At 38.6% G+C, this 43788-nt stretch carries 51 protein-coding genes and 3 pseudogenes; 14 read left to right on the top strand and 40 right to left on the bottom strand.

Features of this window, described 5'->3' with window-relative positions; genetic code table 11:
- From GKR61_RS06535 to GKR61_RS06545, 3 genes and pseudogenes are all read left to right on the top strand, one after another.
- Positions 1-287: pseudogene (locus GKR61_RS06535) on the top strand (hypothetical protein); the annotation flags it as partial.
- Positions 288-449: 162 nt separating this feature from the next.
- Positions 450-938: a hypothetical protein gene (locus tag GKR61_RS06540; protein WP_154639663.1), complete on the top strand. Its 489-nt coding sequence runs from the start codon at positions 450-452 to the stop codon at positions 936-938.
- A 105-nt stretch (positions 939-1043) separates the two neighbouring features.
- On the top strand, positions 1044-1454 hold the full coding sequence (locus GKR61_RS06545) for an IrmA family protein (RefSeq protein ID WP_336426610.1): 411 nt from the start codon (positions 1044-1046) through the stop codon (positions 1452-1454).
- A 209-nt stretch (positions 1455-1663) separates the two neighbouring features.
- On the opposite strand, the gene GKR61_RS06550 is transcribed toward GKR61_RS06545, so the two are convergent.
- Both GKR61_RS06550 and GKR61_RS06555 read right to left on the bottom strand, forming a co-directional pair.
- Positions 1664-3328, bottom strand: coding sequence for a UvrD-helicase domain-containing protein (locus GKR61_RS06550; protein WP_154639665.1), 1665 nt, complete (start codon positions 3326-3328; stop codon positions 1664-1666).
- Positions 3325-5361, bottom strand: coding sequence for an ATP-dependent nuclease (locus GKR61_RS06555; protein WP_154639666.1), 2037 nt, complete (start codon positions 5359-5361; stop codon positions 3325-3327). The genes GKR61_RS06550 and GKR61_RS06555 overlap by 4 nt, the downstream gene beginning before the upstream one ends.
- A 1031-nt stretch (positions 5362-6392) precedes the next feature.
- On the opposite strand from GKR61_RS06555, the gene GKR61_RS06560 reads away from it, so the two are divergent.
- Entirely contained in the window at positions 6393-6662 is a 270-nt protein-coding gene (locus GKR61_RS06560; protein ID WP_036952405.1) for a hypothetical protein, read from the top strand.
- A gap of 66 nt (positions 6663-6728) precedes the next feature.
- Here GKR61_RS06560 and GKR61_RS06565 read toward each other — a convergent pair whose 3' ends face one another.
- Positions 6729-6968, bottom strand: coding sequence for a helix-turn-helix domain-containing protein (locus tag GKR61_RS06565; protein WP_036952407.1), 240 nt, complete (start codon positions 6966-6968; stop codon positions 6729-6731).
- A 233-nt stretch (positions 6969-7201) separates the two neighbouring features.
- On the opposite strand from GKR61_RS06565, the gene GKR61_RS06570 reads away from it, so the two are divergent.
- Positions 7202-7501 carry an HdeA/HdeB family chaperone gene (locus GKR61_RS06570; RefSeq protein WP_006658701.1) on the top strand — a complete coding sequence of 100 codons (300 nt, stop codon included), beginning with the start codon at positions 7202-7204 and terminating at the stop codon, positions 7499-7501.
- A gap of 328 nt (positions 7502-7829) precedes the next feature.
- Here the strand turns inward: GKR61_RS06570 and gpJ are convergent, their stop codons facing one another.
- The 7 genes from gpJ to GKR61_RS06605 form a co-directional block, all read right to left on the bottom strand.
- The gene (gene gpJ, locus GKR61_RS06575) at positions 7830-11492 is read right to left on the bottom strand and encodes a TipJ family phage tail tip protein (RefSeq protein ID WP_036952409.1); all 3663 of its coding nucleotides are present in this window, start codon (positions 11490-11492) and stop codon (positions 7830-7832) included.
- A 60-nt stretch (positions 11493-11552) separates the two neighbouring features.
- The gene (locus tag GKR61_RS06580) at positions 11553-12158 is read right to left on the bottom strand and encodes a tail assembly protein (RefSeq protein ID WP_154609903.1); all 606 of its coding nucleotides are present in this window, start codon (positions 12156-12158) and stop codon (positions 11553-11555) included.
- Positions 12155-12865, bottom strand: coding sequence for a C40 family peptidase (locus GKR61_RS06585; RefSeq protein ID WP_154609904.1), 711 nt, complete (start codon positions 12863-12865; stop codon positions 12155-12157). The genes GKR61_RS06580 and GKR61_RS06585 overlap by 4 nt, the downstream gene beginning before the upstream one ends.
- On the bottom strand, positions 12862-13605 hold the full coding sequence (locus GKR61_RS06590; protein WP_036952415.1) for a phage minor tail protein L: 744 nt from the start codon (positions 13603-13605) through the stop codon (positions 12862-12864). The genes GKR61_RS06585 and GKR61_RS06590 overlap by 4 nt, the downstream gene beginning before the upstream one ends.
- The gene (locus GKR61_RS06595) at positions 13602-13946 is read right to left on the bottom strand and encodes a phage tail protein (RefSeq protein ID WP_036952417.1); all 345 of its coding nucleotides are present in this window, start codon (positions 13944-13946) and stop codon (positions 13602-13604) included. The genes GKR61_RS06590 and GKR61_RS06595 overlap by 4 nt, the downstream gene beginning before the upstream one ends.
- A 62-nt stretch (positions 13947-14008) precedes the next feature.
- On the bottom strand, positions 14009-14221 hold the full coding sequence (locus GKR61_RS06600) for a hypothetical protein (protein WP_036952419.1): 213 nt from the start codon (positions 14219-14221) through the stop codon (positions 14009-14011).
- 32 nt (positions 14222-14253) lie between these two features.
- On the bottom strand, positions 14254-17190 hold the full coding sequence (locus GKR61_RS06605) for a phage tail tape measure protein (protein ID WP_154639667.1): 2937 nt from the start codon (positions 17188-17190) through the stop codon (positions 14254-14256).
- A gap of 155 nt (positions 17191-17345) precedes the next feature.
- Between GKR61_RS06605 and ivy the strand changes: the two genes are divergently transcribed.
- A complete protein-coding gene (ivy, locus tag GKR61_RS06610) occupies positions 17346-17792 on the top strand; it encodes an Ivy family C-type lysozyme inhibitor (protein WP_036952423.1) in 447 nt (148 codons plus the stop codon).
- Positions 17793-17870: 78 nt separating this feature from the next.
- On the opposite strand, the gene GKR61_RS06615 is transcribed toward ivy, so the two are convergent.
- From GKR61_RS06615 to GKR61_RS06630, 4 genes are all read right to left on the bottom strand, one after another.
- Entirely contained in the window at positions 17871-18548 is a 678-nt protein-coding gene (locus GKR61_RS06615; protein ID WP_126437154.1) for a hypothetical protein, read from the bottom strand.
- Positions 18549-18680: 132 nt separating this feature from the next.
- On the bottom strand, positions 18681-19406 hold the full coding sequence (locus tag GKR61_RS06620; RefSeq protein ID WP_154639668.1) for a hypothetical protein: 726 nt from the start codon (positions 19404-19406) through the stop codon (positions 18681-18683).
- Between the two features lie 74 nt (positions 19407-19480).
- The gene (locus GKR61_RS06625; RefSeq protein WP_154639669.1) at positions 19481-20053 is read right to left on the bottom strand and encodes a BRO-N domain-containing protein; all 573 of its coding nucleotides are present in this window, start codon (positions 20051-20053) and stop codon (positions 19481-19483) included.
- 40 nt (positions 20054-20093) lie between these two features.
- Positions 20094-20270: an Arc family DNA binding domain-containing protein gene (locus GKR61_RS06630; protein ID WP_154639670.1), complete on the bottom strand. Its 177-nt coding sequence runs from the start codon at positions 20268-20270 to the stop codon at positions 20094-20096.
- Between the two features lie 130 nt (positions 20271-20400).
- Between GKR61_RS06630 and GKR61_RS06635 the strand changes: the two genes are divergently transcribed.
- Entirely contained in the window at positions 20401-20856 is a 456-nt protein-coding gene (locus GKR61_RS06635) for an Arc family DNA-binding protein (RefSeq protein ID WP_154639671.1), read from the top strand.
- 11 nt (positions 20857-20867) lie between these two features.
- Entirely contained in the window at positions 20868-21551 is a 684-nt protein-coding gene (locus tag GKR61_RS06640) for a DUF4145 domain-containing protein (protein ID WP_230083134.1), read from the top strand.
- A gap of 104 nt (positions 21552-21655) precedes the next feature.
- Here GKR61_RS06640 and GKR61_RS06645 read toward each other — a convergent pair whose 3' ends face one another.
- The 5 genes from GKR61_RS06645 to GKR61_RS06665 all read right to left on the bottom strand — a co-directional run bounded on the left by GKR61_RS06645 (position 21656) and on the right by GKR61_RS06665 (position 25303).
- Complete coding sequence (locus tag GKR61_RS06645) at positions 21656-22342, bottom strand: hypothetical protein (RefSeq protein WP_154639673.1); 687 nt, start codon at positions 22340-22342, stop codon at positions 21656-21658.
- A gap of 324 nt (positions 22343-22666) precedes the next feature.
- Positions 22667-22996, bottom strand: a complete 330-nt coding sequence (locus tag GKR61_RS06650; RefSeq protein ID WP_154639674.1) for a hypothetical protein — start codon at positions 22994-22996, stop codon at positions 22667-22669.
- Positions 22997-23120: 124 nt separating this feature from the next.
- Positions 23121-23867 (bottom strand): hypothetical protein, encoded by a 747-nt coding sequence (locus GKR61_RS06655; RefSeq protein ID WP_154639675.1) that lies wholly within the window; start codon positions 23865-23867, stop codon positions 23121-23123.
- Positions 23868-23962: 95 nt separating this feature from the next.
- Positions 23963-24358: a hypothetical protein gene (locus GKR61_RS06660; RefSeq protein ID WP_154639676.1), complete on the bottom strand. Its 396-nt coding sequence runs from the start codon at positions 24356-24358 to the stop codon at positions 23963-23965.
- Between the two features lie 129 nt (positions 24359-24487).
- A complete protein-coding gene (locus GKR61_RS06665) occupies positions 24488-25303 on the bottom strand; it encodes a hypothetical protein (protein ID WP_154639677.1) in 816 nt (271 codons plus the stop codon).
- A 196-nt stretch (positions 25304-25499) separates the two neighbouring features.
- On the opposite strand from GKR61_RS06665, the gene GKR61_RS18015 reads away from it, so the two are divergent.
- The 3 genes from GKR61_RS18015 to GKR61_RS18025 all read left to right on the top strand — a co-directional run bounded on the left by GKR61_RS18015 (position 25500) and on the right by GKR61_RS18025 (position 26375).
- Positions 25500-25625, top strand: a complete 126-nt coding sequence (locus GKR61_RS18015; protein ID WP_442959308.1) for a DNA cytosine methyltransferase — start codon at positions 25500-25502, stop codon at positions 25623-25625.
- Between the two features lie 106 nt (positions 25626-25731).
- On the top strand, positions 25732-25860 hold the full coding sequence (locus GKR61_RS18020; RefSeq protein ID WP_154639678.1) for a DNA cytosine methyltransferase: 129 nt from the start codon (positions 25732-25734) through the stop codon (positions 25858-25860).
- Between the two features lie 383 nt (positions 25861-26243).
- Positions 26244-26375 carry a DNA cytosine methyltransferase gene (locus GKR61_RS18025; RefSeq protein ID WP_442959309.1) on the top strand — a complete coding sequence of 44 codons (132 nt, stop codon included), beginning with the start codon at positions 26244-26246 and terminating at the stop codon, positions 26373-26375.
- A gap of 119 nt (positions 26376-26494) precedes the next feature.
- Here GKR61_RS18025 and GKR61_RS06685 read toward each other — a convergent pair whose 3' ends face one another.
- The 13 genes and pseudogenes from GKR61_RS06685 to GKR61_RS06745 all read right to left on the bottom strand — a co-directional run bounded on the left by GKR61_RS06685 (position 26495) and on the right by GKR61_RS06745 (position 36189).
- Positions 26495-26782, bottom strand: coding sequence for a DUF1799 domain-containing protein (locus GKR61_RS06685; protein ID WP_154639679.1), 288 nt, complete (start codon positions 26780-26782; stop codon positions 26495-26497).
- Positions 26783-26799: 17 nt separating this feature from the next.
- Positions 26800-27102 carry a phage tail assembly chaperone gene (locus tag GKR61_RS06690; RefSeq protein ID WP_154639680.1) on the bottom strand — a complete coding sequence of 101 codons (303 nt, stop codon included), beginning with the start codon at positions 27100-27102 and terminating at the stop codon, positions 26800-26802.
- Between the two features lie 34 nt (positions 27103-27136).
- On the bottom strand, positions 27137-27790 hold the full coding sequence (locus tag GKR61_RS06695; RefSeq protein ID WP_036952436.1) for a phage tail tube protein: 654 nt from the start codon (positions 27788-27790) through the stop codon (positions 27137-27139).
- A 48-nt stretch (positions 27791-27838) separates the two neighbouring features.
- Positions 27839-28240 carry a phage tail terminator-like protein gene (locus GKR61_RS06700; RefSeq protein WP_036952438.1) on the bottom strand — a complete coding sequence of 134 codons (402 nt, stop codon included), beginning with the start codon at positions 28238-28240 and terminating at the stop codon, positions 27839-27841.
- Positions 28241-28820, bottom strand: a pseudogene (locus GKR61_RS06705) (hypothetical protein).
- A gap of 1 nt (position 28821) precedes the next feature.
- Positions 28822-29172: a hypothetical protein gene (locus GKR61_RS06710; protein ID WP_154639681.1), complete on the bottom strand. Its 351-nt coding sequence runs from the start codon at positions 29170-29172 to the stop codon at positions 28822-28824.
- Between the two features lie 2 nt (positions 29173-29174).
- Positions 29175-29657 carry a DnaT-like ssDNA-binding protein gene (locus GKR61_RS06715; protein ID WP_108479716.1) on the bottom strand — a complete coding sequence of 161 codons (483 nt, stop codon included), beginning with the start codon at positions 29655-29657 and terminating at the stop codon, positions 29175-29177.
- Between the two features lie 83 nt (positions 29658-29740).
- Positions 29741-30706 carry a major capsid protein gene (locus GKR61_RS06720; RefSeq protein WP_154639682.1) on the bottom strand — a complete coding sequence of 322 codons (966 nt, stop codon included), beginning with the start codon at positions 30704-30706 and terminating at the stop codon, positions 29741-29743.
- 13 nt (positions 30707-30719) lie between these two features.
- Positions 30720-31496: a hypothetical protein gene (locus tag GKR61_RS06725; protein ID WP_154639683.1), complete on the bottom strand. Its 777-nt coding sequence runs from the start codon at positions 31494-31496 to the stop codon at positions 30720-30722.
- 112 nt (positions 31497-31608) lie between these two features.
- Positions 31609-32730 carry a hypothetical protein gene (locus tag GKR61_RS06730; RefSeq protein ID WP_108479714.1) on the bottom strand — a complete coding sequence of 374 codons (1122 nt, stop codon included), beginning with the start codon at positions 32728-32730 and terminating at the stop codon, positions 31609-31611.
- Positions 32727-34097, bottom strand: coding sequence for a DUF4055 domain-containing protein (locus tag GKR61_RS06735; RefSeq protein WP_108479713.1), 1371 nt, complete (start codon positions 34095-34097; stop codon positions 32727-32729). Before GKR61_RS06735 ends, GKR61_RS06730 begins: the two co-directional genes overlap by 4 nt.
- The gene (locus tag GKR61_RS06740; RefSeq protein ID WP_108479712.1) at positions 34097-35584 is read right to left on the bottom strand and encodes a terminase; all 1488 of its coding nucleotides are present in this window, start codon (positions 35582-35584) and stop codon (positions 34097-34099) included. The genes GKR61_RS06735 and GKR61_RS06740 overlap by 1 nt, the downstream gene beginning before the upstream one ends.
- 2 nt (positions 35585-35586) lie before the next feature.
- Positions 35587-36189, bottom strand: a complete 603-nt coding sequence (locus GKR61_RS06745) for a hypothetical protein (RefSeq protein ID WP_006658160.1) — start codon at positions 36187-36189, stop codon at positions 35587-35589.
- Positions 36190-36595: 406 nt separating this feature from the next.
- On the opposite strand from GKR61_RS06745, the gene GKR61_RS06750 reads away from it, so the two are divergent.
- Positions 36596-36964: a VOC family protein gene (locus GKR61_RS06750; RefSeq protein ID WP_108479711.1), complete on the top strand. Its 369-nt coding sequence runs from the start codon at positions 36596-36598 to the stop codon at positions 36962-36964.
- A gap of 113 nt (positions 36965-37077) precedes the next feature.
- On the opposite strand, the gene GKR61_RS06755 is transcribed toward GKR61_RS06750, so the two are convergent.
- A complete protein-coding gene (locus GKR61_RS06755) occupies positions 37078-37593 on the bottom strand; it encodes a lipocalin family protein (protein WP_036952464.1) in 516 nt (171 codons plus the stop codon).
- Between the two features lie 478 nt (positions 37594-38071).
- On the opposite strand from GKR61_RS06755, the gene GKR61_RS06760 reads away from it, so the two are divergent.
- Together GKR61_RS06760 and GKR61_RS06765 are read left to right on the top strand one after the other, a co-directional pair.
- Positions 38072-38203, top strand: coding sequence for an entericidin A/B family lipoprotein (locus GKR61_RS06760; protein ID WP_036952467.1), 132 nt, complete (start codon positions 38072-38074; stop codon positions 38201-38203).
- Positions 38204-38388: 185 nt separating this feature from the next.
- Positions 38389-38622, top strand: coding sequence for a DUF1161 domain-containing protein (locus tag GKR61_RS06765; protein WP_132494933.1), 234 nt, complete (start codon positions 38389-38391; stop codon positions 38620-38622).
- An 899-nt stretch (positions 38623-39521) separates the two neighbouring features.
- Here GKR61_RS06765 and GKR61_RS06770 read toward each other — a convergent pair.
- The 7 genes and pseudogenes from GKR61_RS06770 to GKR61_RS06790 form a co-directional block, all read right to left on the bottom strand.
- Positions 39522-39917 (bottom strand): lysis protein, encoded by a 396-nt coding sequence (locus tag GKR61_RS06770; RefSeq protein WP_413784996.1) that lies wholly within the window; start codon positions 39915-39917, stop codon positions 39522-39524.
- Positions 39918-40053: 136 nt separating this feature from the next.
- Positions 40054-40626 (bottom strand): lysozyme, encoded by a 573-nt coding sequence (locus tag GKR61_RS06775; protein ID WP_196712413.1) that lies wholly within the window; start codon positions 40624-40626, stop codon positions 40054-40056.
- Positions 40607-40807 (bottom strand): phage holin family protein, encoded by a 201-nt coding sequence (locus GKR61_RS06780; RefSeq protein WP_036952477.1) that lies wholly within the window; start codon positions 40805-40807, stop codon positions 40607-40609. The genes GKR61_RS06775 and GKR61_RS06780 overlap by 20 nt, the downstream gene beginning before the upstream one ends.
- A gap of 137 nt (positions 40808-40944) precedes the next feature.
- On the bottom strand, positions 40945-41103 hold the full coding sequence (locus GKR61_RS17590) for a hypothetical protein (protein WP_036952480.1): 159 nt from the start codon (positions 41101-41103) through the stop codon (positions 40945-40947).
- 899 nt (positions 41104-42002) lie between these two features.
- Positions 42003-42107, bottom strand: a pseudogene (gene ymcF / locus GKR61_RS17700) (cold shock small protein YmcF); the annotation flags it as partial.
- Positions 42108-42119: 12 nt separating this feature from the next.
- The gene (gene cspE, locus GKR61_RS06785) at positions 42120-42332 is read right to left on the bottom strand and encodes a transcription antiterminator/RNA stability regulator CspE (protein WP_036952486.1); all 213 of its coding nucleotides are present in this window, start codon (positions 42330-42332) and stop codon (positions 42120-42122) included.
- 517 nt (positions 42333-42849) lie between these two features.
- The coding region (locus tag GKR61_RS06790; protein ID WP_154599336.1) for a YbgA family protein at positions 42850-43788 on the bottom strand (939 nt) is incomplete at its 5' end.

Consider the following 43788-nt stretch of genomic DNA (forward strand, 5'->3'; position numbering starts at 1 on the left):
TTATCCCACAACTCTTGGCGCAATTAGGCTTGTGGATTTTAAGTGCCTTTAAGGGGATTGATTATAGAATCCATTTCAACCCCAAATTAATTGCCATTATCTCGTCCATCATTATCGGATTAGCCTTCTCTAGCCTACTGATTATCATGTCATCCGGTTGGCTATACGGTTTTACTGAAAATATAGCCACCACGATATTGCTGGTTGATTTGCTTATCGCCAGTGGTATTGCCTTTTATCTTCATCGACGAATTCGTCACTGGGTTTCAATGCGATTAAACCGCTAGCCATAACATTAAACATGATCAGCAATTTTTATTGTGGATACCTTATTCACCCTTCACAAGATAGCCACCGAATACGCCATATCAGGGAAAACCAAGCACCCATTAGACGGTGTTCATCAAGCGTCAATCTGACGTTTCTATTTATGTTGATAGGAATTTATAATGAAAAGATATGTAGTTGTAACTGTATTGGCCTCACTGTGGTTGATGACATCACCCGCCTCTGCCGTCAGCCAGCCCCCTAAAAATACCATCTGGGAATATAAAGGTGATGGTGGTAAAACCTTATGGCAAGTGTGTGGAAGCCAAAATAGTAGCTGTAGGATTGTGGGCTCAACCAAGCATTATATTGCTGTACTGAATCATAAATCTGCCTCAGGTTGCGCATTTGGTGATTTTTATATCGTGGCAAGAACTGACGGAAACTGGCAACAACGTGATACGGGCACTTGTAGCCCTAACGCTTATGTCCAAAAAGGAACCATTAATAATGGCCAGTACTCTTCGGTCGATATTGGTGTTGGTGGGACGATTGTAGCCCGTTACCCCATTGGATATTGGAGTATGCAAAAAGAGTTCTCAGGCAAGAACCGACCACGCTGGAAAGAAAAAGACCGTACTAAAGGTGGATTGCAAACCAATCAACAATAAATAACATTCTCGCTACCGTCACTTGCGGTAGCGAGAACGATAAAAGATAACTAAAGGTAACGGAATGAATAAGATAAAAATCTATTTGCGATAGGACTATTGGCAGTGAGTACATTTAGTTTGGCTGAAGAACAACAGCGTTATGCGAGCATCACACATACGAGCTCAAATTTTATTAACCAAGGTTACTGTGGTTATTCATTTACTCTCGATAATGGCGGTAGCCATATGGTTCTAGACCACGCGGAGTTTGGTGCGCTTGAACTAACGCTGCGAATGAAGGATGGACAAGGAAAAGTATTAGGAGATACGGTACTGGAAGTTGAACCTTTTGGCGATTCTAGCGCCACTCGTGCCACGTTTGCAGGACTGGAAATACCGTGTGAGGATGTCGGTGAGTTTGAAGTGGTTAAAGCCGTGGAAGATCAAAACGGGCATAAAGTTGAGTTACCGCTATCGATCTTTCAGGCTAATAATCCAGAGCTAGCGAAGATGTCAGTAGCTAGGGAAAAATAATCATTTTTGGCTATCTGTCAAAGTAACGAGTGGCAGATTGAATGAACTGGATTAGTCAACCTTGAGCGAATAGTTGATGTTAACACTTAAATTGACCACGCCACGAAGTGGCGTAGGCTTGAGCCAATTGCTAGATAGATTCTACAATCAGATAAGATTTTATTTTTCAATAAACCCATTTTATTGTGCAAGATCATTCTAATATTCATTCATTTAAACTTGCAATGCTCTATCAAGAATGAATATACAGGCATAACCATCTGATAGTTCGATATTCTATTGTCATATCCATTATTTATTCTATGTTCTCTATGTTTAGCTGTCGTGACTAATATTTTCTCTTTCGCTCTAGATAACGCAACATAGAAAACGCAATCATTTTCAAATTTTTCTTTATTATAATTCCAAAAGGCCTGGTCCTCTAAGCCAAGAAAAATAACCACCTTATATTCTAATCCTTTGCATTTATGTACATTCATAACCTGTACGGAATTTTCCGCCTGAAACATCAGTGCAGCTTCGTTAAGAGAGTGCGTTGCGCCTATTGTGTAGCGCAAGTGCCGCTCAAGACGGAGCCAGACCTGATCCCAATAATCCGTGGACTTATATTGATTCCATCGTCCCATCATTTTTTTAAAACCAAAAAAACTTATAATATCTTTAACGCAGGATAACAATAAATCAGGAGTGGGTGAATCACCCAAAATTTCTTTATTTACAGCTATTTTGTTCGACAACTCTTTAATCAACGGTTCTTCTTTTTCATCGCCACGGGTAACTCTATGTAAAGCAAGATATAAATCACATAGCTCAGTATAGCTTGATGATGAACGTGACGTATAAACCTTGAATAGAGCAGCAAATATTCGCCCTAATGGTTCTTTTAAGACATCTTGTAATTCAGACATATCAAGATTTCTAATCCCTTTCATCGTTAACTTATCTCGAAGCTTTTCCGTATATTGTTCTGACTGCTGTTTGGCCAGCACACAAATCTCTTTTTCTTTAATACCGGAAGCGATAAAAGTTTCTATTTTATCTGCAATACTATCAGCCTCAGAAACCTCATCATCATAACAATGGATAGTGCAATTATCGACATTATTAGTTATTGGCGCAAAATTGGCATCATTTTGTACAAAGTGAATAAAGCATCTCAATACTTCCTGAATTTCATCACTGGCCCTAAAATTTTGCACCAGTAATTTCCTTGTGGTATTAAATTCTCTTTCATACTCTTCAAACACTGTTTTTCTAGCGCCAGCCCATAACATGATGCTCTGGTTGATATCACCCACTGCTAGCAATTTTGTTCCTGTATCCTTAAAAAGAATTTTAATTAACTCATACTGATCAGAACGTGTATCTTGAAACTCATCAATAAAAACATGAGGATAGGTAAAAGAAAATAGGTCAACAATATCCGCTCTATTTTTTAAAATCTCTACAGCTAGATTTCTGATTAAATCAAAAGATAACTTATTCTTACCATTACTGGATCTTGCGTTGAACACTAAGTCATAATTATTTAAAGGTCTTTTACTCTCAGGTAAAACATCCTTAAAACGGTCAACAATACTCTTACAAAAAGCATCGAAAGTATACGAATCAAAACGCTCACCTCTTTGCCCACATCTTTTGTTAACTCGCTCTTTGATATTTTCCTGCGCCTCTTTTTTATAAGAAAGACATAATATGCGTTTAGGCCACATGCACTTTCCGGTCTGCAGCAAGTAATTTGATTTTTGAGCTAAAAGTTCTGTTTTACCCGATCCTGCACCGGCAAGTACAGAAATGGATTGATCACACAGGATAATATCCATTAACTCCTGTGTCGGTGTAATACCTTCAGAAGGTTGCCATTCTATCGTCATTCAATAACCTCCTCCAATAATGTTACTGTCTTTTCAGCAATCCTAATTAGCTCTGGAGGTAATTTTGCTTTTATTTCTTCTGGCGTATACTTTTCTTCAATTTTAGAAAACATTCTGATATGTGATGCAGGTTTACTTTTATTGGATAAAAAACGATAGCGATACCACAGGAAATATTTTAGATGATCAGCTGAAAATCCATAACGAATACCGGAGTTTCCTTTTTTCAATACTGCTTTTATTAGCTCATATTGTTCTTCATCTTCATCTTCTTTTTTCTTGGTACTTTGCGGACCTCTTTCACCATAAACTTCATCTTTCTCACAAAAAATATCAGGGAAAGCTTCAATCATTGCATAGTCAATATCTAGCGGGGAAGAAAAATAAACATTGCACTTCTCTAATTCATCAACAATATTTATTGTCGCGTCATCATCGCATTCAAGTGTGAACTCTATTGGGTTCCGTGTGTCATCCCATGATGGCATATGCCGAGCAATATCTTTATGGATATAGGTGCTACCACCTCCTTTAAACTCAGCTAATTGTTCAATAGCATATTTAAGTCGTCCAAAACCACCACCATTCCTGTCAATATCAAAATCCAGCAAAGTAATAAATGGGACCTGTAAAGACCTCAACAGACGCCAAAAATGATTCACATGGCGTCCGCCAAGAGGAACAACAGATATGGAATGACTGTCAATTTCCGTTGAGTGTAGCTCAAGCACCTTAGGTATTATAATTTCTTCACTATCTCCCTCACCAAATATAACCAGTTTAGAAAAATAGATCTCTGGATACGCTTTTACAGCTTCTTTAATGAACTTAGAAAGCTCATCTTCTTTTTCCGGCAAAATTAACGCACTCACTACCGTGCTTTTTGAATCCTTATCTAGTCTGAAATGGCGTATTTGCTCAGGCTCGATTCGGCTTAAAATGGAAGCAGAATGGGAAGAAATAATAACCTGACACAGTTCATTACAACCGTAATCTTTCACCAATTTAATTATTCTGCCTAAGTAATGAGGAGAAAGGTGGTTTTCAGGTTCTTCCAAGGATATCATACTAAAAATCGGCAACCTCATCTTTTCAGGATTAAAATTAGAAACTTCTCCTGAGGAAATCAACTCCCTAGTCTTCCTATCAATATCAAACATCGCCTTGATAAGAGAAAAATAGACCAATGATTTTTGTCCATCGCTTAATCGGTCTACATTTACCGTGTTGCCACTTTCATCCGGATTAAACTGAAGCCGAATCAGCTTTAGTATTTCATCGATATTAGCAAGTGGAAAACTAAGCGATGCTTGGGACAAATAACGCCCCTTGTAGATATTCCCCCAACTGGCGTTAATCGCCATCGCAATCTCATTCATTGCAGGGTTGCTCTTCGTTAATGTGTTTAGTTGCGCCGCTTGCTTCTCTATGACTTCCTGACTACCTCCAACCCACTCAATCGCCTTTAGCAAGCGACCAAGCACCGCCTTCGATGAATACTTTAATTGTAATAGAGGATCTCGATTGGCTGGGACATAATTGACCTGAATAGCATTTCTTACTGCAGCGGAAAGTTTCTGTTTACTGCTCTCCTCAACTACATCATCACTGGTGTTAACCACCCAGACGTCTTCGTCAATATCCCCCATCGGGTTTGTTTCAAAGGAAAGTTTACTCTCTAATCGTACCCTAAAAAGAATGGTTTCATCAGATTTATCAATGGTTAGGTGTTCAATTAAAGGAGGGATAGAAACCTTGCCTCCATTTGGTTTAGGGAAGCCAAACCAAGCTTCTATTACTAAACTTTTGCTCTTTTCATCTTTCTCATCATCCGCATTATGGAAATCATTTATTGATATACCACGTAGTGAATGATCTACCGAGAACAGTTTATTTAGCGCTTCCATAGCCGTACTTTTTCCAGTACCGTTATGGCCAATAAATGTAGTCAGTTCACTGTCAAGGTCAATGATTTGAGGATTTTGATTCGAAATGCTTTTAAAACCGGAGATGAAAATTTTCTTAAGTTGCATTTATCACACCCTGATTATACAAACACGTAAAGTTAAAATAGCTCAATTCATCATATTAATTTCATTATTAAAAGCAATGATTTAACATGCTTAATGTCAACAAAATGAACATAATTACACGTTCGTCACATAAATTTTTAAACAGCCAATTACCTACTGTTCCTCTAACCATATATCTTCCTTCTACGATCTTCCTGACCTGCTCCCCAATGAGGAATTAGCAATGTCCACTCTTGGCGATGAGTTCAATTAATCAATGCAAAACAAACCACCAAATTTTATTGCTCGCTTCACTGATCAGCCATGTTAAAATAGCTGACTACTTTTTTAGTCCATATCACAAAAACAGTAAAATAAACTTTAGGCCCAACAATAGGCCCAAATTGAAAGTTGAATTGGATTTCATTAGTTTAAAATCAATGCACTACAAACTGAATTCAGACTCCGCCAGCCCACCAAATTTTAACTGTCAGTGATGTGACAACAACTTTAAAAACAGCAAGTTAGTAAAGTTGAGCAGACAGTAACATTACCCAGAATGGACTTCGAAATGCACGTGAAATGCACGCGCACTAGAAAAATAGAAAAGCTCACTTCGGTGGGCTTTTTTATTCTCTATTGTACTAAGAGATAAATCTAATGAGAAAGGCTTGTATTGAATTACATTCAACAATGCAATATCGATGAAATAAATTTAATGATTTAAAAACACCAAGTTACCTTAAATAAGGTCATTATTTAAACACAATTCTTATACATTATCTTATACACTTGATTTCATATATGACAAAACTGTTCCATTTCTAGCTACTCCTTCTAAAAGAACATTTTGCTTACACTCTCAAGCCTATTCATTTAAGTACTGAATAAAGCAAACTGGTACTTATATATTCAAATTCTTAACATAAAAAATTGTAATATTAGTTGTGGTCGTTAATTTCACGATGTAATCCTAAAAAATCACTGACTAAATTTGATATTCTATAAAAGTCATTTCACTTAAAATTTCACTTCAAAATATTGGAGACTTCATGAATATCACTCAATTATTTCTATTAGCTTTAAATTGTATCAATGAGCATCGGGAACCATCACATACTGAGCAATCAATAATTTATGTATTCTATAGAACAAACATTGCTGGATTGATTTCTATAGATGAATTTATGGACAAATTCGTTGAGCTATCCGTTTACTGTGATTCATCAAAACAAAACAAAGCGTTTGCTATCAAACTTATTAAAAAACATTTACATCTATCAGCAAACAAACTGACAGTGATAAAAAGTATGCCTACCTAATAGTAGGCACTCCAAAACTACTCTTAATAATGAGGAATGCCTAACTAATTCACTTAATAGTTAACGCTACTGAACTTCCCACATCACCTCATTAAAAAATTCTTTAATATCAACACGTAAAATCTTAAGAGCTGAAACCAAAGTATCTATATCTATTTTATTTATTCCTCGTTCATAACGATATAACTGCTGTGCGCTTTTACACCCTATCAGTTGAGCAAATTCAACAGCTGTATATCCAGCGTCACGTCTCAGACCTTTAATCTTATTTCCAATCAATGTTGTTACTAAGCCATCAGAATTCATGCTTCGATACTCCATTCCTATAATTAGACACAATCTATCGGGCTCTCCAATTTATGGATTACTAACTATCCACATTCTTATCTCATTTATAGATAATCAACGAAAGATAATTTTGACTTGATAAATTTAAATTAATCTTCTAATAATATTGACTTTGCTAATGTTTCTTATTATTTATAGGTAATAGACTTATTTCAATAGGCATTACCACTAAAAAATGAAGAGGAATATTTATGAATAAGTTTCTAATTTCTGCTTGTATGATTGCATCAAGTGCTCTGTCCTTTAATGCATTAGCCGCAGACAAAATGACCTCAACTCCCGAAAATATGACATGTAAAGAGTATGTGGACTTAAACCCTAAAAGCTGGGCTCCAGTTGCCTTATGGGTAACATCACAAGATACTCAGTTTAAAAGTGGAGACTGGGTGGCATTATCTGAACAGAGCGTTGCGGAAGCTCCTTTAATCCTTGAGTTTTGCAAGAAAAAACCTGAAGGAACTTTAAAAGATTACCTTGCTAGCAAAAAATAAAATTTTTTAACTGGTAATAGCCGCAGTTTAATCTCTGCGGCTATTTAGATTACTCACAGCAATTCTATTTGCTCTCCCCCCATCCTTCATACCAATACAGTGACCGTTTTATAAACTTCACGGCTTCAATGAGTTAAATAGAATCACTCAATATTAACTGAGATTGATCTATTTATTGCTTTAATGCACGCCCGCCTCTTCGTTGAATATTTCAGTTCGCTTTATATTTGTAGTACTCGATACAACGACTGCATATGCACGCAAAGATACAAATAGCCTTCCTCCAAATCCTGTGGTTCAAATAGGAATGTCACTGCTCATTAATAAGCTATATGGAAATAAATGAAGAAGAATTATGTTTACAAGCGATAATCATCGCGGGATGAATTGTAGTCTTGCAACCATTTTTATGGTACGTGATATATCTAATTGTCACCTTCACATCTTTAACCGCCGCTTTAAGTGTGGCATACAAAGAACAAATCAGTCTTCGATCTTTTTCTGTCGCTATTACCGTAGTTTGAGGCGAGTATTTAATGCCATTGATGAAAATTTCTACGCGGGTAGAGTGAATAGCTCCCGGCACAGATCCCTCCGAGGTGAATTGCATCATTGGCATCAATAAGTCAACATCATAAGGCATTCCGCCCTTATAAATTACCGATGTTTCTATAATTTGGTCATAACGCTTACCATGAATCTCGCCCTTAGATACTTCCTTATAAATTGTCGCAGTTGCATTATCACCAACAAGTTTATCTACATAAACAGTTCCTCTAAATTCACCATCTCTAGCATAAATCTTTCCTCTAAATACCCCGTCATTAAATTCAGGAGTACCATTTTTATTAATTTGCCATCCTGATTTACCCGAAACGAAGTTATTCGACTGAATAACATTTCCTATCTTAGCGTTACTAATCGATGCATCCGCGATGAATGACTCACGCATGTATATCTGCCCATTTTTCATGAACATCAAGGGTTCCATCTTTCCTCGTGTTGGGTTTAAAAAAGCAAAATTATTTGCATTAAACCCAATGAACGATTCAATTTTTCCCGCTTTCACTTCAGCACTAATAACCATGCTGGCTGCATTATATTTTTTCCCATCCACCATGATTGTGATGTTTGTACTGTGCATCGCGTACCCGGCATTTTGTTTAAATTCCGCCTGCATCTTGGAGTTAATCAACGCACCTTGATTATCCAGTTTCACCTGAACTTGCTTCTGTGACTCACTGAAAGACCTGTCTAAATTCGTCACCGCTTTATCAAGCCTAACAACTCCTGCGTTTACCCCATTTATTGATGCTGTCACTTGAGCGTATTTTTCTGCCCATGATTTTCGTTCGTCAGCAAACGCTCGCTCTAACGTTTTATGTTGAGATTGCGACTGTTCATGGTTTACCGTAACCTCTTTCTTCACTTCTTTAATTGCCGCACTATTGACTAATATTGACTCATTTAACCAATCAAGTTCTTGAGAGAGCTGTTTCCCAGCTTCTGTCGACATGAAATGCTCGTTCAAATCCGGCAAGATGGTATTCACATCAAACTCTGACTCTCCTCGTACCCATTGAGTCCACTCGGATTCATTACCCGATTTATCAACAAGTCTTGCTCTGAAGTAAAATACGACGCCAGCGGCTAAACCTGCCATCTCATAGTTTCTTGACGGATAAGGGACATCAGATAACAGCATCAAATCTTCACCATTAGGGGTCTTACTGTACTGAATTTCCGTTTTCAATGTGTCACTGGTATTTTCATCAAACCCCCAATCCAACTTAATGCCAAACACCCTTGGCGAGGCTTTAAAATTGACAGGCTTCGGTGGATTACCCACTTTTCCTGTCAGGCTAGTTTCAGGGGCATTCGCCCAAATACTGGAGATTTCAGACGCATTAACCGCTCGGACTCGCACTTGATATCGACCAGAATAAATTCCATCAACCTCAAACCCTAGCGAGGACGTTCGAGGCACGTTGATCCAGTTACCGTTATCGCGGCGCCACTGCGCTTCATACGCAATCGCACTTTCTGGCGCTTCCCAACTGACACTCAGCGTAGAAAAAGCAATGCCCTGCTCCACTCTAGAATAAGATGAGATTTTGACGTTTTTCGGTGCAGGCTGAACGCGAGGCGGAATAACCGTTACGGGACGTTCGTCAATGCGAGCACCTGAATCGATATGGTCATAATGGTCAGGATTATGGATAGCACCGCTAATGGTGTAAGTGTTATCGCCGTTATCGCTGATATTAATCACTCGATATAGCTGGACCGCTAAGTCATCAGAATCCACCACCCACACGGTCTCTTTCTGTGGTATTTGGGAATATTCAACAGAAACTGTAACCACTTTTTTATTTACTGAAGTAACGGTTCTCCCTTCTGATTTTCCGTCTGGTAAGTTGATGATCAGGCGATCACCCGCTTTAATTGATGTCTCTCTATCAAGAGTAATACTCCTTCCTTTCGCGGAAGAGATACGCCCACCGTTATCACGCCCAGCTAAATTTGAATCAGCTACCGCGATAATATGACCCGGTGAGGGAATTGCCCCTTCTAACCCCGTGGCAAATGTGATCATGCGGTCATTTGCGTTAGTCAGTAATGCCCAGCGACCACGTCGATTCGCTTCACTTCGACGGGTACACCCAATTGCAGAGAGTTCTACTCTACGCACGCCATAACGATGCTGAAGTTTTAAATCTGCGACCGCCTCGATATCATCTTTGCTATGGTTATCAGTATCCGTAAATGAAACCAAGGCTTGGGTGTAGCGATTTTGGATACTGCCCCCCGAGTAAGACGGTTTTCCCCCAACGATATTGGCATTGGTAAATGTACGAAAAATACTGGCTGGCATATCGGCAACCGCATTGACTTTATTGTCCGCCCAGAAGGTCATTCCTCGAAAAATAGCCGCAATATCCCGTAATACGGTATACGCTGCCTCTTGTGATTGAATATACACATCACATAAAAAACGAGGCTCTTTTCCCTCTCCTCCTCGTCCATCAGGCACCCATTCATCACAATACTGTGCGATTTTGTACAAATCCCACTTTTCAATCTGATGGGCTTTGATTCTGTCACCACTGCCATAACGATTGTTCAGGACTAAATCATAAAACACCCAGGCGGGGTTATTGGTTGCCGCCAGCTTAAACGTTCCATCCCAAACACCCGCGTACGTTCGATTCACAGGATCATAATTTGTCGGCACTTTAACTAACAATCCCCCTTTCGGGCGAACACTAATTTTAGGGATACGGTTATTAAATTGACGGGCATTAAATGTCACAAAGAGAAGCGCCGTATTGGGGTAACGTAACTTGGCGTCAATCACCTCGGTGACCGCAGCAATCGAGACTTTATCGGCAATACGAGCGGTATTCTGATTTTTGGTGAGTCGCCGAACGCGCAATTGCCAGCCTGTCGTGGCTGAGGGTAAATCGATACGATGGGTGCGCTGATATTCACTGGTCGTTTTACCATCAAATGCAGACTTAACGAGTTCTTGATACCCAGCACCATCTGTAGATAAATCAATCGCATAGACAATGCGATATCCCGTTGTATCACCATTATCGTGTTGACGCATTAACTGAGGCACTGAAAAGCGAAGGCGAATAGCGGATAACTGCGTATTATTAATCATTCGGATATACGGCTGATCGTCTCGCAGCTCTACCCCCACGGCGATGTCATTATCAACCGACGGTATCCCTTTGATATACTCTTGTTGCTCGCTACCGGGGCGAAACTCCCATGTTACCCCTTCGAAGTTTTTCGTTCCATCCGCATTACCAATTGGCGTCTCATCTAAAAAAATACGCGTATCATCCAAGCCCCCCGCAATTTCCCCCTCAGAAATGGCTAACAGAATTTTTGCAGTCGATTCTGAAAGCAAATTATCTTTGGCTTCTACGGGCGTATGACCGCCCCCGCCGCCACCTTTAGCGCCGTATATCGTTTCCATATTTCACCCATAAAAAAACGGCACTCAAGCCGTTTCCGTATATGATAAAGATTAATTTTGTTATTTTTGGTCTTCGGTATAGATACCCGCGGAGATAATCGCACCTCCGACTTCACGGCGGTCTAGTCCATATAACAGCGGCACAGGATTGCCCTGCGCCGTGGTATTTACAGCACCACCAAATGCATAGGATGGCTTATTATCCGCATCTTGTCGCATGGATAAGCCTTGAGGCTGAGGTGAGAGCATTTGCACCAAACCACCGATTGCCATAGCAGCACCACTCAACGCCAATGCCCCTCCCCATGTCCCTGCAGCGGTAAATGCGACAGAGAGACCTCCCGATAAAAATGCGGCAGCACCAATTAGTGCAACCCCTAAAATAGTTTGGAAGAAACCACCCCGCTTACTCCCTTTAATTACCGGAGCAATGCGAATTTCTTCACTGGTATCAAGATGCAATTCATCTTCAGTAATATTGCGCTGACCTTTGAAAACAGCAAATTCCAGCCCTCTCAGATGCGCATTGGCAAGGAATTGCTCGAATCCATCATAGAGTACCGATAACGCTTTAATCGCTTCACGCGGAGAATCGATAGCAAGCCGATGTTCTCGACCAAATTGGGTACCCAAAACACCATAGAGCCGTATTGTTTTTAAACTCATGCCAGCTCCTTACGTCGTACTATCTTGACCGTTCTATCGCGCCAATAGTCGCTGTAAGGAACAATGCGACTTAGCTGCCCGTAAAGATGATGTAGAAGCATGCCATTCACTATCACACCGGCATGATTAGGGACATTTGCTTGCACTTGCATAATGACCATATCACCGTCTTTTATGTCACCAGAAAACTCAACAAACCCTTCTTGCTGCCAGTTATCCATATACAAGTTTTCACCCTCTTCCCACCAGTGTCTCTCAACGCTGTAATTATGCAGCTCAATCCTGTGCATCTGTCGGTAATAATCCATAATGAGCGACCAACAATCTGCGTGACCAAGCACAAACGGACGACCTTCTAACTCACGCTCAATTCTAGGCTGGATTATGCGGATATCACCTTCCGGATAGGAAGCTATCACCCACGGTAGTCCCGAAGCATCACATTGCAATTTGTCTATTTCGCTCGGTTGAGACGTCACTCCATCCCCGCAATGGCTATGAACAATCGCTATTGGATTGCCCCAATCTTCGGCTGCGGCATAGTCTTCTGGGGAAAGTTCGAAATGATCAGTTGGATTATCGGAAAGATTTCGGCAGGGAAAATATTTTTTGACTCGACTTTTTTGGCAAATCACGCCACACGCTTCTTTAGGGTATTCCGCTTTGACATGCTGAAATATTACCTCTGTTAATTTCTTCGTGATCATCGTACTAACCCCGCGGCAGGGAATCCTCCAAAATCCAAAGGTTCATTTTCGCCAAATCGTTTTTTACAATCGCTAATGAGTCCACCGCACTTATCTAATGCCGGATCATCAACCGGTTCACCACTCTCATCGAAATATTTATTGCCCGTATAATTGCAACCTCGCCCGCTTCGATAATCGCCTTTCATACACCAGAAACAGAGGTTGTGGATTTGGCGACCGGGGATCATAACCCCTTGCAAGTCGAACGGACTCGACAACTCAAATTCAACTGCTTCTCCCGCGACTTCGCTCATTTTTCTGTCGATGAAATAAACCTGTTTGAAAAATTCTTCAGGGTTAGCGGTAGGATTTCCCTCTGGAAAATTCTTAGCATCTAGATAGTGCGCGAAGGTTTCATAAATAGTCACTTTCGCCAGTGCCATATCATCGAATTGCAAGCACAACGAGGATATCAAACCATCGACATTCGCCACTCTTAATAAGGGTCTGGCTGGACTACCATCACTATTTTTAGCTATGCCCTCGATTTCATAAGCCCATGCGCCATATTCATTTCCTTGCCACCAAATGGATTTTGGCTTGATACCCCCCTCTGCAACGTCAATTTCTTCGGGTGTATGCGGCAAGTTGTAGGCATGGAATCGAAGAGTTGGTCCATCAAACTCACTGCCGTCCACTTCAATTAATTGAACCCTACTTCCCGGCTCTAATTTTTGAATGTCAGATATTATATTCATGCACTAAACGCCTGTTCAAAGGTTGCAGTTATAGTGATAGAGCTACCGCCAATTGGCTTTAATGTAATGGAATCAGCTTTCACTCGATATAGTCCTTTATCTCCCAAAGGTGGCACCCATAGAAATGATTTTGCTGTATGTGAGCGAATAAAGGAAAAAATAGGCATTACCTCTGACTTATGCCCCGTATAGGTAAATCCCCATGATTGAGATTCAGTATTGAGACCATCGCCTGAAACTTGCTTATAGCCATCACCAAATGCCACTTCTTTTATTCGATGCTTAAATTCGCCAGTTGGCGAGTCTTGGATTTGAGTTCGCCACTTAAACTCTTCAATCATTATTACCCCTAAATAAAAAAGCCACCCGAAGGTGGCTATGTGAGGATCAATCTAGATAATCTTTACTGATTTAATAATTTGATAGTTTTTCGTGCGTGATCTTTAGCTTCGTCAAAGTATTCGGCTAGCGGTTTACTAGAGTTCAAGTTTGTTTGGTAGACTATATTTGCCAATACGAAATCAACACTATACTCATCACCTTTATAAACATCGACAGGAATGCTGATTTGCTCATCTTCTGGGTTAATGATTACAGTTCCAAGTTTTAATTCCATTACTACCTCTCATTAATTTTTTAATACTGTTCTTATCTTCCAACAGAAACAGCTTTGATTATTTTGTACAAATCACCACCTTCACGCCCCTCTATTGCCATGAAGCGCTTAAGCTTATTATTTAAGGATTGCTCCGCAGCTCGGATATCAACATTCTGCATAGAACCTTGCTGTTGAGCACCACTTACAACGCTGATGCCACCAAAATTAAGATTGACGTTAATCCCACCAGCAGGATGAGTGCCGTAAACTTGCACTCGAGGCTGACTCACTGACATTGGCTGAGAACCACCTACATATCCACCAGATGCATAACCTCTCTTTCCTGCATCCATTAACCGATATAGATTAGCTTTACCTAATTTAGCCGTACTCTCTTTGTCAAATACAAACTCACCCTTGTGAACAACCCCAGCAGGCTCATATTTGCCACCATCCCCAGTGTATCCGCCGCCAGAAAAACCAAGAAAGCCACCTATGGCTGTTCCACCAAAAGCTGCTTTCATAGCATTCAGCATCGCCATTTGCATAAGCATTTTAGTCGTCATTTCTAAAAATGAGCGAGTAAAGTCACTAAAGCTAGCTCTGCTTTTTAAAACAAAATCGGCAACGCTATTACTCATACCTTGAAATACTGATTGGCTAATTTGAGATACGTTACCATAAACATTGGAGGCTTGGTCTTGAAATTCTGCAAATCCCCCTTTAACTCCCGCCTCCCAATTGGTACGTAACGAATCTTCTTTACTGTAATAATCCTCTAATGCCTGCTTCTCTGCTGGTGATTTAGCTTGCTCAAGTGCGATGTCACGTTGGTACATACGGTCAGATTTACCGATGCCCATATCCAGCGCTCGACTCTTAGCTTTTATTTCTTCAACTCGTTTTAGTTGCCTATCTAGCTCTCTATTATGTTGTTTTTGACGCTCTACTTCATCGCCAACTACTGCTAATGCGCGTTGAGAAGCTAATACATATTCTTTTTTAGCCAATAACGATTGCTCATCATTGGTAAGCTTACGTGTCGCTTTTGCTTCTTCTAATACAGCTATTTTGGCTTCCATATCCCAAAGCTTTTTACGCTCTGAGCTAATCACATCAGCAATAGTTTTATGCTCTTTTAATACTTTAAGTTGAGCCTGTAGAGAAACGAGAGCTTCATTAGCTGACTCATCCGCACGAGTGCCATAGTCAGGTCGATATGCTTTAGGTTTCTTTTGCCCTCTCAGTTTTTCTTTCTCATACCGTTCTTTTTCACGACGAATTGCTTCATCCTTGATAGCCTGAGATGCATGCTCTTTATTTTTTATTTCACTTAATTTTCGTTGGTGTTTCTCCTCCGCTGTCTCATATTCTCGCCTTAATGCTTCATCAGCTAAAAGCTGAAACTTTTTAGCCTCTTCCTGTTTTCTTGCCGCCTCATTTCTCGCATTCTCAATATCCCTCTGATATTTCTCTTCGTTTAGTAAATCCAGTTCTCGCCTTAAATCTTCAGGTGTCTGGCCTGTTTTATAATGATGTAGTCCTTTAGCTGCAGGATTTAACTGAAACTCAAGAAGTTTCTCTTCATATTCTTTAATCTTTTGGTCTAGCGTTCTTTCTCGCCCTATATTAAGCATTGCATCCCATGCATCGCTTGCCATATCCTTAACGCCTTTCCAAGCTGACTCTAAAAAACCTAAGTTGTTTTCAATTTGCTGACTACGCTCCTGCATTGCATTGGCATAAGACTCCATCGCTATCTTTGCAGCCTCATGCTCCTTCCCCTGCTCTTGCAGTGTCATTATTTGTTCTAACTGAGTAGCTGTTAAAAAGTGAAGGGATTTATCTAGTTCAGTAACAGCTTTAACCGGCTCCTCTTGTAAACGCTGAAATTGCTTAATTGTTTTATCAACTGACTGACCAACAGCTTTTTCCATTGCCGCAGCTGTTTGAGAAACCATCTCAACAACATCACCAGAAAACTCTCCCGAGCCAACGACTTTTGATATAGCACCAGCCATACCATGCTGAGTAATACCATTTCCTGAGATTTTCCTAGCAAGAGCATCTAATTGTGCCGCAGTTTTTCCTGCATACCCTCCAGTAAGAATAAGTTGTTTGTTATATTCACTAAACTCTTTAGAGCCTTGATATGCAGCAAGAGCGACAGCAGAAGCGGCACCAACAAATCCAAACATAGCAACTCTTGCTGGGGTAATTAGTGATGCTAACGCCTTCAATGAGTTCCCTAGACCACCGAAGGAATCTTTTATCTGACCACCTTGCTGTATCATCACCATCCATACAGGCATTCCTGATGCTAATGATGTGACAATATCCGTCATTTGAGCGGGTAATTGCCGCATAGCATTTCGATATTGACCAATCGTGATTGAACCGTTTAAAAATGCTTTCTCTTGCTCTTTCAGCTTGGAAATCATAGGCGCAGCCTGCTGAGAAATACCCATTTGCGCTGCTTTCAATTCTAAAATTTCAGTTTTGGTTTTTCCTATAAAATCCGTCTGATTTTTAAGAGATTGTAAGAATTCATCTGCGGCTTGCTTTGCTTTATTCGTTGCAGCTTCCTGAGCTAATAATGCTTGCCCTTCCGCAGTCAGAGACATATGCACTCTTTGCAGCTTGTCTCTAGTTTGGTCTAATATGCTGGTATAATCTTTGAATTGATCTTTGGGAAGTAACCCTTTTTTGCTTGCTGCTACTAGCTTTGTCTGCCAGTCATCTAATCGTTCAAAAGCTTTATTTGTAGGGTTCAGCTGATTAAGTAACTCATGAAGCTCTTTGCGCTGTTTTTCAGCTGCTTGAGCTGCTTTTTTCTGATTATCTACACCGCGTTTAAATTGCTCATTCAGGTCTTGGGCTGAGCAATTTACCTTTTCTGCTGTGCTGCCAAACTCCTTTAATTTTTGAGTCCCACGCTCTAAATCAGACGTATCAGCTTTAAGCGAGATGGTTGCTATATCTGCCATTTACCTTTCTCCAGATATAAAAAAAACCACCCATCGGTGGTTAGATTAGCTTCTATGTAACTTTTATTTAAATTAATGCCATATTATTCTAGAATTTCGTTTTCCAACATTCGTCACTAACCAGATAACCTTTAAACACACAAAGGATTATTAACATGCTTAGAAAATTGACACTCATCGCAACCCTTTTCATCGCAGCCAATGCTCATGCTGGCAATGAGTTAACTATCAGTAAGTTAGCTAGTGATGCAAATACTAAAACAGCATTCCTTCAAGTTGTAAAAAATAACGACCTCCCATCATGGGTCTTAACTGGTGGTACTGAATCCCCATCAAATACTGTGACTTTAAACGGTAATGAATACCAAGTAGCAACAGCGTGCAAACCTCACAATTGCCCAGCAGAGCGAATTGCGATTATGTACTCTAAAGAAAAGAATGTTATGGCAGGTGTATTCTCTTCAAATAATGAAAAGAACAATACTGAGGATTTACTCTGGTTTAATATCACCGATGATTTATCAATCGATGGGAAAACGGTTTTATTTGCAGCACTTACGGGCAGCCTCGATAATCACCCTAATGACTTCAACTATAAATAATCAAACCTAACATAATGAACTGGTATCGGTTAGGGATGCCAGTTCATTTGAGCGATATTTAACCATCAAAAAGGAAAATTATTCCTTATTAAAATTACTAATTACTTTGTATTTGATAAATTCGTTAGTTGCATCTAAAACCTCAACTCTAGCTCCTTTATATCCAATAACTTTAGATTCAGATAAGTCATACTCAACATCGTTATTAAATGCTGGTCTAGCCATACTATTTGATGCTTCCCTATATCCTATATTAATTTTATTACCGACTCGTCCATTATAAAGTAGTGTTTGTTGAAACGAATTATCATTTGCCACATTTAATGTCGTTTTTTCATAAGGCATATTTGATTCACATACAGCAACAGAGAATACCGTTATTACACATAAATCTTTATTTTTGGCTTTTACCATAATGGCATTCCAAGGGTCTGCAAGAACAGCTTTATCGATGGTACCTGAATCAACAGTCCCTGTTGGGAAGTAAAATTCACCATCAGCGCTCTCACCTATCTTTTTGAATACGCCAGCGGTGATAGTATAAGCCCATGAAACCTTAGCTGGAGCAGTTACCTTTAACCCATCAAATTCACTCATTATTCCTTGCTTAAGCATTGAGTCACCAACATAAGCTGTATTTATACTCCCTATTGGTGGCTCACTAATATTTTTTACTTTAGGCATATAATTATATTTTGTCGACGTACACCCGCTGATAAAAAGTAGTGCAGACAATGATAGTATTAAATTTTTCATTTCATTCTCTATTTAGCTTTTATTAATATTTCTTATATTATCTATATAATGATGATTTTTAATAGAAGAATAAACGCCGTTAAACTACTCTTGTGATCTAGATTACAAGCCCATCCTTGGGCTATGTGTAGGTTAGGCAACTTCCTTCCCGTGAATGATATGGCGTAATGCGCTAATACCGTTCTCGTTATAGCGGAATGCTTCAACCTGCTTTGATGAATGAGCTGACTTGTCCAAGAAAAACTTACCGAATTTGTCAGTTTTCAATCCGTTCTTGTTGGCAATACGACCAATTTTATTTGCTGACACTTCTAACATCTCACCTACTTCACCAGCGGTGTAATACTTTTGTTCAAGCACTGGTAATGGTACGGCTTCAAAGCCGACAATAGGATTCACAATGTTAGCCGCCACACACTGTTTTGACTCATTACTTAGGTTGGGCATCAGGTCAAATAAATTGGCAATAGCATCAACCGACATTTTCAATGTTCTGGCTTGACGATATTCAAGTAACCCAGATTGGCTTTTGCCACCTTTTTGCGCGGCAACGTGCATTGACTCTAATTTATCCACCAATACACGGCGAACAGCTTTAGATTCCCTTGCAGCGACACGAAGCGCTTGCTTGATATCCATTTCAATTATTTCAATTTGAGCGCCGTTTTTGTGACCTACAAAAATTTTGTAGGTCTCCCCATCTAATTCATCTTTTACTCTTTCAATCAATACGTTATTACGAATTTGATTTTCACCACATGACTTACGAGCCACATTTATCATTGATAATAGCCTCTGTGTATCAATGGTTTTGTTCGTGACAGCGTTAAAACTATTTGCTAAAGTAAGCTCATTCATAAAGCTTCTCCATATGGTTTAGTTTGGGATTAGCCGATAGCTGTAACTATCGGTTTTTCTACTTTTAGTGCTAATCACTGTGTTAATCTTCTAACCTGCTTTTTACTTGCTATCTTTTTCATACTTGCTGTATACATCCAAAACATATTCATCGTTGAGCTAAGTCGGTTAGCCATCTTGGGATCAAATACTGCGATATCATTTTTAGCTAACTCCCATGTATCACAAATCAAATTCAATCTAGCCAATAACACATTCACACTAACTGATTTTTGTCTTGTTACAGGCAAGCTTTGCTTTTCTTGAACCTCCTTATCTAAAATATCCAGCACCCATTTACGGAACTCTTTTGCTACTGGAGTGTTAGAAAACATTGCGATCAGGTGAGCGCCGCGAAGTGAGTAAACTCTGACCACTTTATTACGTAAGCTATTGTTTATTCCGTTGAACGTCATATTGACGGTCATTGTCATAGCGTCTGTAAACTCATCTGCATTACGCACATAAAGCTTACTTACGTTATCTGTGCGGCTATACCCTAATACGTGTGCAATTTCAGTTGATGTTAACCACACCTGTCCATCTTCAACGATCGGGCTGAATGTGAAATTCTGGAAAGTTAAATTTGTTTTCGCTACAATGTTCATGTCATTTATTCCTTTCGATGGGTTTACTTGGCAACTAGCCTCAATTGTTCGCGCAATTGGGGCTTTTCTTTTCTATTAATCCGTACGCTTTTCTTAACTGATAAATCACTTCTGTATTAAATTTCCTACACTCTAATACGCCATTACTCTCTATAGCCTGACAAATATCCTCTGGAAACCTAATTTTCTTTTGATACATATCTTTTGCTTTCTGCATTATTTTATCCTTAAACCATAAAATGCCTCAATGTGGGGCAACTAAATTGTCACACCGTGCGCCATTGAAGTCAACCCCACTGTGGGGCATAATTTTGTAATTATTTTCATTACGAACATTGGAATTCATCATGAGCAGAGAAGATCCACAATTACGCATTAGGCTACCAATTGAATTAAAAGAAAAAATAGAAGTCGCTGCTAAAGAAAATACTCGTTCAATGAATGCAGAAATAGTCCAAAGACTGGAGATGAGCTTTCTTAATGAAGTAAGTGCTGATGACTTAATTCCAGCTAAAGATGTTGTTCAGATAGCTAAAAAAGCAAGAGAAGAGCTATCTGGAGTGATTCTGAAAAGAACATTTGCAGAGATAAATAAAAAAGCACGCATTGGACATACGGAGTTTTGCATCTCTCTTAGTGACTTAGAGCTAGAAATCCTTGATGAAGATGATTTTTTCGCCATTCTTAGCCCAACATTTGAGCAACTAAATAAATTAGGCTACGAGGTTTCAGAAAGAACAATTGATAATAATGGTTTTTTGATTGGCATATCAGATAAAAACAACACTCTAGCTGATAAATAAGGATGCTAAAGATGTCTAAAATTACACCTCCTAATTTTAAAGGGGAATCCTATTCTTGCCCTCATTGTGGTGCTTTCTCGCAGATGACATGGGATTCATTAGTCTACTCTAAACCATTAGTGGGGTATTCTACTTCCAATTTTTGGCATGTTACCTGCGGCTCTTGTAAGCAACCACACATCTGGATGCAGACCAATCATTACATTCAAGAATTGGATGAAACTCACAATTCAGGAGAGCTCATATATCCAAGCATAACTATTGTACCACTACCTTCTGAGGATATGCCTGATGATATCAAGAAAGACTATCTAGAGGCTGCAAGTATCTATCAAAAATCACCCCGAGGAGCTGTTGCACTGCTTCGATTAGGTCTACAAAAACTTTGTATTCATCTTGGAGGTAAAGGTGAAAATATCAATAATGACTTAGCAGCATTAGCAAAAGATGAGCTTGTATCTAAAAAATTGATTAAATCAGCAGACATAATCCGTATTGTTGGAAACAATGCTGTTCACCCAGGCACCATTAGTGATGATGATTTTGATGATGTATCATTTAAATTATTCAAGTTAATCAATATGATTGTGCAACAAGGTATAACTGAACCAAAAGAAGTTGATGAAACTTTCAATGTCATGCCAGAAAATGCCCGCAAAGCCGCAGAAAATAGAGATAAACCTTTATCAAAATAAATCAAGGGCACGCATGCTCTTGATTTAGATAAAATAAAGTAAAGAACCCACTTAATATTCAGTTTTTACAATTAATACGTAAATATCAAGTTCTATTTTTATGGTTATTGCGATTTATTCTTATCAATATCGGCACCTTTAAATTCCAACGTTTCAACCATTTTTTTTTCGTTAAATACTATAGTAAGCGTTTCTTGCCCGCTCCCATCTATTGATGGCACATAGTATACCCACTCGGGTTTATTTTTTTTCCCTTTATCTAACCTTTTGTTAATTGTTCCTTTTTTCACTTTCCCAAGAACTTCTTCGACTTTACTTCCTTTCATTCCTTTATTTAATTTTAGCGATCTTTTTCGTAACTCTGATGGGGGAGTTCCCAGAGCCATCATTTTTCCAGAATAACTCCAAGATAGGAGTGCACAGGAAATAAGATTAACGCCAAAAAACCATAACACATCAAAATGTAACATACCGAAAATAAATAAAACTGGAGTCATTGCATCTAGAGCATACTGTAAAAAAAGATAAAATGAATACTTAGATACTTTGTCAGCGAAATATAATTCAACCATCTTAGCTAATACAAATGTCGACACACTAATCACTAAAACAATTAAATCAATACCGGACTGATCCAAAGAACATAATTGGAAAACAAAATATCCGATATATCCAGTTATAATTATGGATGGGTAAGATATTATTAAAAATGCAATGGCAATCCCTATTTTGGGTATTCTATTTTCACAACAAACCAAGAATTTACGCCAACATTTAGCGAGTTTATCCAACACTTACTCCTTTCTTTTTGGTATACATTAATTTAGCTTAATATATTAAGCTAAAGGGAGAAAGCAAATTCCTCAATCAAGAGGCGTGATGTAATTATCTGATAGTTATTTAGGGAATGAATTCACAGCCCAAGAACGAGCTAGATCCCCACCGAGTGTTAGCTTAGCGGGAGTGCAAGTTGAAGTTAATTAGTTGGCGGACTCGACTATGTCACTACAGAATGTTGGCATTTGGAGCTATAGTCATAGTGCATTTTGCTATAGCGAATATAATAGAGAAATACATTAAGTACCTAAGCCAATTGCGCGTAGGCATTCTTTTCATCACTCATATGCCGCTCCTGATAACGCCCTGTAACCATTTGCGCACTTAAAAGTGACTGAACCATCAAACGCCCACACTTTTATGATGTATGTATCTTCGCTGTCCTCAATAACCTTTGCAACACGCTCTTTACTGTATATTTTCTCTGCGGCTAGCTTGCATTTTGAAAATGGTGATTGCTTGGAGCTAATGACATCCGCAGGCTTCTCTTTTGGTGGGTTTCCAGCCTCTACAAGCCCTCTTATTTGTTCTTGTGTATAAGTTGTTCCAGCATAAGAGCTAAACACCGCACAAGATAAAATAATTACAATTATTGATTTTTTCACCATCCCACCAGCATTCAGTTTTTATTAATTTAAGTAATATTAGCCAGAGGATGGCGCAATTCCTAGCAAACGTTAGGTGTAAAAAACCTGCCGGAGCAGGTCTATTCAATGTTTCGGCTATTTTTCACTACTTTTTGACATACTTCGCATACAGTATTAGCAATATTGGCGTTGCAATAACATCAGCAGCAAGAGTAAATGGAGTGCTAATAACATTCCCAGCTAAATTACCAGCACTAAATGACTCATATCTCTCTGTAGTGTAAAGCTCAACCTTATACACTTGGTTTAACTTACCATTCAGTGTTGGTGGGAGTTCAACTCCATCTCGCTCAAATAGATAACCGCTTATTCTGATGGTTTTAACCCAGGACATTCCCTTATCATAACGCGTTTCACTAAAGCCAAAATCTTTGAGGATTTTCTCTTGCTCTGAGGTTAGAGTGTATTTTCTATTTATATGAATAAAGTAATCATCATTAAATCTTACCAACCCTTTGCAAACAGTATCAGAGTTTAGTTCTATTCTAATAACTCCATCTGGATTATCGAATGCAGACAATGAAATTATCTTTACCAGTTCATTTAGCTCCATCAGCTCGGCAGAGCCATCTGTTAGTATATAAATATATTTATCGCCTAAAAAACCATAGCCTGATTCGGGTATTTCAATATGTTTTAATTTTTCATTAGTCAGCTTATTTTTAACGGTGATATCTTTATATTCAAAAGCTGATACGATGTTATCTTTTAAATCGATGCGCTCTCTTGTTTTGGTATCATTTACAGCATTTCCAGCCCAAACTGCCGCTGTTACACACCCAGTAGAGCTTAAAATCGACACGCTCAGGAAAAGCGCTAGTAATTTATTCATTCCATTGCCTTAATAAGTTTAGCTTAAGTTCAATGAATGTTAGGATAGATGCAGATTTCAGGCAATAAAAAACCTGCCGAAGCAGGTTTCATCAATTATTTACATTTCTCATACCATATCTTCTGGAAATCTTCTTCAGATATAGATTCACCTTCAAAATCAAATAATGGGTTTGAAAACATGCGCTCACCATCATTGCTAGAGGAGACCATAACAATAAATCTCTTATACTTATAAGGTAATTCATCTTTAAATGTAAACACTTCTCCGCAAACGTCACCAACAACCTTGCGACTCATACTTACACCTGCAGGGTAAAAATTAACATTTCTCATATCAGCAGCTTGTGGCTGGTGCATAAAATCAATCACAATTTGCTTAGCTCCGTCAATAATTGTCGGTTTTTTACTTATGCCAACTGAGATCCCTACAACAAAAGCTAATAATATCAAAAGCAAAATACACAGAACTCGCAAAATTTTAGCATGCACGCCAAATTACCACTCGTTAAATCAAATGATTGAAATGTACCCTCAATGCAGAGTTCAGGCAATAAAAAACCCTCTAATGGAGGGTTGTTATCTGATCTAGATTAGAGTGCAAAAATAAAGAGACTAAGGTCATCTTATGACTATATCAAGATTATATTTAGTTCTAAGATCCCCAGCTAAACGATTGTGATTTAAACTGTCTGGCTCTACTTCTATGAATGCCCCTAGTTCTTGTAATTGATTAAGAGTAGATATTCGAGTTAAAACATCAGCCCTTCTTTTTGGTAAAAATTGAGTAAATGTACACTTACTACGATTACTCCCTTCAGTTTGCGTATTAACAGGTCTATATATAACTTTGAAGTTATAGCTAAGCGACATGATAGTTTGTTGATCTATAGGACTTAGTTTCTGAATTAACCCATGTAAAGATGATGGGACATCATCACTAATAAGTAAACAATTTGCACTTTCATTACCAGAGCCATTACCAGCAACAATAGTTTTTATATCATTGAAATCAAAAACAGACGTAAATTCCTCACACGTATTCCCTGAACGTTTACCGAAACTAACACTCACACCAATAAAAAAAGATGCTTGACTACTATACAACCAGCGATTAGCCCATCTAGTACAACTAGCCGTTAATTTATAAAATGTAGACTCTCCAAATTCATTAATGATTCTGCCATGAGAGTACCAATTACCAAAATAATCAGCACAAGCTAATTTGGCTGATATTTTGATAGGCTGACCTTGTTCAAATTCAATCAAAATATCAGTTTTCCCTCCTGATGCTCCCATTATTGCAACGCTATTTACAATAGCCCCTGGAATCACTCCAATTGAAGTCATCCAACTTGGTAATGTTGCTGGTAATGCCTCACCACAAGAAATACAACTAGCAATACGGTGTTCAAACTCATCTGTTCTAGCTGACATTATCTAAATTTATCCTCAAGTTATGAAAACTGACCTTTTAAACTTCAACATGTAACAATAAAAAACACAATTAAAGACTATAATCCCCAGAACAATAAAACAATAATAGTTGCGACTTTATTTTCTGGAGCTGAAGGTTTAGACCTAGGTTTCAAACTAGCTGGATTTAATTTGGTCTAATGTATTTGATAAAAATATATGGGCAACTCATGAAGAAAACTTTCCTGAATGCTATTTAAATAAACATTCAATTACTCAAATTGAACCAAATGATATTCCCGATGTAGACGGTTTTATCGGAGGACCTCCATGCCAAAGTTAGTCGAAAGCTGGTACAAGAAGGGGGATAAATAATGAGAGAGGACAATTGTTTCATGAATCTATTAGGCGGCTAAAACCAAACAACCCCGTTTTTTCCTGCTAAAAATATGGCAGGGATATTACATAAGAAACATAGTGAAGCATTATCTAATATGTTGAATGAATTTTCACCATTAGGTTTCAATGTGTCATATCAACTATTAGATTCCAATGATTATAATTGTACCTCAAGGTAGATAAAGACTATTACTTGTTGGATTACATAAATAATTAAATAGGGAATTTGTTTTTTCACAAAAAAAGCTCATATGAACCTACACTTAAAGATATTATTTTTGGTCTTAGAAACGATGCATAACCCGAGATAGATAAAAAATAAAAAATCCTGATGTGAAATATGAAAACCATGAATACATGGCAGATGATTTTTCATCAATATTTTGTCTATAAATAGAGTTAGGGAATGGGATGAATCATCCTCCACAATCCAAGCTTAAGGACGTCATTCACCAATTCATTCTAATGCACCTAAAATGATAAAATAGAAATTGATAAGCTTGAATTTGTTTCTGGTAAAGAGAAACTATATCTTAGAATATCAATTCGAGAGTACGCAAGAATACAGACATTTCCAGATCATTTTACTTTCAAATATAACACCTTAGATTATAGTTATAAAATGATAGGTAACGTAGTGCCTGTTGAATTAGCTAAATATCTAGCTATATCAATAAAAGACAAAATTATTTAGAGAACACTATTAGACTTTATATAGTAATGTTTTCTTCTGCTATTCCCTATCCTTTTCTAAAGGATGTCCTATCTCACCTTTTTCTAACCACTAATTTTTGCTTATCAGTCACATAAATACTACGATCTCTTATGCATTACCTCCAGCGCCTTAACTTCCATAACTCGCAGATCACTAAACACGGTCGCCCTATCTTTGATGTTGAGTAAATCCATCACTTGATTTAACGAATTGTAATCCAATCCAGTAATACCATTCAAACCAACTCGCCACTGAGTACTCATCGCAGAAAATACCAGATATGACTCCCAGACATCAGGAACAACTTCAACATCATCAAGATCAGGAGGAAAGCCAAAAGCTCGCTCAAAATTTTTAGCCTCTTGCTTTGTCATTCCCCCATACATTGCTTCAGCGACCGATATTAGTTTTTTTCACGATTACCTAACAATTCATTGTAATACGTTGTTGTAATAGCCCCTGCGGCTGATGGATAGTTGTCAAATAACAACTTCAAATTATCTTCGTTATAAGGCTCTTCAATTGCCCAATCAGCAATAATTTGAGTAAAGAATTTGTTTACTGACTCATTTTTCAACCCTTCCAATTTACTCATTGGTAAATGATTGAACGTAAATGTCACAACCTCCGGCTCGCTTTTGCCAGCCACACGGATTTTTACATCAGCCTTAAATATTGGATTGGGATTCAGAGTGAATTTCGCCATTAGGTTTCCTTAAAAGCCCCGAAAGGGGCTGTTATTATGCGGTAGTGTAAATTTGCATATCTGATTTAAGAGAGAAACGTGCAGATACGTTTTCAACCTCGTTAATTGCAGTATTAGGAACACGCTGGAATGACACACTGGCTGAGTAGTAACGGTCTTCACCAGCCCGTTTATTATAAAAACGAATCGCTGTTAACTGCTTTGTATCATCCAAAGACATTAATAACCCTCGAATAGGTAATTTCGCATCATGAGCAAATGTATAAACCTGCACGATACCCGATTTATAGGTATCAACCGTTTCTGCTTGCTCATCTTCTAAGAATTGAATTTCTTGCGTTTGCTGCTCACCACCTTCTGTTGATAAGGTCATGACTTGGGGCATAACCTCCCATTCTTGAACTGACTTTAGTGTTCCTTTGCCGCCGCCAATCGGAAAACGTTCGGTATCTGTCGTATCAACACCGTCAAGCGTGATACTTGTGTTTTCTGCTGATTTCACACGAAAGACACCGGACATTTGTTTCCACCCAGATGTAACGAGAACAACATCTCCGGCTTTAATGCCACTTGACGCTGTGACAGTAAGTACAGCTTCAGAGGCATTACTTGCCGCCGTAAACTCAACATCTTTTCCGTATTTACTCGCCACATAAACGCGCGAGCCATTAGGAATGTTATAAGCCATTATTAACCTCATTTTTATGCATAAAAAAACCGCCATTTAGGCGGTCGTTTATCGGATTGGATGACATCGATAGGATGTACGTATTGGAATGATGTAGTTGATATCACTGGTAAGTGGCGGTAGCTGATTTGGTTCACCGTCTAGATACAGTGACTCCGTGAGTGTTAGACCATTTTCGAGCTGCTCTTTGACGGCATCAACCAAGCTAATAACCGCCGAATCACCATTACCTATCTTTTCAACAACATTAAGTTGAATAACACCTTTTTGAACTGGCATGTCTAACGCTAGACCTAGATTTTCGGTTATGGCTGGCATTATATGTAATTGCAAATATGGAGTGCTAATATCATCAAACTCAATATTTGACCAAGCCACCTTTACCCCTTCTTGCTTAGCAATTTTTGCCACCAGCGCACGAATAGACTGATTGATTTCAGATTGTTTCATTTACTTCATCTCTGCGATAGCGTCTCTAAAGAACTTACTCACGTTTTCAGCGGTAATTGCAATCATGCCATTAGGAGCTTGTTTTGAATGCCCCATTTCCAACCTGTAGGCATAAGGAACATTGTTAGTAAAATAGATAGCATTCATACCCACTTTGAACTGCTCAAGCATATAGTTACCAACCGCCTTAGTCATATTGCCTGATTTATCAACTCGCCCAGTTTCACCATCAGCAGGTACATCAAAAGTGACTTGCCAATTTCCACGGAATCGTCCCCCCGTATAACCTGGGGGTGCTTTGATATTCATAGAGTCATTAACTTGAGCGCGTTTTTTTTAATTGACGATTTTTCAGTGTCAAATTATTAGGGTCTTTTCTCAATGCTTCATTGTGCTCAAATACCGCTTGGTTATAACCTACAGCCGTTTGGTTAACTTTCCATAAGTCGGGATTACCCACCGGAGACATTTGAACAAGTTGGGCCAAAATCCTAACACCTGTTTTTTTTACCACCGCCTCCATATTTGATTGGGATTTTTCTACAAATAGATTAACGGACTTCATGAATGAATCAGTCATATCAAGCCCTCAATTGAGGTTTGTAGCAAATAACAACATCAGCAGGTTTAACCGGGTTAGGCTCATGCACACGTAGCCATATACCATCAACAAGAACAGAATCCCCTTTTCGAATATCAATCTCTGGAGAAAGAACCATTTTAATATCCGTAGAGAGAATTAGAGTTCCATCAATTTCATATGGTTTGTACAAAACCTTTACACCAATAATTGAAAATAGAGACTCAGGCTCATGATGCTCAACACCATTATCATCAACCCAGTGCTTGCCAGCACGTTTCACTTGATATGAAACGCCATATTTTTTCAGTATTCGCAATGCAGTGTGACAACCTCGTTGATAAATATTCATCACTACCTCACTGCAAATGTGTTAATCGCCAAGCCTTCTGAGCTATCCATCAAGCCGCATAGCAAACCTTTCAGCCAAGCGAAATTAGGTGCACCAGTATTGGTGCCTTCTGCATACTTCAAATCAATTGCTCCCTCAATACGTTCAGAAATTATTTCTGCACCTAATGTTGGCTGCAATTCATTCTCTTGTGCTTCAAGTGCAAGGCGACACTGAGCCTGTATAACCTGATGAGGAATCGCATCACTAGCAATTTCAACCCCATCACGAAACAATCCAGTACGAGGAAAAGATAAAGGTTGCGTACTGTCGGAACGCTTACCCTTCCATTTTTGGGATTCTAAGAAGTCCATAGCAACGATGAGTAATGATTCGAGTGATTTACTGTCTGATAGGGTTAAATTCCTGACTTTCGCATATGCTTTTAAATCTTCAATGCCAGCATAACTATTAAACGTAGGTGAGTTTTTATCGGCATCAATCATGACCACCTCAAAATAAAAAGGGGCATTACGCCCCTATCTTCACTTGCCATCAGTAGTTTTTTTCCTTTTAGCTACTTCTGGCTCTATTGCTTTACTGCATTTTTGCCCTGAGCAGTTAATTTAATCATCACACCTGCTGTCAGTTTGTTGCTCGTAAAATGTTTTTTCCAGTTACCCGCAGTACCTAACTTGGTTAGATCTGGGTTTTTACCTTTTGATTCATCCCAGCTATACCCAAGCACACCGACGTTAACAACGCCTTCACCACGATACCCAATTTCTAAGTTTTCCTTATCATTGATCTCAAATGAGCGGAAGGTTGGTTCTTGTGACTCGATGATAGTCACAGCTCCAGGAACAAGACCAAAAATAGCATCAACTGGCGCACTGTCTGTTACCAATACGGGTTTACCTAATGTTCCCGGCTGCCCACCATAGATAACCACACCAGCCTCTTCGTAGACTTTGTTATCAATTGCTTGATCAACGATATCGAAATACGTAGTAGAGTGCATAACGAAGAGATTTACACGGTTAAACTTGTCACCATATTGACGCAATCCTTTGGTGAGCGTTTTTTTCCCATCTGTCGCAATGTCTGCTGTCACGACCATCTCAGTATTACTACCGATAGCAGCACCTAATGCGGCTAAGGAGTATTTAATGTAACCTTCTAGAGATGCATCCGCAGCATCAATACCAACTAGCTCAGAAAACTCTGAGACATCTCGTCCTCGACGTTTAAATGCCTCTTCCGTTGTTGCATATGGACCATATTTCCACGGAGCTTTCACTTCAACAGATTCGCCCGCACCAATTTTTTTACTCTCTACTGTCCCTGTTGAATCAACATCACGATGCTCAATCGAGCCACCAATTTGATAGAAAGCACGCTTACGGAAATCTCCTTCAATAAAAATGTTATCAAGCACAATGGCACCATTTGATGCCTGATTAAATACGGCTAAATTATCTTGGCGACGCTCTAAAAACGCTGTTTGCGCCAAGTCGTTGTAAATTACTAAATCGCTATTAGTCGTCGTAGCCATTACTTATCTTCCCTTATTCTTTAGGTAGTTTTAAAAATGTGTCACGTCCGTATCTGCGAATATAATCAGCTTTCTCACTCGCAGACATTTGAGAACGTTTAAGGTGTGCACCACCTTGTTTATGTTTTCCTGCATCCGTCCCTGAAGCAGCAGGGAACAAATGAGGCGCGCTTTCTTTTAATGATTCGACCCATTCAACGGGTGATAACGGTGTTCGACCATCTTTCCCCATAATTGGATTACCATCATCATCAACGGCTACGGCCTGACCTTCATCGTTGATTTGGAAAATGCCTTTGGCACGTAAAATTAAGTCTTCTTGTGCGCTAGCTAATGCGCCGGCTTTACCAGCAGCAGAGCGCACTTCATCTCCCAATACACGTTGGCGAAATTTATTAGCAAAAGCCTCAGCCCTTTCCACTCGGCTATTGGCTTCTTTCAGTTGTTTATCAACGTCATTGCGTAAGCGATCAGTACGTTTATTAATGACTTCATCAATTTTGCCGTCAGCGATTAACTTGGCTTCTTCATCATTTTCAAAACGTTTGAGAATTCCACGTACAGCATCGGGATCAATACCATCAAAACGCTTGAGATTATCGTTTTGCTCTTTGAGTTTACCCAATAACTCATCACGTTTAGCCTTCAACCCAGCTACTTGCTCACCGACTGCTTTATCGATAATGGCTTGAATTTCCGGTGTGATTACAGGTGCAGTTCCACCGCTTCCACCACCAGCTCCATCATCAGCCTGTGAGTAATATTTGCGTTCGATATTCATAAATAACATGTTGTTCCCCTTGGGATTCATTGCGCCTAGCGCGTTAAAGTAAACCAGCCCTTGGCTGAATTTAGACAATAAAAAAGGTCACCGAAGTGACCTTAGTTAAATCGTTAATTGATTAGCTATAACCTGCATCTTTAAATGCTTTTTCGTCTAGCTTTTTGAGTTGTTCTAACGAAATAAATTCTCCCTTATCTGTATAAAATTCAGAAGGATGCATACCGCCCTCTTTCATTAATCTAAATCGTGTTTCACCGAATACTTGCCGTTGTCGCCAGTCTGGTTGTCGCTGCACCCAATCAAGAAAATTGGTCTCTGCTGGAACTTGCCCATCCATTGATGCTCTCGTTCCTGCGTCCATCTCATTCGCATCAATACCTAATTCACGCCATGACTTAGTGACGAAAGTTTCCGTTGAGCGGCAATTAAAATGGATTTTACCGGGACCTTGTAGATAGGGGATTTTGTGTCCTATTGGTTTACCTTCCAGAGTATACTTCAGCCTATCCCGGACAATGCAATCATGGGAGGTTTTATTATCGAGAGTGGATAGCCACTGTTTGCAGTCAAGGATATCTTTATTAGCTTCAGCAAATTGTTCTCTTGCTGTCGCTTGTAAGTGACTGATTGCCGTCTTCGCTATCGTTGTTACGTTAGCTCTACTAAGTTGTAAGGCACCATCTTTATAGCCTTGATTTGCATGACCTCTGATTTTACGCCCAATCTCTAGCGCACTATCGCCATTTAAATAACCATAGCGAACAGCATTGTTTATGCGTGTCATGCGGTCAGATTCTAATCCAGCAGCCCACTCAGACAGTAATTTCCCTTGAAATGGACGAGACATTGCTGAGGAAAACAACATCTCCTCTGTAATACCCATAAGCGGATATTGGCGTAGAACAGCATCAGGTAATAAAGCATCGAATAATGAGGAATAATAATCCGCTTCATGCAATGCATATTCCCTCATTTCTTCTGTCAGCAACATAAACGCACTGTCAATCGCACGTTTATTAATGGCTTTCACGCTCAACAGCAATGACTCTAATCGCCTGACAGTAAAGCTATTCACGTCAATAGTGGCACCATCTAAGGCAACAATAAGCGACGCTGTTAATTCAGCGTCAAACTCATTGAGTGCATTTATCATGCGCCTTGCAACATCCGTAGAATAACGACCAGAAAACAAAGAGTGAGCAATCAATTCATCCCTTAATCGCTCATTCACTGATTTCATGCCCCACCTACCATTGTCGGCTCTTGGTTATTAAGCTCATCGACCACCATATCAATATCATCAGCGGGGTCGATAACATCATATTTCTGTAAACTTCTCACTAAGTCAGATTTACGTGTTGCTCCAGATTGCCATGCAGCAACAATTTCACGGATCATGGCACTATCAGCAATATGATTAACGAGGTCTTTGTTGATTTCAAAAGAAGTGTCTTTAGTATCTAAACCTAAGTATTCAGCGCACCACATTAACGCTTTGCTAAACGCATCTGAGACATTTGAGCAACAAATACTGAGAATAGAGGTTTGAGCACTTTGCTCCCCCACAGATTGAATAACCGTTTTGACTTTACTGTCAGCGGAAACCAATTGAGCGCCCAGTGCCACCATATAATCACGCTTACTGTCCATAGCTTCTTTAGCCAACATATTTGGCTGAGCTTGCTCGTAACCAAAGAACCCTTTCACTGGCAGCATTAAAGGTGAACGAGACCCAACCATGATGCCTGTTTTTTCTAAGTGATCTCGCCACTCTATATCTAACCCGCCTAGATATGGCTGAACTTGCCCACAGAAAAACACTGAATCTTCATAATCAGCAGAATTTCGATAATGCCCTAGATTAATTTTTGCCAAACCTAACAATGGCGCCTCATCTATCGTATGGTCATTGTTTTGAGCACCCATAAACGTAAATGGAATTTCATCCCAAGCACCACTACCTGCACGCTCTGGAATATATTCAGAGTGGATTTGATACACACTGCTGCCAGCTGTCTTGCGATATACTCTACAGATAAACTTGCCATCTTCTATCACTAACACGCGGTATTGAATGGCATCTTTAAATCCAAAACCGTCCGCCTCTTCAACAGTCTCTCGCAATACCACCAGCGTTAGCATCGTCCTGCCATTAATACGATCAGTCCGCCAGTTAATAATATCTTCAGCACGATATTGAAATATGTACGGGAGCTTAGAGTCGCTGTTGTAATCAACATATAGCCCATGTCGTCCCACTTCCAATACCGATTCAAGAGAGGATTGAGCTAATTGGTAAATGCTTGAACCTGCACCATCTGCATCATCTTTTAAACAAGACAGCTTTTCAGCAACAGCAATCAATGGATCTTTCTTGAATGCCATCCCTATCATACCGTTACGAGTGTTACCTGTTATTGGGTAAAACACCGCACGGTCTTGATAGTCTTTATTGCGCTTTTTCTTACGCTCACTTTCCTTTTCTTCCAATTCAGGAAGATAACTCTTTACTTCCTCGCCACCTCGACAAACAGCGCGAACTAACTCCCACTGAGGAGCAGCCGTTTTATACTCCGGTCGAGTAAAATCAACATTATTTATACTCATCAGAAGGTTGTTCCTAAGTTAATTTCGAATGCTGGTCGTTTAACGTTCCGTCTACTTACAGCAAAATATCTAAACCCATCAGCATCATGTGATGTGTAATCATGAAGTGGTTTATCTTTCCAGCAACCTCGTTTGTCATCCCACTCTTTTCGGTATGCTTCGAGATGAGCAATGCCTTCACCACATTTATGTTCGTCAAAGACACACAGAGGAAGAATTTCACGTACAGCCTCAATACCTTCATCAATAGAAAGCTTTGGCACTACGTCAAATTGAATCGAGTAAATTTGCCCGTCAATTTCATACCCTTCACGAGCTAGTTCTCTACGCGATTTCGCATCTGAACCAAATTCACGGTTATCAATATCATGTGGTCCATTATGACTCGCGTATGTGTAGCCTTTATCTTTCAGCACTTTCATATAATGTCTTAGACCTTCACCACTGTTTGAGTAATGGTCTATCACATGGAATTCATCGCCTATTTCACGAATAAACCAAATTGAGGTTGAGTCACCAACGCCGATATCCCAATACGTATGAACGGGTAAATGCGAATTATCAGGGAGTGAACCAATGCGCTTATTTTCGTACAGAAAGCGGAATTGCTTAGCGTAATAAGCACCTTCAACGGATTGCTGGAATGCCTCTGAGGGTATTGACGGATATTCCCGCTTCATATCATCGCCAAGTGTTTTTTCTTTTGCGTAGTACCACGCTTTCTGATGCTCATCTAGGTGAATGCCATGCTTGCGGGATATCTCATCAAAGTAATCAATTAATCGCTGTGGCAATTGCTCAACAGGATCAATCGCATACTCAGGATTCTTCCACCATGAAAAGAAAAAGAATTTCCAATCTAAGTTAGATAGCGTTTTACACTGAATTTGCGCTTTCTCGGCCGACTGACAATAATCATAGAAATAGCCAGCTCGCCCCTCAGCAGTGCTTTCAATTGTCGTAAAACAGTCACTTGATACAGCTTCAAACGCACCAGTAACTATCTCACGAGCTTTTTCAGGGTACTTTGCACATATCTTTCCGAACTCAGATACATGCAAGTATCGAAGAGTGCCACCACGAAATGACGTGCTGATATAAAGTGACCCGCCTTTGCTAAAAACCAATTCACCAGCCGCATCATTACTCGCCGGATTTGCAGCTTTAATTTCTTCGGGTAGCTTTTCATAGGCATACTTTATCTTTTCTCTAAATAGCCTTTTAGCATCGTTAAGTGTATGAGCAATCAATGCACATTTAGCCGCCTCAAATAACGCTGCATCTAATTGGATAATGCAAACCTCAGTCGTGAAACCCAGCTGACGAGCCTTTAAGATAATGTTTCGCGTATGCATCCCTTCAAAGTATTCAAGCTGCTCAGGCGTCATTTTAAATCGAACTGGCTTACCTTCTTTGTTGGTGATCCAGTACAAGTGATTCAATCGCCAGAGCTTATCTCTTAATAATGCAAGATATTCTGGCTTCATACTTATTCCTTCGATAGGTCGTCCATCAGTGACGATATAGAGTCGGATACTTTATTCTGCTGCGCGTCATCCAGCCCGTATGCCTGGCGCTCAAGTCCAATTAGGTTTTTAAGTGTCTCGCTTAATGCTTTAGCAGATTTAACACGTTCGGGGAGGGAGATGATTGAATTGTAGAGTTCATTGAGTTTGTCTCGCCCATTGCTATCAGGCTCAAACATTAATTCACCTAGCTTCCTTAAAGCAGGTACATCCGTACATTCAGCAGATAGCTCATCAAATAAACTGTTGGTTAACTCCCTAGCCCTACGAATATCACCCCTATGTTCCATACGAACATTGGCAATGACTTCAGCATTAGCTTCGATAAGTTGCCGCTCAGAAATAGCCTTCTCAGCGGCAACCAGAGTGGCAACCTCTCTTTTGGCAACCAAGTTTTCAGCTCTAGCCTTAACCTTTGCTTTTAAATCTCGTTCCCATCCTTCTTTCTTTGCGCGTTTACTTATCGCTTGATGGGTTATCTCATATTGAGAGGCTATTTCTCTTATAGACATTACGCCAGCTCGGTAAGCAGACTCAATAGCCTCCCAATCTGGTCTTTTGAACATTATTCACCCTCATGATAAATCAAAAAGCCAATACAAAAACAAGATCTGCATCTTTCACAAAAATCTTTAATTTGATTTAAATCAGAACAATAACAATTAAATTGTTGTATTTTAGTTTTTCATTGTTAATTTCATTGCTAAATGCAATATTTAGTATTGCTGCAATCCCCCTTATTGTGTTCATTGCAATAAGGGGTTTTTTATCTACAAACTCTTATCTTTACATCTTAGCCAGCAATTCTTCTGTCGATTGGTTTCACCAAAAATCTAAAACCTTCAGCAAGAAAACACTTATGCTTTAACTATTAACATTTCTTAAAGAGTTTCTCATAACAAATTAAAACCATTTTTAGCGAAAATATTTACATTGAAGGTATGTTATTTTAAATATTTAAAGGAGAGTCAAATGAAACTAACTTCAATAGACCATGTGCATGTATATGTCGATGACCTCAATGAAGCCGTAAAATGGTATAAAGATATTTTATTCTTTACCGTTACACCCAAATACAAGTTTTGGTTTGACCAGGGTGGTCCATTAGTCATAAACAATAATGATGTCCACCTTTCCTTATTTAAAAGGACATCACAAAGCATCGGTAACACAATCGCTTTTGGTACAGATAAGACTACACTGATGGAATTCATAGAACACCTGAGAATCAACAACATTCAATTTTCTATCGTTGACCATGATGTGTCTATATCCATCTATTTCACCGACCCATACGAAAATAAGTATGAAATAACAACATATGAGCACTTCAAAATATAAAAATCATAGTTAATTAGGTAATAAAAAACCCGCACAAGGCGGGTTGTCTCTTGCAGTAATTACATTTTACTTTTCAATAAATTAATGTCGCTATAAATAATCCACTTTTGATTCTATTGAAATATCAATACTCTTTGTCTATCAAAACCATTAGCGCTAGCAAAGCTAAGGTATTCATCTAAAAGTTCTGGCGGCATAGTTGGTGTACGCGATAACACCCATAAGTAATCTTTATTAGGGCCCACAACTAGTGAATACTGGTAGTCGTCATCAAGCTTAATAATGTTATAACCGCCGTAAAAAGGACCGAAAAACGACACTTTCAAGGCACCTATATCCGAAGATTCAACAAAATAAGCCTTTCCTATACTCTCTTTCCATTTTTTCCCTTGTGAATCCCATCCTCTGTTGACTACCTTTACACCACCATCATTGCGTAGAGAATAGTTTGCAGAAACTTTACTTAGTCCCTTTTCAAATCGATTATCTATTCTAGCAACTTCATACCATTCGCCAAGATAACGGGATAGTTCAAAATGTTTAACTGGTGTTATGTCATGTGGCACTTTCACACTACACCCATTAAGTAACAGCATACTTACAAACATAAAAACTGACTTTATCTGCATTGCAACCTCACATAAAATTGATCTATGAAGATACTTTCGCATAAAAAAGAGCACAGAGCGACTATAGTGATTTAGTATTTCGTGACTATAGAACCCTCGTATTTAGATAAAGTCATTGTCGCACTAACTTGGATTACACTAGCCAGTGTGGTAAACCGATTGATGATAATATTAAAAGAATACCGACTAACAGGTATTGAAATACATGAAGCATACGGATAAATAACTCTTTGAATATCATAGAGTTTACTCCTTGCTGCTAAGGTTATTTTATTATCAAAATGCATAGTATCATCTAAAATATAGCAGCTCTTTTTAATTTGTCAGATATCATGTTTCACTAAAGTATTTAGCTAATGCTATTGCTAGTAATCAGCTTTCACGTTCCATATCGATTCAATTAACAATTAAATTATTCTGCTATAATGAAAAATGAACTTTGGCAGTCTGTAACCTCACACAATGTAAGGAAGGAAGTATGATTAAAAAATTCAGTTTACTCATATGCTCATTAGCTATTATTACGAGCTTGACTGCCTGTAATACGACAAAAGGTGTAGGTAAAGATATAGAAGCCAGTGGAGAAGCCATACAAAGAGCTGCTGAGTAAAATTAAACTTTGCCCAATCCTAAAAGCTTAGATATAAATACATCCTCTTGAGCCATAATATTTAAGAAATAAAATAGCATAGCCCGTATTAATTGATGAAATTGAATGTTTGACGTCAGATTCATCATTATAATTTTTAGGGTGAATTTTCATTAACTGATTCTAACTTATAAGAGATATTACATATGAAAAGAAGAATAATTATTGCTACATTAATGACATTATTTATTCCAGCCATTGCGAGTGCGTCATGCGAAAGCGTTGTTGAAGAAATTACGCAAAAAATTATTAACAATGGCGTGCCTGAAGAGAGCTTTACCATTACCGTCGTTTCAAATGAAGAAGCAGCCTCACAACAAGGTACTGTTGTAGGTAACTGCTCTAATGAAACACAGAAAATTATTTATACAAAAAAATAACTCATGCTATGCAGAGGGCTCTAAATGAAGCCCTCTCGCTTTTTATTCTAGTTGTAGAACGCCATGTTATTCAGAGCTTGAATGAGCGATCAAGCCTACATATATAATTTCGTCACCTTCACTAATAATGTCAATTCAATTGTATAAAGCTGTTGTTCTTCTTCGTGTACAAATTCATATAATGGCTTAATTTTCTACTATGTTAATACAAACTTACTAAGTTGAGTGATAATCCCATTTGGATTAGAAAATAAATAGTGATACTATTTTCTCGCTGGTCAAGGATGACTAGCCCTACAATAATTATGAGTTAATCTTAAAAACTCCCCTTTAACTGAAGGGGAGTTTTTTATTTTTTAGGAACAGTCTTATTCACTTATTTACGGAATCAACATGGCACTTTTCAATTAAAAATTACTTTATTTCTATGTTTGTTGTTGTTTAATTTTCCGGATTACTTTTTTGCAAAAAAATCGCCATTTCTCGAGGCTCCGTTTTGTAATATCTTATTGAGATTACTACCTTTTTAAGGTTGCCCCCATTCACGATTAACGTATAGTGACGCTTATTCATAAGTAGTTATTCTCATTTAGCCTCGATATCTGGGGCATTTCTTTATTGTTCAATTTTCCGTATTGCTTTCCTATTGAAAATATACTTATACTATTGGATTAAACTTTCATTACATAAGAGAACTGTATCAATATATATATGTATAATAACCCCGTTACTCTCTTACTAATATTTATCCCTACTCTTGCCTGCATCCTATTGATTATTGTTAAAGATAAAAAACAACCAAATTTAACGACACTTTTTTTAAAATTCTCTATCTACCTGTTAAGCACTCTGACTTTCATAAATTTAATTTTTTTTGCAAGGGCATTTACTGATTGGTATTAACGTAAACACTCCGCTCTAATGTAATCTTGCAAACCAAGTATCATATTCTTGGATTCTGCGATTCGCTGCCTGAGTAGCCAATAATTTCCGATAGCGGAGTCAGTAGGTCTGGCGGTTGTTCCATCATCCACGCCGGAGGTGGAATTGGTTTCGACTTTCTGGCAGCTGGCTCGGATGTACACCCGCTCAGGATTACGCTCAGCAGCAATACGCAACTCATCAATTTCAATTTTTGCATTGGCTAGTTCCTGAATATGTTTAGTATCGAGTTTATGGAGAGATTGGACACGTTCTTGGTAATCCTCATTAATTTTGACCTGCTCTGTCAACTCAACGAGTAGTCCGGCATTTTTGGTATTTAACTCACCTATCCTCTCGTGTTGTTTCCACATTCCCCATATCGCTATCAATGCGACAATAAATAACAATACGCTGACTTTATTCATGGCGATTACCATAAAGACGTTTAAAAATTAACTTGCCGACCTTTGTAATGCTCGATAGCTTTTTGGCAACGCTTCTCTAAACTTACCTTGTCAGTGCCACCACAAGTGTCGTCTCGAAGTGTGTATACGCCAATTGCCAAGTAGATGGGTAGACAGATAATAAAGTAGGATAAGCATAAGCAAACTCGCCAAGACACACGGTTTTTTCTACCTCTCGTCTCGTCATTAGCCCTTTCCACGCCTTCCCCCCTGCATATATCCAGCGTTTTAGTTCATTACATGCGCCAGCTTGGTCACCAGCATTAAGTTTTTTAAGTAATGTTGAGCGCGAGAAAGCACCTATTCCCACGTTATAAGTAAATGAATAAAGTGCCGCCCTGGTGTAATCAGGAATATTGATTTTAATTAAGGGGTTTACTGCTTTAGCGACGATTGCTAAGTCTTTTTCCAGTAACTCGTCACACTCGACTTTTGTATAGATTTTCGTCGGAATAATGTCAGAACCTGTATGCCCATAACACACCGTAAGAACACCACCTACATCACGGTAGGGTTTGGGCTCATATCCCTCAAAATTAGTCACCATTACAACAGTTAATGCCATCAGCCCACCTGTCACAGCGGCTATTTTTATTTTATTTGGTATCTTTGCCACTGTTAGCCTCTCTTAATTTGAATTCTTTCCGTTTGTAGTACCAATTCACCAAGAAGGTAGCGACAGTACAGATAATCCCGATGAGCACAGCCCACTGGTCTAGTGATAATGCCCCAGCTGTAGTAGTGATAACTCCAAGAGCATAAGAAAAGGGGCTAGAGTATTTTTCGTTCATACGCATATCACCCCCAACGGAGTGGTCCAAGATTTGGTTAATAGAAAGCCACCAGCTATAAAAACTAGAAGATGTTAATGAAGTCAGTTGAAATTTAGGCAATAAAAAAGGTCACCGAAGTGACCTTAGTAAATTCTAGATAATTAATTTTTTTTCTTACCTGTTATAGCATCGTAAACAACACTTAACCCATAAATAATAATGGCGAGAGGTAATCCCCACTTCACATCTCCTGAGATGACGCCATAATTTTCGAGTAATGTTATTATGCCCGCGAGGACAATAAATATACCAAAAAACATAAATACCTCATTCATGTATATGCGAGTACGCTATTATACATAAAGATTAATTTAGCTTACATCTTGAATAGAGATCGCCGCGAACAATAACTATTCATCAAATGATTTAGGTTGATTAAAATATCGAGGTAGCCGCGTATTTAGTACACCAAAACAGACTTAAATCTAAACAGTGCAATTATGATTCATTAACTTTGGCTTAGAACGACTAGCTCAAACAAAAAACCGCACTAGACAGGGTATTTTCAACGTATTACCTCGCACTCCTACTGGTACAACATGCGCATATTTTAATAAGGCTATATCCTGAAGCTTTAGCCGCAGCTATTGCATGTATAGCATTAAATAGGTTACCTAGGTAGAAACGATTTGAAGTCATCGGCATTTGTTTACAGCCAACTTTGTGTATTTTGTAATTACCTTTTGGTCCCATCGTCGTCTGAATGTAATAGTTCATACATCTCCGTATTTACATTGTACAAAAGATTTATAACTTATGGACCGCCATCGAGGTATCGAACCCCGACTCTTAGTTTTGCTAATACTAAATACTCTTCCAGTTGAGTTAATGGCGGAATGATTTTACATCCAGTAGACCAATGCAAACGAGGCTAAAAGCAATCCTAAAATAGTTAGAGCATTTTGCGTTAGTGATAAAGTTCGTTGATAAAAGGTAGGTAAGTTCATAGGTGATCCCTTAGGAAATAAATCCTTTGGATACCCCATCTATTTTTAAAATAAAAACTCGCAACTGCAAGATTTGCTTTTATAGCAATGAGGTATGATTACATGGCTATTGTAACACAGAACTCTCTCACTGGGGGGATTGTAATGATATATAAAACAAAAAACCCCACTTTTGCGGGGTTTTATAATCTATATGTTATTTAAGCTGGCTTCATATTAGATTTACAAAAAATACATTTAGCGCCATATGGATTGCTTTTTGATACATCAAAGTGATAGCGTCTATATTGAGACCCCTTACAACAAGGGCATCTCATATTAATGTTGTCTTAAAGTGCCACCACATTAGCAGCCGCTGGACCTTTTGCGCCATTTTCTACCGAAAAGCTGACTTTTTGTCCATCATATAATGTTTTGAAATCATCGCTTTGAATCGCGGAGAAGTGAACAAATACATCTTTGCTCCCATCTTCAGGAGAGATGAAACCAAAACCTTTAGATTCGTTAAACCACTTTACTAAACCTGTCATTGTATTAGACATAGAATTTCCTTTAATTTTTTGATTGCCATAAGGCATAGATGAGGTTTGATTTTTATTTTTACTTATGGGAATTAATTATAAGGAATTCGCAATGAAGGGATATCTTAGATAACGCTAAATGGTGAACAACTTTAAACTGACTAGCATAAATAGGCCTGTACTTCCAAACCGATGACTTGATTAAGCCATACAAACACTGGGATAGCAAATTTAATTTTCACTCTCACCATAAAAGCGTTGATTTTGCTTAAGACACCACATATTCATCATCAATAACTTTTCCAAACAAATCATATTGATAGCCAACTTATTATCAATCCAATTATTTTTGCAATAGTATTGATTTGATTAACTGAGGTTACATATGAAAAATCCTCGCTAGGTGACTTATGTAAATATGAATGATTTCGTTCATCCCGACAGTTATACGCTAACATAGCTTTTATGTTCAATATTCATATGACTGGAAGAACCAATCATATGAATAACTTTGAAATTCTGAGAATTATTTTTAATATCATAACCCATATCGCAGTCTTAATGACTGAGGATAAGGATGGAAATATTTTTGATTATTCAAATAGTTATCGGGGTACTCAGATAAATAGTGCGTAATTAATGTTAATGGAGCCAATAAAGGCTGTGTTCCTTGGCGGTATTCGAGGATTAACTTACTCAATGCTTGCCTTTGGTTTGATGTCAGATAACGTTTAAAGTAACCTTGGATATGCATAAGCACATTAGTGTGATTGCGCCTAGTCGCTTGGTGTTGTAATAAATTCATAAACTTATTTCGATACTCATCAAAATAAGAATCGATTGAATCCCATTCATTGTTACTAGCAACAAAACGACCAAGTTCTCGATAAAGAGGCTGTGAATGCGCCAATAAAAGGAGCTTATATCGAGTATGAAAGTCGATTAATGAGTGCCGATTGAAGGAGTTTTTCTTTAGTTCATTTAGCTCATGAAGAGCAAATACCCGTATAATAAAATTTTCTCGAATATGAGGATCGCTTAACCTGCCATCTTCCTCAACAGGCAACCAAGGCATTACTTTGAGTAATTGTTCAGTAAAAAGCCCAATTCCAGACTTTTTATTACCATTGCCAACTGAATCATATACTCGAACCCTTTCCAAGCCACAGCTAGGTGAGTTTTTACATACAATATAACCACTTAAATTTAAAAGCCCACTCAAATAAGTGGTCGAAAACTGAAGCATCTCTTCAGTTAAATCGCCTTCACGACCATCGCTGAACTTGAGTCTAACGCTATTTTCGTCAGATTTAACTAGCCTCAATGCAGGTCTAGGTGTTGGTAAACCAATCGCCATTTCCGGGCATGCTTGTTGGTATTCGAAATAATCTGATAACTCATCTACAGCAAAGTGAAAGCGCTTATGACCACCATCAAATCTAACGCTATCACCCAATAAGCATGAGCTAATACCTAC

This window comes from Providencia sp. wls1916 (assembly GCF_009706585.1).
GTDB lineage: Bacteria > Pseudomonadota > Gammaproteobacteria > Enterobacterales > Enterobacteriaceae > Providencia > Providencia lanzhouensis.

Excerpts from the sequence above, each read along its gene's own strand:
- GKR61_RS06540 (WP_154639663.1), top strand. The coding sequence starts at position 450 with ATGAAAAGATATGTAGTTGTAACTGTATTGGCCTCACTGTGGTTGATG.
- GKR61_RS06550 (WP_154639665.1), bottom strand. The coding sequence starts at position 3,328 with ATGACGATAGAATGGCAACCTTCTGAAGGTATTACACCGACACAGGAG.
- GKR61_RS06555 (WP_154639666.1), bottom strand. The coding sequence starts at position 5,361 with ATGCAACTTAAGAAAATTTTCATCTCCGGTTTTAAAAGCATTTCGAAT.
- GKR61_RS06560 (WP_036952405.1), top strand. The coding sequence starts at position 6,393 with ATGAATATCACTCAATTATTTCTATTAGCTTTAAATTGTATCAATGAG.
- GKR61_RS06565 (WP_036952407.1), bottom strand. The coding sequence starts at position 6,968 with ATGAATTCTGATGGCTTAGTAACAACATTGATTGGAAATAAGATTAAA.
- GKR61_RS06570 (WP_006658701.1), top strand. The coding sequence starts at position 7,202 with ATGAATAAGTTTCTAATTTCTGCTTGTATGATTGCATCAAGTGCTCTG.
- gpJ (WP_036952409.1), bottom strand. The coding sequence starts at position 11,492 with ATGGAAACGATATACGGCGCTAAAGGTGGCGGCGGGGGCGGTCATACG.
- GKR61_RS06580 (WP_154609903.1), bottom strand. The coding sequence starts at position 12,158 with ATGAGTTTAAAAACAATACGGCTCTATGGTGTTTTGGGTACCCAATTT.
- GKR61_RS06585 (WP_154609904.1), bottom strand. The coding sequence starts at position 12,865 with ATGATCACGAAGAAATTAACAGAGGTAATATTTCAGCATGTCAAAGCG.
- GKR61_RS06590 (WP_036952415.1), bottom strand. The coding sequence starts at position 13,605 with ATGAATATAATATCTGACATTCAAAAATTAGAGCCGGGAAGTAGGGTT.
- GKR61_RS06595 (WP_036952417.1), bottom strand. The coding sequence starts at position 13,946 with ATGATTGAAGAGTTTAAGTGGCGAACTCAAATCCAAGACTCGCCAACT.
- GKR61_RS06600 (WP_036952419.1), bottom strand. The coding sequence starts at position 14,221 with ATGGAATTAAAACTTGGAACTGTAATCATTAACCCAGAAGATGAGCAA.
- GKR61_RS06605 (WP_154639667.1), bottom strand. The coding sequence starts at position 17,190 with ATGGCAGATATAGCAACCATCTCGCTTAAAGCTGATACGTCTGATTTA.
- ivy (WP_036952423.1), top strand. The coding sequence starts at position 17,346 with ATGCTTAGAAAATTGACACTCATCGCAACCCTTTTCATCGCAGCCAAT.
- GKR61_RS06615 (WP_126437154.1), bottom strand. The coding sequence starts at position 18,548 with ATGAAAAATTTAATACTATCATTGTCTGCACTACTTTTTATCAGCGGG.
- GKR61_RS06620 (WP_154639668.1), bottom strand. The coding sequence starts at position 19,406 with ATGAATGAGCTTACTTTAGCAAATAGTTTTAACGCTGTCACGAACAAA.
- GKR61_RS06625 (WP_154639669.1), bottom strand. The coding sequence starts at position 20,053 with ATGAACATTGTAGCGAAAACAAATTTAACTTTCCAGAATTTCACATTC.
- GKR61_RS06630 (WP_154639670.1), bottom strand. The coding sequence starts at position 20,270 with ATGCAGAAAGCAAAAGATATGTATCAAAAGAAAATTAGGTTTCCAGAG.
- GKR61_RS06635 (WP_154639671.1), top strand. The coding sequence starts at position 20,401 with ATGAGCAGAGAAGATCCACAATTACGCATTAGGCTACCAATTGAATTA.
- GKR61_RS06640 (WP_230083134.1), top strand. The coding sequence starts at position 20,868 with ATGTCTAAAATTACACCTCCTAATTTTAAAGGGGAATCCTATTCTTGC.
- GKR61_RS06650 (WP_154639674.1), bottom strand. The coding sequence starts at position 22,996 with ATGGTGAAAAAATCAATAATTGTAATTATTTTATCTTGTGCGGTGTTT.
- GKR61_RS06655 (WP_154639675.1), bottom strand. The coding sequence starts at position 23,867 with ATGAATAAATTACTAGCGCTTTTCCTGAGCGTGTCGATTTTAAGCTCT.
- GKR61_RS06665 (WP_154639677.1), bottom strand. The coding sequence starts at position 25,303 with ATGTCAGCTAGAACAGATGAGTTTGAACACCGTATTGCTAGTTGTATT.
- GKR61_RS18020 (WP_154639678.1), top strand. The coding sequence starts at position 25,732 with ATGGCAGGGATATTACATAAGAAACATAGTGAAGCATTATCTAATATG.
- GKR61_RS06685 (WP_154639679.1), bottom strand. The coding sequence starts at position 26,782 with ATGTATGGGGGAATGACAAAGCAAGAGGCTAAAAATTTTGAGCGAGCT.
- GKR61_RS06690 (WP_154639680.1), bottom strand. The coding sequence starts at position 27,102 with ATGGCGAAATTCACTCTGAATCCCAATCCAATATTTAAGGCTGATGTA.
- GKR61_RS06695 (WP_036952436.1), bottom strand. The coding sequence starts at position 27,790 with ATGGCTTATAACATTCCTAATGGCTCGCGCGTTTATGTGGCGAGTAAA.
- GKR61_RS06700 (WP_036952438.1), bottom strand. The coding sequence starts at position 28,240 with ATGAAACAATCTGAAATCAATCAGTCTATTCGTGCGCTGGTGGCAAAA.
- GKR61_RS06710 (WP_154639681.1), bottom strand. The coding sequence starts at position 29,172 with ATGAATATTTATCAACGAGGTTGTCACACTGCATTGCGAATACTGAAA.
- GKR61_RS06715 (WP_108479716.1), bottom strand. The coding sequence starts at position 29,657 with ATGATTGATGCCGATAAAAACTCACCTACGTTTAATAGTTATGCTGGC.
- GKR61_RS06720 (WP_154639682.1), bottom strand. The coding sequence starts at position 30,706 with ATGGCTACGACGACTAATAGCGATTTAGTAATTTACAACGACTTGGCG.
- GKR61_RS06725 (WP_154639683.1), bottom strand. The coding sequence starts at position 31,496 with ATGTTATTTATGAATATCGAACGCAAATATTACTCACAGGCTGATGAT.
- GKR61_RS06730 (WP_108479714.1), bottom strand. The coding sequence starts at position 32,730 with ATGAAATCAGTGAATGAGCGATTAAGGGATGAATTGATTGCTCACTCT.
- GKR61_RS06735 (WP_108479713.1), bottom strand. The coding sequence starts at position 34,097 with ATGAGTATAAATAATGTTGATTTTACTCGACCGGAGTATAAAACGGCT.
- GKR61_RS06740 (WP_108479712.1), bottom strand. The coding sequence starts at position 35,584 with ATGAAGCCAGAATATCTTGCATTATTAAGAGATAAGCTCTGGCGATTG.
- GKR61_RS06745 (WP_006658160.1), bottom strand. The coding sequence starts at position 36,189 with ATGTTCAAAAGACCAGATTGGGAGGCTATTGAGTCTGCTTACCGAGCT.
- GKR61_RS06750 (WP_108479711.1), top strand. The coding sequence starts at position 36,596 with ATGAAACTAACTTCAATAGACCATGTGCATGTATATGTCGATGACCTC.
- GKR61_RS06755 (WP_036952464.1), bottom strand. The coding sequence starts at position 37,593 with ATGCAGATAAAGTCAGTTTTTATGTTTGTAAGTATGCTGTTACTTAAT.
- GKR61_RS06760 (WP_036952467.1), top strand. The coding sequence starts at position 38,072 with ATGATTAAAAAATTCAGTTTACTCATATGCTCATTAGCTATTATTACG.
- GKR61_RS06765 (WP_132494933.1), top strand. The coding sequence starts at position 38,389 with ATGAAAAGAAGAATAATTATTGCTACATTAATGACATTATTTATTCCA.
- GKR61_RS06770 (WP_413784996.1), bottom strand. The coding sequence starts at position 39,917 with ATGTGGAAACAACACGAGAGGATAGGTGAGTTAAATACCAAAAATGCC.
- GKR61_RS06780 (WP_036952477.1), bottom strand. The coding sequence starts at position 40,807 with ATGCGTATGAACGAAAAATACTCTAGCCCCTTTTCTTATGCTCTTGGA.
- GKR61_RS17590 (WP_036952480.1), bottom strand. The coding sequence starts at position 41,103 with ATGTTTTTTGGTATATTTATTGTCCTCGCGGGCATAATAACATTACTC.
- cspE (WP_036952486.1), bottom strand. The coding sequence starts at position 42,332 with ATGTCTAATACAATGACAGGTTTAGTAAAGTGGTTTAACGAATCTAAA.